We start from the raw sequence: 56,488 nt of genomic DNA, 5'->3' as shown, positions 1-56,488 counted from the left end.
ATCGACGCGCCCAACACGCCGCGCTACGCCTTCGGCCACGGCCTGAGCTACACCACGTTCAAGTACGACGCCTTGAAAATCGACAAGGCCAGCCTGGCGGCGGGGCAAAGCACGCAGGTGCAGCTCACCGTCACGAACACCGGCAAAGTGGCCGGCGAAGAAGTGGTGCAGCTCTACCTCCGCGACCCAGTGGCCTCGGTGGCCCGGCCGCTTAAAGAGCTCAAGGATTTCCAGAAAATCAGCCTTCGGCCCGGCGAAACCAAGACCGTCACGTTCACCCTCACGCCCGACAAGCTGGCCTTCTACAACCGCCAGCTGCAGTGGGCCGCCGAACCCGGCGAGTTCCAGGTAATGCTCGGTTCCGCCTCCGACGATATCCGCCTCGAAAGCCGGCTAACGCTCCTTCCCTAACGTATCCTATGACGTTCATTTCTTCCGCGCCGGCTTCAGCTGCTGCGCCCGTATCCACTGCCCGCCCCATGTCTGCGCTCAACCAGTTTTCTCTGCACGGCAAAGTTATCGTCATCACCGGGGCCACCGGCGTGCTGGGCGAGGCGCTGTCGTTGGCCGTGGCCGAGGCCGGGGCCCGCGTGGCCATTCTGGGCCGCGACGCCGGGCGCGCCGCCGAGCGGGTGGCGGCCATTGAGGCCGTGGGTGGCGAGGCGCTGTCGGTGCTGGCCGATGTGCTCGACAAAGACCAGATGCAAGCCGCCTGCGACGAAATCATGCAGGCCTGGGGCCGCATCGACGGGCTGGTAAACGCGGCCGGCGGCAACCTGCCCGGTGCCACCATCGCCCCCGATCAGGACGTGTTCGACCTCAGCATCGAGGACACCCGCCGCGCCGTGGACCTCAACCTGTTCGGCACCGTGATACCCACCACCGTGTTTGGCCGCGTGATGGCCGAGCAGGGCAAGGGCTCGATTGTGAACGTGTCGAGTTTGACCGCACAGCGGCCCCTGACGCGGGTGCTGGGCTACACCATGGCCAAGAAAGCCGTGGAAGCCTACACGCAATGGATGGCCGTGGAGCTGGGCCTACGCTACGGCGGCGGCCTGCGCATGAACGCCATTGCCCCCGGCGTGTTCCTGACCGAGCAAAACCGCGCCCTCCTCGTGCAGCCCGACGGCACCCCCACCGACCGGGCCCGCAAGTTCATTGCTGCCACGCCCTATCAGCGCTTCGGCCAGCCCGAGGAGCTCACCGGCACGCTCATCTACCTACTCAGCGACGCCTCCCGCTTCGTCACCGGCGAAACGGTGATGGTGGACGGCGGCTTCAACGCCTACAGCGGGGTGTGATTCTGATTGTGTGCGAAAAACCGTCATGCTGAGCTTGCCGAAGCATCTCTACCGCTTCGTAGCAATGCTTACTGATTAGCCAGAGGTAGAGATGCTTCAGCAAGCTCAGCATGACGGTCAAGTAAACCAGACACCTCCCCCCCACTTTCAACTATGCCCTTAATTCAAAGCTGGCGCTGGTACGGCCCCAACGACCCGGTTAGCCTATCCGACATCCGCCAGGCCGGCGCCACTGATGTGGTGTCGGCCCTGCACCACGTGCCGAATGGCGAGGTGTGGCCGGTGGCTGAAATCCGGCACCGCCAGCAGGAAGTAGCCGCCGCGGGCCTGACCTGGAGCTTGGTGGAAAGCGTGCCGGTGCACGAGCACATCAAAACCCGCACCGGCGACTTCCCGCGCTACATCCTGAATTACCAGCAGACACTACGCCACCTGGCTGAGTGCGGCATCCACACCGTCACGTACAACTTCATGCCGGTGCTCGACTGGACCCGCACTGACCTGGCTTACGAGTTGGAGGATGGCTCCAAAGCCCTGCGTTTCGAGCGCGCCGCCTTCGTGGCTTTCGATGCGCTGCTGCTCCGGCGGCCCGGCGCCCGCGCCGAATATTCCGCCCAGGAGTTGGCGCAGGCTGAAGCCCGGCTGGCCGGCATGAGCGACGACGAACAGCTGCAGCTGCAGCGCAACATCATTGCCGGGCTGCCGGGCTCCGAGGAAAGCTTCACGCTCCGGCAGTTTCAGCAGGCCCTGGACGCCTACGCCGGCATCGACGCCGCGAAGCTGCGCGAGCATCTGGTGCTGTTTCTGCGCGCAATCGTACCCGTGGCCGAGGAAGTCGGCGTCAACCTCGCTATTCACCCCGACGACCCGCCCTACCCCATCCTGGGGCTGCCCCGCGTGGTGAGCACCGCCGCCGACGTGCAGGCCCTGGCCGACGCCGTGCCCTCCGTCCGCAACGGCCTGTGTTTCTGCACCGGCTCTTTTGGCGTGCGCCCCGACAACGACCTGCCCGCTATGGTGCGGCAGTTTGCCGGGCGCATCCACTTCCTGCACCTGCGCAGCACCCAGCGCGACGACTCCGGCAACTTCTACGAGTCCAACCACCTGGAAGGTGACGTAGACATGTACGCCGTGCTGCGCGAGCTGGTACTCGTCATGCGCCAGCGCCACACCAACCTGCCCATGCGCCCCGACCACGGCCACCAGATGCTCGACGACCTGCACAAACGCACCAACCCCGGCTACTCGGCCATCGGGCGGCTGCGCGGCCTGGCCGAGTTGCGCGGCCTGGAAATGGGCATTGCGCGCGGGCTGTAGCCGTGAACAATAGAGTAAACACGCGCCCGTTGCAGTAAAAAAAACCGCCGACACTTGGGGGATGAGGTTGGGTAATACCCGGCTTCATCCCCTTTTTTGCGTAGCGCCCGATCAGCCACAAGCAGCGTTTCCGGCCACAGGCTCCGCAAACGTTTTCGTAGATAAATACCTTGATACGCTACTATTTACGCTGTTTACGCCGATATCTTTAACCACTGCCTAACCCGGTTAAAGCGGGTGTTTCCGCTCCTCTGATAAATGGGTGCGTCACTGGTTCCAGACCAGGTCTCACCGTCACGTATCCGCTCCAGAACAACCCGGCGTCACTGGTCTCTTCCCGGGGAAACCAACTGCCTTACCATCCCACTCCTCCTCATGAAAAAAATCCTACTTCTGCTGGCGTTGGGCTGGCTGGCCGTGACATCGGCCCGTAGCCAGGCCATTTCGCCCTACCTGGCGGGCCAAAACGCCTGGCTGCCCACGGCGCTGGGCTCGCAGGTGTTCAACGGGCAGCTCGACCGGCTCTGGCCGGTGGTACGGCAGTCCAAGGTGCAGATGATTCGTATCGGCGGCAACGGCGTCAATTCTAACTTAGTCACCAACGCCCAATACATCGCCCTGATTGACTCGGTACGCCGCATTGGCGCCGAGCCCATGGTGCAGGTCTCAGAAGGGCGCGGCCGGTTTACGGCGGCGCAAGCCGCGCAAGTCGTGCAGCACGTCAACATCACCATGGGCCGCAACATCAGGTACTGGATTATCGGCAACGAGCCCGACCTGAACAATGCCTCGCACCCCAACCCCACCCCCGTGGCCGGCGTGGAAGCCTACATCAAGGCCTTCGCCATGGCCATGAAGGCCGTGGACCCCACTATCCTGACCGTGGGCCCGGAAAATGCCGCCTACAATGGCTACTTCCCCGCCCTAGTGGGCGGCGCCAACGACATCACCGGCCGCGACGCCAACGGCCGCTACTACATCGACGTCATCAGCTTTCACACCTACCCCTTCGCGGGCACCCAGACGCGGGCCCAGGTGGTGAACGCCACCACCAACCTGACCAACAACGTGACCAACCTGCTGGGCCTGATGGCTGCCGCCAACGCCAGGCACGGCCGCAGCGGCGCCGACGCGCTGCGCTGGGCCCTCACCGAGTTCAACATCGATTATGCCAACCCTACTGCCAACACGGTGGAGGGCGTGGGCGTGCACTCCTTCCTCAACGGCCAGTACTGGGCCGAGGTGTTTGGGGTAGGCATGAAGTACGAGGGCCTCTCGATGCAGCCCTGGTCCATTCACGAGGGCGGCGGCGCCCGCGGCGTGGGCGATTTGGGCTACCTCGACGGCCCCACGGCGGCCACCATCAAGCCGCGCTCGGCGTTCTGGCACGAGATGCTGGTGGCCGAGAATATGCACGGCACCAACCTCAACGCCACCGACAACCAGGCGCTGGTGAAGGTGCTCAGCAGCACCGACAACGGCACCACGGCCGTGATGCTGCTCAACGAAAGTGAGGCCACGGACTACGACTTCACCCTGCAGCTGAACGCAACCGCCGGGCCCGGCTCGGCCCCGCTCAGCATCAACGTGCCGGCCGGCCTCAACGCCTCCTACTCCAGCAAGCTCTTCGCCCAGTCGACGCTGGTGCTGCTGTTCAACGCGCAGGGGCAGCTAACCCGCAAAATCATCTATTCGCTGCAGCACGCCCAGAGCACGCTGCCGCCCACCTACCTGGGGCCTAACCAGAACTACACCCTTGCCTCCTTTGCGGCCGACAGAACCCAGGCTTGCGTGGCCCCGGAGGCGGTGACCTACTCGGCCTCAGTGCTGGGCAGCGCCACTTCGCTCACCTGGGATTTCGGTACCGGCGCAACGCCTGCCACGGCCACCGGCAAGGGCCCCTTCGCCGTGACCTACGCCACGGCCGGGGCCAAAGACGTGACGCTGACGCTGGTAAACCCCGACACGACCATCGTGGTCCGCAAGCCGGCCTACGTGCAGGTAAGCAGCTGCGTGCGCACGCCGTTTCTGGGCAGTCCGGCCCCGCTGCCGGGCCTGGTGAAGGCCGTGGAGTTTGACTTCGGCGGCCAGGGCGCGGCCTACAACGACTCGGACGTAGCTAATCAGGGTGCCGTGCGCGACGCCACCGTGCCCCGGGCCAACGAGTCAGTCGACACCGAGAACAGCAACGCTGGCGTGGGCAACGTGGGCTACTCAGCCGATGGCGAGTGGCTGAAGTACTCGGTCAACATCACCCGGACCGGCATTTACAAGGTTACGGCCCGCATTTCCGGGGTTGGCAGCGGCTCGCTGCGCCTGTCGGTGAACGACGTGGACAAAACCGGTGTCATCCCCGTGCCCGCCACCGCCGGCTACGGCACCTACCAGGACCTGGTCATCAGCAACGTGTACCTGGAGGCCAGCGCCAACGCCACGCTCAAGCTCGACCTGGTGCGAAGCGGCTTCAACATATCCTCGCTCACCTTTGCCGAGGAAGCCATGTCGGGCATCGTCGTGAACCGGATTTTCAACCTCACCAACGACGCTACCGGCCAGTCCGACGCCGTGGAGCTACTGGTCGTGAAAGACCGCCTGGATATTCGCGGCTTGATTATCAAAGACTTCGAAAGCAACCTGACCGCCGACAATGGCGGCAAGTTTCAGTTCGCCGATAATGCTTTGTGGAAGGACTTGCGCAGCGGCACCACCATCGTGCTGCGCCGCCTGGGGGCCAACATTGCCGGCTACTCGGCCGACCTCGACGTCGCCGACTTCAAGCTGGACCTACCCCTGGAAAACACCACCTACCTGACCCCGCTCGCAGCAGCCGGGCAGGTGTTCAACATCACCGGCACCGACATGGTACTGCTGAAAACTGGCAGCGCCAACGGCGTGACCAACGCCGTGCACGCCCTGGCCTCCAACAACGGCGCCAACTCCCCCTTGTTTGCGGGCGTGGCCAGCCCCAAGCTGGTATCGGCAGCGCTCACCGGCGGGTCGTCGTTTCAGTACCCGCTGAGCGCCACGCAAAGCGTGGCCGACTACGACGGCGTGAAAGCCGCCAACTCCACCGACCTCAACCTAAATTTTGGCGCTGGTTTCGGGGCGGCTAACATTGCCTACATCAACGCGCTGCGAGCGGCCGTGGCGCCGCCCGCGCCCACGGTACCGGCCGGGGCCATCGTGGTGAACCGGGTGTACAACGGCAGCAACGACGGCGACGGCCGCTTCGATGCCGTGGAGCTGCTCGTGACCCGCGACCACCTCGACATCCGCAACCTGGTGGTGAAGGACTTTGAAACCAACACCACCGCCGACAACGGGGGTAAGTACCGCTTCAACAACATCCCGTTCTGGCAGGACCTGCGCGCGGGCACCACCATCGTGCTGCGTAAGCTGGCCGGGCCCACGGGCTACGTGCAGGACGTCAACGCCGCGGATTTCACGCTGGACCTGCTACTGGAAAACGCGGCCTACGTCACCAACGTCGGAGCACCCAACATCTTCAACATCACCCAGACTGATCTGGTAGTCATCAAGACCGGCGACCCGACGGGCACGGCCGAGGCCATTCACGCCTTCGGCACCCGCGGCGGCGGGCCGGGTGGTGCGCCGTCGGCCAACTTCCAGGCGGTGACCAGCCCCAAGTTGGTGTCACCGAACGAGGACGCCGGCGGTACGCCCAGCTCGTTCCACTACCCCACCAACCCCACCCAGCAACTGGCCGACTACGCAGGCAACAACGCCCTCATCTCGAAAGACCAGAGCGTGAACTGGGGCTTTGGGTTCGGAACAGGCAACGTGCGCTACATCCAGGGATTGCGCGATGCCGTGCTCGCCCCTCCCGCAGCCCTCGCGGCCACGGTGACGGGCACGACTATCACGCTCAACTGGACCGATAACGCCGCCGACGAAACCGGTTTCGAAGTAGACCGTTCCCCGAACGGGGTGACGTACACGCGGGTAGCTACCCTGGGGCCGAACGCCACCGCCTACACTGAGCAGTGTCTACCCTTCGCCACCCGCTATTCCTACCGCGTGCGCACCCTCGGCGCGGCGCTGGTCTCGCGCTACAGCCTGCCCGTAGAAGCGTTGACGGCCACCCGGCCGGCCATCGAGCTGGCAGCCCTTACCGGGGAATGCGCCGTGACGGCCACCACGCCCACCGCGCCCGACAACTGCGGTCCCGCTGTGCTGGCCACTACTACCGACCCGACCAGCTATTCCGCTCAGGGCACCTACACCATCACCTGGACCTTTGCTTTCGTGGATGGCAGCGTGGCTACGGCTACCCAAGGCGTGACGGTGCGTGACCAAACGGCCCCCGTCGTGCGCACCCAGAACATCACGGTGCAGCTGGTGAACGGCCGCGCCGCCGTCACTGCCGTCGCTGTCGACAACGGCTCGACCGACGCCTGCGGCGTGCAGTCGCTCGCCTTGGATAGAACCAGCTTCGACTGCGCCAACCTCGGCGAAAACACCGTGACTCTGACCGTGACGGACGTGAACGGCAACGTCGCTACGGGTACCGCCCTCATGATTGTCGTCGGCACCACGCCGGCCCCTGCCATTGCCGTGAGCCGGACGGATAACACCGCCACCGGCCTGCCGCCCACTACCCTGGCGCTGGGCTATGGGGCGCAAAATCTGACGCTCACCGCCTCGAACGGCACCTCGCCGGCGGCGGCCACCACCTACCAGTGGTTTCCCGCCACGAGCCTGAGCAGCGCTATGACCGCTAACCCGGTATTTACGCCGACGGCAGCCGGCACGTATACCTTCACCGTGGTGGCCACCAACGAGTTCGGCTGCTCAGCCAGCGCAAGCGTTACGCTGACAGTGCTGGACGTGCGCTGCGGCAACAAAAACGACAAGGTGCTGCTGTGCCACAACGGCAACGAACTGTGCATTGCGCCGCAAGCCGTGGCCACGCACCTGGCCCAGCACGGCGACCAACTTGGGGCCTGCGCTACAGCTGCCGTTCGGGGGAACGGAACTGCGGCCCCGCGTCCAGGATCAGGGAATGCCCTGGGATTAATGTTTGAAACCTATCCCAATCCGTTCACGACGAGCGCAGCCGTGCATTTCAGACCAGCCCATACGGGTGCCACTCAAGTGCAGGTGTACAGCGCCATGGGCCAGCTGGTGCGCACGCTTTTCGATGCCGTGGCTGAAACCGGTCGTGACTACTCGCTCGTGCTAGATGGTCGCGACCTACCGGCCGGCGTTTACACCTGCCGTTTGGTGAGTAACGGCCTAGTGGAAACTCGGCGCCTGGTACTGCTTAAATAACTTTTTTAAACCAGGCAGTTGAGGGCCTGTAAAGCTGGCTGGCCATGCGGTCAGCCAGCTTTTGTTTTGTAGTGGTCGCCACCTGCTTTTTCGTTAACCTGTCTCATTATCATGAAACGACGATGCCCTGGATCATATGCAATAAGTAATATATTGACAAACAGTGATTTAAGCTCAATAAATTGAATTATGGTGCAGTTCTTACGGTCCCACACTTTTTGATGCTCTCGTCTTCTTGAAGACTTGGACCTCACTACCCTGGCGCGGCTGGAACAGGTCGGCGACCTCGAAACTTACTACGAGGTGCAGATTCCGAACGAAGAAATTGCTGGGCTTGCCATCGTGCGCGATGTGGAAGGCTGCCTTTGTCGACGCCTCGCTCAAGCGGCCTGAAGCAGTCGGTCTGCCTAATCTTGCATCTCGTCTAAAACTCTCCTTTTACCCCATTTGCCCTTATTCTCATGCCCAAAATCATTTCGCCTCAAGTGGAATTCAGCAGCCTGCTGAGCCAGATGAAAGCCGTTACGCCCGAAGTATTTACGGCCGATGGCAACGGATTTCTGAACCTGATGGAAGGTCGCTGGCAGGAGCCCGGGGCCCCGCGTGAGTTTATTTCCCCCATTGATGGCACCCAACTCGGCTGGCTGCCTATGCTCGACCACGCCACCGCCTTGCGCGCCGTGCAAGCCGCCAAAAAAGAAGCCGCCGACTGGGCCCGCGTCGACCTCGATGAGCGCAAGCGCAAGGTGCAGGATTGCCTCGACCAGCTGCGCCAGCACGTGGTGAGGTGGTCTAGGGATGGCGGACAGAAGAAGGACGTATATTTCTTCTGTTATGGCAACCAAAACCAGCGGGTCGTCGCCCGACAAACGGCGTAAATACGACGAGGCGTTTAAGGCCGAGGCCCTGCGCCTGGCCGGCGAGAGCCGCAGCACGCAGGCGGCCGCCCGGCAGTTGGGCATCAGCCCCAAGCTGCTCTACCGCTGGCAGCAGGCGCAGCTCGTGGCCGAGGTGGGCAGCGAAGAAGTGGCCCGCGACCCGGAGGTCCGCGCCCTGCGCGCCCGTCTCAAACGGGCCGAGCAGGAGCTCGACATTTTAAAAAAAGCCTTGGTCATCTTCGGCCAACCGACCCGGTGAGCGCCTACCAGCACATTGCCCAGCGCGCTGCCCGAGTGCCCGTGCGCCAGCTCTGCCAGGTACTGCGCGTGGCCCCGGCCGCCTACTACGCCTGGCAGCGCCGCCGGCAGGTGCCGACGGTCGAACCGGTCTGGCAAGTAGCCGTGCGCGAGGCGTTTGCCTATCACAGCCAGCGCTACGGCACGCGCCGACTCCGCGCCGAAGTGCAGGCCCAGGGCCATGCGGTGGGCCGTTGGCGCATTCGCCGCGTGCTCAAAGCCTACGGCCTGCGCGCCCAGCAGCCCCGCTCGTTTGCGGCGGCGCGCACCACCGATTCCGACCCGGCGGTGCGCGCCGCGCCCAACCGCTTGCTGGGCCAGCCGGCCCCCACCGCCCCGAACCGGGTGTGGATCGGCGACATCACGTAACTGCCCCGCCAAGGCGGCGGCTGGCTGTATTTGGCCGTGTGGCTCGACCGCTGCTCGCGCAAAGTCGTGGGCTGGGACGTGCGCGAGACGATGCCCGAAGACCTGGTGAGCAAGGCCTGCGCCGTAGCTCGGCGTTGGTGGTCGTAGAATGCGTTTCGCGTCTTGCCAAACAGCCCACAGAGCGTACCCACGCCTACGTGCGGGTACTTCCAGCGCATTATTTCGACGGCTTGGCACCAGCCTTTTTTCGGATGTCAATCTTATAAGTTGCCTCTGCTTGGTCGATGAGCGTGTGCAGGGCTTCGATTTGCCACTGCGCCTGCCGCAGCTGTGCCGCCAGTGGGGTGCCGGCGTCGGCAGGCGGATCTGGCTCAGTCGTGAATCGCCCCGACTCGCTGGCTCGGTATGCGGCTACCCACTGGCGCAAGGTCTTTTTTAGGCGCAACTCGTATTTGAGCAGAGCCTTGTCTTCGCTCAGGCGGCCATCGAGTAACTCCCGGGCAATCTGCTGCTTCTGGGCGGCGGTGAATTGTTTACGGCGCATCTGCGCGTATACGGCGGTGCCGTAGCGCTTGAGCCACGCCAGCAGCGTCATGTGGCCCACACCGAACTGCTGCCGGACAGCCTGTTGCGACAAACCCGACTCGACCAACCGGACGGCTTCTTGGCGAACATAAATGGCATAATGATCATTTTTGCCCCTACGTGGGGCTTGTTCGAGTGCAGTCATACATCAGTTGGAGGATGTATAGCTATAGCCGGACGAGACATGCCGGGGTTGATCCAATAAGTGCATATGAGTTGCGCGGCCGAGAAAGCAGTATTGCTCAAATCAGCAACTATGTTACTTCGGTTACGGACAGAATAGGAGAATTAGCGAAACCAGAAGAGCAAGAGCAAACTACTCAGGAACTGAAGAAGCTATATCCTGTATTAGAGCAAGCTGCTATAGATAAATCGCTGGAGCGGGTCGACACTGTCTTACTTCGCATCGCAAAAAGGATTGACATTAAAACTCATCGACAAGCACAAGAAATCAAGCATCGCCGGCAATCCAGCTCGGCTGAACGCAAGAAGGACATGGAGAAATATATGCAGCAGATTATTCCATTGTTCGGTCAACAGTAACCTAATAAGCCCCAACGCGTCAGGCTTGTCGGCTAGGTAGCTATATTGGTTATCTGTATTTGCTCAATAAACGGCCGTACTATGCGTAATAGAATTTGGTACTTACTGGTAGAAACAAAGACGAATGAGTATTATTCTGTATCTGTCACGAAGTTCTATCAGGTATGCGAGTGGCTTACCAATACGTTTTTAGTGGTAGCAACCTCTGCTGGAGTTGCGGCCTGGGTGACGTGGCAGAAGCATCCCTTCCTGTGGATTGTGATCATCGGCGGCTCCCAACTTCTCACTTTGATAAAGCCTTTCTTAGGGTTTCCTAAGTATGTTAAAACATACAATGAGAAGTCAGTAGCCCTGCAAAATATTGCCTGCGACTTAGAGAACCTGTGGTATCAAATTGAGCGCAACAAGATAACGGAGGAAGAGGCCGAACGAGACTATAATTCGCTCAAGAAGCGGATAGTAGAAACGGACAGGTTTCCAGATGAAGTCATTGTATTTCAGCATACAAAAACCTTAATTAAGGCGGAAAACCGCGCGGAATCATTTTTAAGCAGACTATAAAGCATGGGAAAGCAACCTTCATCACCTACTTCGCCACCCGCCGGGCCTAGCCCCGATATCAGGTCTTTGCCGGGGCACCGGAATCCCCCGCCACCCCCGCCGCCACCACGGACTAAATAAGCGTAATACAATGGCAAAACAACCTACTTCGCCGCCGCCACCGTCACCCATCCCAGACACAAAGTCTTTGCCGGGACACCGAAACCCGCCACCACCACCACCAGGGCAGACTAAGTAAGCGTAATGGCAAAGCAACCAAAATCCACGCCGCCTTCCCGCAAAGGCAGCCAGCAATCCTCTACACTGCCAGGGCACCGGAACCCGCCGCCCCCGCCGCCGCCACGAGACAAAAAGTAAATGACCTGAGTAATAAAAGCCCCAACCTCACATAGAGGTCGGGGCTTTTTCTATAGGTAATAAAATAGTTACTTAAGCACTTGCAAGTGGGTAATGATTAAATTACCTTTGTCATATGAAAAGCAGCCAACTACTCCGAAAATTGAAAGCGGCCGGGTGGTTCGTTGTTCGACAAAACGGGAGCCACGTCATTATGCGACACCCTACGCTCCCTGGTACTTTAGTAGTCCCTAGCCACGGTAGCGCAGAAGTCGGCAAAGGACTTGCTTCCAAGATTCTCAAAGATGCTGGGCTAGCTTAGCTCAGCATCTTTTCCCCCATCAGTTCGCTGCAAGACCATCTCCGCCAGCCGGGCGACAACGGCAGACCGTACATGAAAACAATCGAAATTAGCGTAGAGCGTACCGACACGGGCTACTCTGCCTACACGCTGGATTATCCTGTTGCCACTGTTGGAGCAACATTATCCGAGCTTAAAACAAACATGGTGGAGGCATTGAACCTCTACTTTGAAGAAGTGAGCGGAAAGCCTGTTACGCTAGCGAACATTCGGGTAACGCTGGACTTACCGCAATTCTTTGAGTTCTACAAAGTGATTAATGCCACAGCTCTTTCCAAGCGTATTGGGATGAATCAAAGCTTGTTGGCTCAATACATTTCGGGCGGCAAAAAGCCTTCTGCTGAGCAGGTTAATCGAATTCTGGTTGGGGTGCGGGAAATTGGAAAAGAACTGGCAGAAATGGAGCTTGTGTAGGCAATACCTTGCGTTATAGGTGAAAAGCCCTTGTGGGGAGCGTCAGGTTTGTCGGCTAGGCAGCTACAGTGCGTGGAAATAGTAGACAGGTTTCCGAAATACCGGACACCTATTCCGAATAGTCGTACTACTTTCTAGCAAAACTCCCCCTAATTTTTCCGAAACATCGTATGTTTGTACTGTACAGGACATCCAGTATAGTCAGTGCATATGGCCTGAACACAAACGGCGGTCAACGCCCGAAAGCATTGACCGCTGCCACCCTTAGGAGTGTACGAGCCAGTGGCTAACCACGGCCCGAATGATTCCCCCTAGTGCTGCTTTGCACAGTTCTAGGGTTACGTGAAAGGCACTGGCCTCGCCAGCATCATTCACTTTTGCACGTTTACCCATTTTGGATCGGGAGTAAGGGTGCTAGATCCACCCACTTCCAGAAGCCCCTCGGCCTGAGGTGGTCTAGCTAAGCCGGACAGAAATGGGACGTTGTTTGAAGGTGGGTTTCGAAGTGGTTGGGTGAGCAGTATCCGAGGGCGGAGTGGCGGCGCTCGGCATTGTAGTAGGCGATATGGTGGCTGATTTCGAGCTTGGCCTCGGCTAGCCCGGGGAAGCTGCCGCCGTCGAGCAGCTCGGCTTTGAAGCGGCTCCAAAACGATTCGGCGTGGGCGTTGTCGTAGCAGTTGCCCCGCCGGCTCATGCTTTGCTGCGCGCCGTGTTGGGCGACCAGGGCTTTGAATCGCGTGGCCGTATACTGACTGCCCTGGTCGGAGTGCACGACGAGCCCGGCCGGCGGGCGTCGCACGACCAGGGCCCGGCGCAGCGCTTCGCTGACCAAGTCTTCGGGCATCGTCTCGCGCACGTCCCAGCCCACGATTTTGCGCGAGCAGCGGTCGAGCCACACGGCCAAGTACAGCCAGCCGCCGCCCTGGCGGGGTAAGTAGGTGATGTCACCCACCCAGACCCGGTCCGGGGCGGTGGGGGCCGGCTGGCCGAGCAAGCGGTTGGGCGCGGCACGCACGGCCGGGTCGGAATCGGTGGTGCGCGCCGCCGCAAACGAGCGGGGCTGTTGCGCGCGCAGGCCGTGGGCTTTGAGCACGCGACGGATACGCCAACGGCCGATCGCGTGGCCTTGGGCCTGCACTTCAGCCCGCAGCCGGCGGGTGCCGTAGCGCTGGCTATGGTGCGCAAACGCTTCGCGCACCGCAACTTGCCAGGCCGGCTCGGCAACGGGCTGCTGGCCCGCGCGCTGCCAAGCGTAATACGCGGCCGGGGCCACGCGCAGCACCTGGCAGAGCTGGCGCACGGGCACGTGGGCCTGGCGCTGGGCGATATGCTGGTAGGTGCTCACCGGGTCGGTTGGCCGAAGATGACCAAGGCTTTTTTTAAAATGTCGAGCTCCTGCTCGGCCCGTTTGAGACGGGCGCGCAGGGCGCGGACCTCCGGGTCGCGGGCCACTTCTTCGCTGCCCACCTCGGCCACGAGCTGCGCCTGCTGCCAGCGGTAGAGCAGCTTGGGGCTGATGCCCAACTGCCGGGCGGCCGCCTGCGTGCTGCGGCTCTCGCCGGCCAGGCGCAGGGCCTCGGCCTTAAACGCCTCGTCGTATTTACGCCGTTTGTCGGGCGACGACCCGCTGGTTTTGGTTGCCATAACAGAAGAAATATACGTCCTTCTTCTGTCCGCCATCCCTAGACCACCTCACGCCGTTGGTGGTGTAGGGGGTAAGAAACAGAATCCCGATGGCATCCAAGGGCAAGCGCATCTCGTCGTTATCTATCCAGCCCATACCCTCTTCTCCAACAGTGCCGCCGAGCGTAATCACTTCCACATATTTTCCCTGGTTGAGTACTGGTCGGCCTTTAAGCAGGGTATAGACCTCTATTTTGTTGGCCGTCAACATCATTTCGTGCTTGGGATCCCAAAACCCGCGCCTCTCCACCGTGCGGCCTTCCAACACAATAGCAGCTTTGTTGGCTAGTTGTAAGACGTGGGAACGACTTTGCGCCGCTACGATGATGTGTCCAGCACCCGGTTGTGCACAAGCAGAATACGTCGTAGCTAGCGCTAACCACAACCCGACGACGACAAGCAATAGCTTCTTAACCATGGAACAAGAAAGAGCCTGAGCATTCAGACAAAAGGTATACCACTATCAACACAAGAAGGCGGTGATAGTAAGCTACTTTATAGCTTCGAGAATGGCTGTAAAGTGGGCTGTCATGAGGTTTCTAACGTACCTTATGGTATGCAAGAAGCCCCCAAAAAACCGTCTTTTTGGGCCGAGGAAGGCCCCCAGTTTACGCGCTACAACGAGTTGAATACTTTTCTGCGCATGTCCAGCTTTGCGTGGCACGCGGAGCTGGCGTGCCGCAAATGGTTGGAGCGGTCCGAAGCCTTTCCGGGGGGGCTGAACACGCCGCGCACGACAGACTGGATGTCGCTGCTGAGCTACTTGAACCCGGTACTGGACGGGGGCCAGGAGTTCGGCATCTCGCCCGAGGATGCGCCGGACGTGGCCATCTTGCGGGCCTACCAGCTGCTGCTAACGGGCCTGACCCCGGAGCAGGCGGCGCAACAGATGGAAAATAACCCGTTGCCGGACACGCTAACGGACTTTCTCGTAGGTGGTTAAGCGCCCTTTCTCCCCCGTAGCCCAGCGCCCCGTGCCCATCGAATCCGTTTCCAGTGCCCTCACGGCCTTCCTGCAGCAACTTGACTCGCCCGCGTTCCAGGACGCGATGCGGGCGCAGCTGCGGGCCGAAGCCGCCGCCGCCAACACGTTCCTGAGCTACCGCGACGCGCAGGGCCGCTACGTGCACGAGTATCCCGCCACGGGGGAGGTGTACGAGGTATCACTGACCCAGCCCCGGACGCGCCGCCTGTTGCCCGCCCCCATTCAGCCCAAGCGCCCATGAATCTCCCCACCAAAGAACCGATTTCGGACAAGGCCGACGGTTCACGCACGGCGCATCTGCAGCCCGTCATTGACTTTCTGAAAGCCCAGGGCAACGAGCCGGCCACGGGCGACGCGTTCGAATACAACCGGGACGGGTTGGGCACCTATGGGTTTGCCCAGCCGCTCGATGTGGACTTGTTGCAGCAGCGTTTCGACTTCCCGCCCAGCATCCACCTTTCCAGCGCCGGCTTGCACGACAGCCGCAACTTTGTGCGCATCGCCCAGGACTTCGGCCCCCAGCCGGTGCGGCCCTTGTCATTCGAGTTCTAACCCTCTTTTTGCAAGTGCAAAAAGAGGGTTAGAACTGACAGAATGGGTAAAACTACGTAGTCAGAATTGCGGATTTTTGCTGAAAAATACGTCTTTTTTCGGGGCAGAAAAGCCGTTTTTTTGCCCCGAAAACGACGTTTTATAGGAAAAAAAACGCGCTATGAAGCCTTCTCTTTCTGCCTCTCTGCACCCGTCCGCTTCCCTGCTGGATACCGAGCACGGCCGGCAACGCCTCGTCACCGCCGCCTTGCGCATCGCGGAAGGCACCCGCTTAATGCCCAAGCAGTACGAACGAATGCTGCTCGACCAGTTTGTGCGGGGAAATTTGACGCTGGACGAGGTGATAGCCCATTTGGAGATGCAAGAGCACGAGTAAAACGGCCCCTGAAAAAGAGGCCACAAACCGGAAAAGTACCACAATCCGGAGGAAGGGGCGGTGGGGGTAAAAACCACCACTACTCCGAGGTGGCGGGTATAACTTGCATTATGTTAAGGGACAAAAACCAGGCGAGGGAAGGACTATTTGCACTTCCCCACTGCCCCCAAAATCCTGTTTTAACCAGGCCCGGGAAAGCAGCCCGTTACGAGTTTAAGAAACTCATCTACTTTGCCCGTTTCGTAAACGTTGAATCGTAGACGGGTTTCGTAAACTCGCCGGGCGCTGCAGCGGCCTGCTGGCACCTGGTGCGGGGCAGCTGTTAGCAGTTTAAGAAAGGGAGCGTTAAAGCCTGTTACCTTGAGAAAAGGTCTACTAGCATTAAGCTTAAGAACCCGCCGACCACCGCCAACACCAAATACTGCATGATGCGTTTAGACCGCTGGGCAAAGGCGGCTAAGGCAGGGTGGGTGTACAGGCTCGGGTAGTACTTGCGGTTAGGCGAAAAGCTGGCGTACCCCAAAAAAGAGGTGTACTCGTCCAGCAAGTCCACGTAATCTTTCTCCGTTAACTCGCGGCCCCGGCACAGGCCTAGGTGGTACAGCATCTGCCGGATGCGGTAGCGGTTGTATAGCACAAGGGCAAAAATGTGTAGGAACACAAACAATGATGCCGCAATGGACAGGGTCTCATGTAAGGGCATAAGCGCAAGGCAAGGAGCGGTAGCGAAGATAGTGGCTGCGTTCAGCAAAACGGTGGCGCAGGCAACCGAAGGTACAAACGCCGACCCGGCAAATGCAGCCCTGCCGAACACCTCCTTGATGAGTATTTCTCGTACGAGGAATGCCCAGCGTACCGGATTCGTAGTTGCGTGATTCACTTAAGGTTGGGCCAGCTTATGAAACTACTGCCCCTGCCCCTGCTCTTCTTGCTCACAGCCGCTTGCCAGAGCCCGCCCGACCGCCCCACGGAGCCCGCCGCCACTCCGGCCAGCTCCGCCCCAGTGCCTGATACCACGGCCCCCATGAGCCCTGCAACAAGCCCTGCAACACTAGCGCTAACTACCAACGCCCTTCAGCTGGTGCGGGCCGAAACGGGCTCCACCACAGAAATTCCCCTGGGCCGGCCATTCGAGCAACTAGTCCAGACCGTGACGGATGTGCTGGGGCAGCCGCCCGCCAGCGTGGGCGTGAACGGGGAGTGCGGCGCGGGCCCGCTTAAGATGGCCACCTGGGCCAGTGGCCTGACGCTAGCCTTTCAGGAGAAAGTGCGCGGCGAAGCGGCTCCTAGGCGGGAGTGGCAGTTTGTGGGCTGGTCGCTCAATCGCGGCCGGGGCGCGGGCCGTCCTCCCACGACCATGGCCGGCGTGGGCCTGGGCTCTACCCGGGCCGAAGTGGAAAGCGCTTATGTCATAACAGTGGTGGAATCGAGCTTGGGGTACGAGTTTTCGACCACCTCGGGCCTGTACGGGCTCTTCGACGGAGCGGGCCCGCAGGCCCGGGTATCGGCGCTGTGGAGCGGTACCAGCTGCGTGTTCCGCTAGGCAAGGGCAGTGGCGCCAGAGTCCGGTCTTCCGGTCGTTTCCAGGAGCTTGCTTGTTCCATTACTCCGCCCCTTTTTGCAGGAGGCACAGGGTAGGATGCGGCTGTAAACGGCGTTCCTGGCCACCATTACTTCCGGCGAAGCCAGGCCACAGCGACTCGCCGCGAAGTAGTCGTTTTCCCGGCTCGTCCCGCGGTTTGTGTACCACAAGCTCGGATTTGTGCAGGTCCGGCCCCCGGTCCCGGCCGGACCTTTGCAGGGCAACAAATCCACCTTACCCGCTCAACCACGAACGCGCATAAACAGCATGGAAAAAGTAGCCCTGGGCCGCCAGGGACTAGAAGTATCGGCTCAGAGCCTGGGCCTGATGGGCATGACGGGCTGCGATCAGCTGATCAGCTGGTGCTAGCCACCAAGTTCAGCTTCTGTGCCCAGCCCGGCAACCCCCACGCTGGGGGCAACGGCCGCAAGCACATCCATCAATCCATCAGGCGCTGGAGGGCTCCCTGAGGCGGCTCAACACCGACTACTTGGATATGATTGGCGGCACGTCTGGGGCACGGTAACGCCCGCCGAGGAGGTGCTCCAGAAGCTCGGTGACTTGGTGTGGGCCGGCAAAATCCGCTACTCCGGCTTCTCCGACATACCGGCCTGGTACGTGACCAAGGCCGCCGCGCTAGCCTGGGCCCACGTCGTGCGCGGCCCCATTGCCATGCAGCCCGAATACTCGCTGGTGGCCCGCCGCATCGAGCGCGAATACGTGCCAGCCGCTCAAGATTTGGGTCTGGGCATCATGCCCTGGAGCCCCCTGGCAGCCGGTTTTCTGGCCGGCAAGTACGAGAAGGCTGGAACAGGCGCGGCCAGCGTGCAGGGCTGGCGATAGCAACCGTCCGCGGCAACGGGCATGGTGTTCGTTAATTGAACGACTGCCGGAATTGCCGGGGCGAGAGGTTGGTTTTGGTTTTGAACAACTTGCTCAGCGACTGCGGGTGCTCAAATCCCAGCGCATAGGCTATTTCGCTCACGGTCAGGGTGGTGGTTGAGAGCTTCTCCTTGGCCTTTTCCAGCAGCTTGTCGTGGATGTGCTGCTGGGTGCTCTGGCCGGTGAGCACCTTGAGCAGGCCACTCAGGTAGTTGGGCGACACGTGCAACGCATCGGCCACGTACTGCACGCTGGGCAGCCCGTGCTGCGCCACGGTGTCGCCCGTGAAATAGTCGGCCAGCACGGCTTCCAACTGCTGCAACAGCTGGTGGTTGGTGATTTTGCGGGTGAGAAACTGCCGGTGGTAAAACCGTTCGGCGTAGGCGAGCAGCACCTCCAGCTGGGCAATGATGATGCGCTCACAGAACGCGTCCAGATTGGCGTGGTACTCCTGCTCGATGCCGCGCAGGAGGCCGGAAATCGTGGTTTCCTCCTTATCTGAAAGTAGCAAGGCCTCCTTCACCGAGTAGCCGAAGTAGTCGTAGTGCCGAATGGTTTTGGCCAGCGGCGTGTTCCACAGAAAATCGGGCTGAATGAGCAGCAGCCACCCCGAATGGGTCAATTCCTCGGCGTTATCTACTTCGATGCGGTACACCTGGCCGGGGGCAATAAACGTCATCAGGCCCTCGTCAAAATCATAGGGCTGCTGCCCATACTTCATCTTGACGTTGCAATTGCGCTTCAGGGCGATGGAGTAGAAGTCGATGGCCAGGCTAATGGAAGCGTCGCCGGGCAGGTGCTTGATGTCTTCGAAATTGACCACGCTGATGAGCGGGTGCGCCGGCTTGGGCAGCCCCATCAGCGCGTGGTAGGCACTTATCGTTTTCACTTGGTGCGGTTGGGGGCTGTACATCAGACAAGAGAAGAAAAGGGAATAGCGGCGTTCAGAGGCATCACGCGACGCGGACTTTCGACTATCTTTTTAGCCGGGCAGTCTAAACGCTCAGGTATCTTTGTTTCGAGGCAGTTCCACTTACGCTATGCTTTTGCCTCCGCCATTAGTATGACAACAACCCCCGCATCGTTATTGGCTACAGATGAGGTGGAGCGCTTGCGCACGCTGCGCTACTACGATATCCTGCATTCGTTGCACGAGCAGATTTTCGATGAATTTGTGCATCTGGCCGCTCGTATTTTCAGTTTGCCGATTTCCCTGATTGCGCTGGTAGACGAAGACCAGGTGGAATACAAAGCAAATCATGGCATGCCTGGCATGCGCGCCCAGCCCCGGGTGGAGGCGCTCTGCTCGGTTGCTATTCAGCAGAACAAGGCCGTAGTGGTGAAGGATGTGGCGGCAGAGATTCAACTTCCGATTACGGACGAAGCCAGGCAAGCCGCCCACCGCAACAACCTGCGCTTCTACGCCGGGGCGCCGTTGCGGATGCCTGATCAGCGCACCATCGGGACGCTGTGCGTGATTGACCGCAACCCGCGCTCGTTCAGTGCCGAGGAGCAGCACGTGCTGGATCAGCTGGCAGGCCTGGTGGCGCAGACGATTGCCGTGCGGCATTTCTGCCTGGTAACCACGGAGCTGGGGGAAGACTGCTGGAAAGACAACCAGCGACGCTTGATCGAGGAAGTGCACGCGCTGGTGGCTCTGGTGCGGTACGTGAATACGCGGTATGGGGCGCAGGTGCCAGTCTCGCATGATGTGCTGACGCCGGTCTCGCGCCGGATGAATGATCTGCGGGAGATTCTGCAGAACTACAGTCAGCAGTCCTAGCGGGCGGCTGGCCCCGCCGCGCCTTAAAGGGTCCCACATTGTGGCACAGACTCAGTAGCGGATGGTCAGGTTCAGGCTCTCGAACAACCGTCTTTTCTGCTGCCGGTGACGGTCGAAGGTCAGCGTGAGACTGTTCTGCGGGGCGGCCACAAACCGCAGTTGGGCCTGGCTGGCCAGCTGCTGCACCAACGCGTCGGACGCCTCGTAGCGGGCCAGCCCGAAGACGGCCTGCGTCAGCTCACCGAGTCCGTTCTGGTGGTCGGTCGGTTCGCCGGAAGCGGTTTTCTTGCCTGGGAAAGGCAGCCGAAACGTCCAGGGTAGACTTGGGTTGTGCGCGTGGGGCAGTACGTCGATGGCCAGCCCAGGGGGAAAATAAGTGGGCTGATACAGCGTAGCGGCCGCAAACACCGCGTCCGTAGCCGGCGTATTGACCAGGCACAGGCCGAAGCGGGAAGCATCGTTTTCGCGGTGGCGCGCCCGCTGCCAGAGCCCGGTCGGCCGCATGGCTTCGGCGGTAATTTCCGCATCGTTTTGCACCCAGAGAATCTCCAGAAAGAAATTCTCGAAGTAGAACTTTCGGTTGGCTGTCCCCTGGCCGGCGTGCACCCGGTTGCTGCCCTCGCGCAGGCCAAACGCCCGCAGTTCCTCGGCGGCGGCCTCGGGCGTGTCCGTAAGGATAAAGATGTGGTCGATTTCCATGTTTCCAGAACGATGAGTAGCGGATGGCTGCATTGGAGCAGGCAATGTACAGCTACTCTGTAACAGGTACTTCAGCTTTTCCGCCACAACCTGTGAGGCGCGATGCAACCACCGGCGAACCGCCGGAGCCAGTAACACTCCGACGGCCGCCAGCACCCTGAAAACGGAAGACAGGCCCGACGACCCAAGGGCCGCCGGACCATCTTGCTTCTCTAACCCGTTAGCTCTGCTGGTAGGCGGCGGCAAACTCCGGGGCGAAATCAGTCATCTTCACTTGGCCCATTACCGCGGGCTGGTGGCGGTAGTAGTCCTGGAACAAGGCCCCGCTGTGCACGCTGGCGTACATCTCCACCAGGTGGGTGGCTAGCAGGGGCGGCACGCCGTTGGTCTCCAGGCTCCTGTGCATCTGCTCGTTGGAAATGATTTCCCAGGCCAGGTCGGGCTTGCCGATGGCCGTGCCCAGGATGCCGGCTATTTCGCGGGCCGAACGCTCGTCGCTGGCCACGTAGCGCACGCGGTGGCCGGTGGCCGGCGTGGCCAGCTCGTCGGCGACGGCGGCGGCAATGTCCAGCGGCGATACCAGCACGATTTTATCGTCGCCGCCGTAGTTGGCCATTATCCGGCCCGTTGCTTTTATCAGCGCCACAAACCCCAGCAGGTTGTAGTAGAAATACGTGGGGCGCAGGTGGGTAAGGGTGACATCCGTCAGCTCATTGAGAATACCTTCCACGTAGTGCGAGCCCATAATCAGGCCCGTGCCGTGGGTTAGCTCCGCGCCCATGCTGCTCAGATTCACCACCCGCTTCACGCCGGCCTGCGCAATGGCCCGGGCGTAGTTGCCGCCAATCTGCCGGTAGTACGCGGGCATATCGGGTTGGGTGAAGTAGTTGGGCGGCACCATGCAGTACACGGCGTAGGCCCCGGTGAAGGAGGCAATCAGAAACGGCACGTCCTCCAGCGAGCCGATGGCAGCGGTAGCTCCCAGGGCCTCAATAGCCGGCTGTTTGCCGGGCTTGCTGCTGATGACCGTGACGGCGTGGCCCTGCTGCACCAGCTCCTTGATCAGGGGCTGGCTGATGTTTCCTAGTGAACCGGTTACAATAACTTTCATGGTTTTTGGTGGTTGAGTGATGAGGCAAAATTCCGCATCCGCTCGCCCCGCCACGTAGCCAAATCTACCGTTGTTGTAGCCAAAACCAGGGAGCGGGCCGACTCCCCGGTTTTACGTACCATCCTTACCAGGGCGTGGGGCCGTCGGGGCTGAAGAACTGCCCGCGCGGGCCGTCGGCGGGCAGCGTGGCATAGTGCACCAGCACGGCCGCCCCCTGCTCCACGGTTTGCGTGCCCTGGAAGCCGTTCAAATCGGTGGCCGTGAAGCCGGGGTTGACGGCATTGACTTGAATAGCCGAGTCGCGCAGCTCGTAGGCCAGGGCCACCGTCCAGGCATTCAGGGCCGTTTTGGAGGGGCCATAAGCGGCGCCCTTGAAGGCGTAATAAGGCCATTCGGGCTGCTGGTGCCGGGTCAGGGAGGCCAGGTCCGATGACACGTTCACGATGGCGGCCTCGGGGGCTTGGTGCAGCAGGGGCAGCAACGCCTGGGTGGTGCGGATGACCCCGTAAAAGTTGGTTTCCAAGACCGTGCGGATGGTTTCCAGCGCCACCGTGCTGGGCTGCTGCTCGCTGACCCCGCTGATGCCGGCATTATTCAGCAGCACATCCAGGTGCGGGGTATGGGCGCGCACGGCGGCGGCGGCGGCGCGCACCGAGTCGTCGCTGGTGACGTCAATTTCAATGACGGCCACCTGGTCCAGGCCTTCGGCCTCGAGCTGTTGCTGGGCGGCGAGGCCGTTGGCGTGGTTGCGCGAGCCCAGAAATACGAAGTAGCCGGCACGCAGCAGCTGGCGGGCCGTTTCGAAGCCGAGGCCCTTGTTGGCACCGGTGATGAGGACGTTTTTCATAGTGGGGAGACTGAAACGATGAGCCACAAAGGTCCCCCGCCCCGGCAGCCCCTTAGCCGGACAAGCGCCCGTTTTGCTGGTACATTTCGCGGGCGGCGGCCCGGTAGAGCACCGGCGTCTGGCCCGTGCTGCGCCGGAAAAACCGCCCGAAATACGACGGGTCCTCAAACCCGAGGGCAAAGGCCACTTCGGCCACGTTCAGCTCGGTATGGAACAGGTAGCGCTTGGCTTCCAGTGCCCGCCGCGCCTGAATCAGCGCCAGCGGCGTCTGGCCGCTCTGCTGCTTGATGCGCTCATTGAGGTGGCCGGCGCTCAGGTGCAGCAAAGCGGCATAGTCGGCCACCTGGTGCAGCGCGTGGTGATGGGTTTCGAGCAGGGCCGTGAAGCGCTCCAGCAGCGGCGGCTCAGGCGGGGCGGCGTCGCCGTACTGCGCCTGGTAGAGGCGGCTGAGGTAGATGAGGGCGGTTTTCAGGTCGGCCCGCAGCATGTCGGTGCGCCACGGGCGCTGCTGGTCGTGCTCGGCCTGGAGGCGGCCGAATACGTCCTCCAGAAAGACGATGTCGGTGGGTTGCAGGCGCAGCTCGTGGCCGTTGGCGGAGTTACTGAGCAACGGCAGCTGGGTGAGAGCCTCCAGGTCGGAGAGCCGCAAAAAATCGGGCGCGAAGGCCAGAGCCGTGCCGTCGAGCGGCTCTAGTGACTCTTTCAGGTGCACCTGCCGCGGCGTGGTGAAGTAGAACGTGTCGGGCTGCAGGGAGTAGGGGCGCATGTCCACCCAGTGGCGGCTACTGCCCCGCCGCACCAGCACCAGCAGGTAGTAGTCTTTGCGGTGCGGCACCAGGCAGTTCGAAAAGTCCAGCCCCCCGCCGGCCTCCCCGCCCCGGCTGATTTCCAGCAGGTCGGGCCGGGCCGGATTGCGGGGCTGCAATGGGTAAGTGGGAATCACGTCCGTGTTTTTCCAGGGAGCAGCCATGAGAGCAGGTTAATCAGAAAAGGATTTTGAAGCCAACCTCAGGCTACGGCGGGCGCGTGAATGGGGCTTAAAATCCGCAATAGCCAATAGCCCCACTCCCGGCCCGCCAGCGGGTCGAAGTAGGGCTATGGCGTAACGGAGCCGCACTTGTTACGGAATAAGCCGTGCAAACGGCGTAGGGTGCGGGGTTTATTCTAAAAACGGCAGCACCGCGTCGAGCACCAGCTGGGGCTGCTCCTCAAACATGTAGTGCCCGCTCGCGGTCAGGTCCACTAGCTGCGGGTTGTGGACCATGTGCGGCAGGCTAATCTTTAGGAAGTTATGCGCTACGTTGCTGCCGAGGCCAAGCACCGGCATCGTGAGCCGGGGAAACGTTTTGGCATCCTCGATGTCCTGGGCAAAGGCCTGGTACCAGGCATTCGAGGCGCGGATGTTCTCGGGCTGGTTGTAGACGGCCGCGTACACCGCCCGGTCAAAGGCCGTCATCTTGCTTTCGTCGCGCATCACGTAGGCAAAGAGGTGGTCGAGCAGGAAATGAAACCGACCGGCCAGCAGCTGCTCGGGCAGCTCCTTCACCTGGTTGAAGGCCATCCACCACGCATAGGGGTACTGGCCGCTCATTTTGGGGCCAAACGAGCTGGCGGCGGGCAGCAGCGGCATCTGCATCATGCCCTCGCTGGGGTGCGAGCCGTCGGCCAGCATCAGCTTTTCGGTGGCCTCGGGGTAGTGCGCCGCGAAGCTGGTGGCCACCATGCCGCCGATGTCGTGCCCCAGCAGCGAGGCGCTGGCCAGGCCCAGGTGCTGCATCAGCGCGTAAATATCCTGGGCCATGGTCTTCTTGTCGTAGCCGGAGGCGGGCTTGTCGGAGGTGCCCATGCCGCGAATATCCACGATGATAACCCGGTGCTGCCCAGCCAGCTGCGCCGCAATAGGATGGTACGAGTACCAGGTCTGGGGCCAGCCGGGCAGGCAAATAACAGCCGGGCCACGGCCCCCCTCCACGTAGTGCAGCCGCACGCCATTGACGGTGGCGTAATGGTTGGTGAAGCCGGGCAAGCGCTTAATCAACTCCTCATCGGCATACGGGCCCAGCACATCGGCATCGGTAGCAACAGCGGTAGTAGCATCGGCGGCCGCAGCCGCATTTTCCGGGGCGGTTTTCACGCCGCGGAGTACCTGCTCCACGCTGGTCCAAGTTAGGTCGGGGTAGCGGGCGTTGTCGAGCGGGGTGTTCTGCACGCTGAACATACTGAGCATGTACTGCATCTGCTGCCAGTCGGCGTAGAGCTGTTGCTCGCCGGCCGGGTTGGCGGCGCGGGCCTGCTGAATGTGGCCGGCCAGGTCGGCGCGGGAGCCCAGCCGGACCACGGGGAAAGCGCCTTTGCCGGCCGCTTCGGCGGCCGGCGCCAGCTCGCGGGGGCTGTGCTGGAAGCTAGCAATGCGCAGGTAGCGGGGCGGGGCCGCGTCCAGGGCAGCGGCGGCGGTGAAGGCGGCCGTATCGTCCATGGTCGTGAAGTCGATGCGCCAGTTGGCATCGTCCCAGTAGCCCACCTGCTGCTGCTTGAAATCAAGCAGGGGAATACCGTAGGTCAGCACTTCGGCAAACGCGCCGTTGAGAATGGACGTGGCCGCGAGCGGGGCCTGGTCGAGGCGGGCCTGAAACTCGCGGCGCAAATCGAAGTTGCGGTTCGCGCCCGGCTCCTGCTGGGTATAGTCGCTGGAAAAGTCCGACGGGATAAAGCGGGGCACGCCGGCCGCCACTGCCGCCGCCAGCAGCACCGACTGGCCGTCCACAATCACGTCGCGCAGCCCCGCCAAGGCGGAAACCACGCAGCTTACGCCTTCGCAGGCCTCGGTCAGAGCCGCCACATCGGTCATGTCCACCCGGCGCACGTCCACGCCTTGGCGGGTCAGCTCGTCTACTTTGACTTGGTCGGCTTCGGCCCGAACCACAGCCCGGACGGAGGCCCCGCGCTGGCGCAGCGCCGTTATAATGCGGCCGCCGAGGTTGCCGGTGCCGCCAGCCACTAAAATGATAGTTTTCATGGGGAGTTGTTGAGGAATCGGGGGAGCAGCAGTAGAGCTGCCTTGGCCCGTCACAAAGGTCCCCTGAGGCCACCCGTCAGCCCGACGAATTCTTGCCCTCTTCTTCCAGATTCCTGCTGTTTTGACTTCCCGCAACGGCGCGGGCTAGGCGCGCTGGAAGTCGCGCGGGCTCACCCCCACCGCCCGCTTGAAAGCCACCGAAAAGTGGGCGGGCGAGGCAAAGCCCAGCGCGTCGCTGATGGCGGCCACCGGCAGCTCCCCGGCCCGCAGCAGCTCCCGGGCCCGCTCGATGCGCCAGCGAATGACATATTGGTAAGGCGAGCTGCCGGTGGTCTTCTTAAAGCGGCGGGCGAAGTGAAACACGCTCAGGTTGGCCAGCCCGGCCAGCACTTCCAGCGTCACGGCCTGCTCCACGGACGCCTCCAGGTAGGCATCAATGCGGGCCATCACCGGCTCGGGCAGCCGGGCCTCGGGCCCGGCCACGCGCCGCTCGTAGGTAGCGTGGTGTTCGATGAGGTGGTAGCTCAGGGCGTTGGAAAGCGACTCGACGTAGAGCAGCCCCAGCGCGTGCTCGCGGCCGGCGGCGGTCAGCAGCTGTTGGCCCAGCTGGGTCAGCAGCCCATCCTGCAGGCGAAACCGGTCGTGCAGAGCAAAGTAGCGCAGGTCCAAGCCCTGGCGGGCCAGGGTTTCCAGCTGCTGGGCATCGAGATGCACGTGGATGACATCGGCCGGGCCGTCCCAGGCCAAGGGCCCGTATTCGCCGCCGGGGTAAAGGCCCGCGTCGCCGAAACGGAACTGGTCTTGCTCGGTGCGGCTGCCGCTGCGGCGGCTCGACACCACGGGCTGGCTGCCCTGGTGGATGACGAGCAGGTGCTGGGCGTGAAAGTGCGCCGGCAGCGCCATGGCCTCCAGCTGGAAGCGCTCCACCCGCAGGCCGGGCCAGGCCTGCGCAGCACTGGTTTGCAGCGCCGGCCGGCCATACGTCTCGGAGTGGTAGGTGTATTTCGGGGCTTCGGGCATCAACGGGTAACTCTAGCCAGTACAAAAAGTTCGACTCCAAGGGCGGTATTCGGCCTGGCCCCCGCCGCCGGGTCGGTTCCGCAATTTGTGGCATACAAACCGGAATTCGTATAGCACGCCCCCTGCCGGGCCGCCGAACTTTGCCCCTATCAAGCTGCTGAGGCGGCTATTCACCCTTAACAGGTTTCAATCATGGATAACGTAGTGTGTGAAAAACCCACTTCGGCCGAGCTGCGCAAGCCGGCAGAAGCCGCGGCCGCCCACCCGCCCGTGCCGGTCGTGTCGGTGAGCCCAGTGGTGCTGGCCGCGCCGGGGCGCGGGGCTGATTTGCAGGTGCGGGTGTCCGCGCCCGCCACCGGGAGCCGGCTGCCCATAATCGTCTTCGCGCACGGCTTCGGCTCTTCCCTGGACGGCTACGCGCCGCTGGTGCAGTACTGGGCGGCGCACGGCTTCGTGGTACTGCAGCCCACCTTTCTCGACTCCCGCACGCTGGCCCTGCCCCCGGACGATGCCCGCACGCCGGCCATCTGGCGGTTTCGGGTGGAAGACATGAAGCGCGTCCTAGACCAGCTCGACCAGCTCGAAGCGGCCGTGCCCGGCCTGACGGGGCGCCTCGACCGGAGCCGCATGGCCGCGGTGGGGCACTCCTACGGCGCTCAGACTGTGGGCATGCTGCTTGGGGCCCGGGTGGTAGCGCCCGACGGCCGCGTGGGCGAGGACCTGTCCGACCCACGGATTAGGGCGGGCGTGCTGCTGTCGGCCACTGGCCGGGGTGGTCCGGACCTGGGCCCGTTTGCTACCGAGCACTTTCCGTTCATGAACCCAAGCTTCGCCGAACTGACCACGCCGACCCTGGTGGTAGCGGGCGACCACGACGACTCGCCGCTCAGCCCCCGCGGCCCGGACTGGTTTACCGATGCGTACACAATGAGCCCTGGGGCGGGGTGGCTGCTCACCCTGTTCGGAGGCGAGCACCTGCTCGGCGGCATCTCCGGGTATCTCGTGACGGAAACCAACGACGAGAATCCGGCACGCGTTGCGGCGGTGCAGCAGCTCACCTTGGCCTACCTACGCAGCGCCCTCTACCCCAAAGACCCCGCCTGGGCCGCCGCGCGGGCGGAGCTGCTGCAAAGCCCCCAGCCGCTGGGGCAGGTGGAAGGCAAGTAAGCGCCCACGTACCGCCGAAGCCAGCCTTATCTGACGAACCTACGTAGCAATAAGGCGATTACCAGAGTAGCTCGTTGCGCGCGGGCCGGGGCCGCTGCGGTAGATTCGCCCCCATCACCAGTCCACGCCCGCAGCCGCCCCGCTGTGCGCGGGGACTGTTAGCTTTATGCCTCCCTGACTCCCACTCGTATGAAGTCTTCCGGAGATTCCTTCGCCGTTTTGCACACAGTAGCCGACTTTGCGCGGCACTACGGCTTTGCCGCGCCCACGCACCCGCTGGTAGCTGTCATCGACCTGGACCAGCAGCCGCTGTCGGTTTTCGCGGCCAAACCCGCGTTGCGCCAGCTCTACCTCATCATTCTGAAGCGGCATTTCCACGGGCAGCTTCCTTATGGGCAGCAGACCTACGACTACCGGCAGGGCGTGCTGGGGTTTTACGCGCCCGGACAGCCCGTGCAGCTCTGCCCGCAGGAGGCCTTACAGGAGGCCGCAGCGCCCGCATCGGGGCCGCCGCAGGGCTGGCTGGTGGTGTTCCAGCCCGATTTACTGACGCGCCGGCCGCTGGGGCAGTTTCCGGGCAGCTACCCGTTTTTCGCGTACCGCGTGCAGCGGGCCCTGGCGCTGTCGGCCACCGACGAGCAGCTCCTCACCCACGCCGTGACCAGCCTGCGGCAGGAAAGCCAGCAGCCCGCCGATGCCTTCAGCCAGTCGCTGCTCAGCACCCAGCTCGACGTGCTGCTGCAATACGCCAGCCGGGTTTACCACCGGCAGTTTCCCGCGCCCCCACCCAGCGGCCCCGACCTGCTCGGCCGCTTCGAGGCCCTACTGGCCACTTATCTGGACAGCGCCGCCGAGTTGCCCTTGCCGAGCGTGAAGCACTTTGCCGAGGCCTTGCACGTCTCGCCCGCCCACCTGGGCGACGTGCTGCGCACCCACACGGGGCAGAACGCGCAGCAGTACCTGCACCACGCGCTGCTGGAGAAAGCCAAGCGCTTGCTCCGCAGCACCTCCTGGAGCATTCGTGAAACGGCCTTCCACATCGGCTTCGATAACCCGTCCTATTTCAGCCGCCTCTTCAAGCAAAAGACGGGCCTCACCCCCGCCGAGTTCAGACAATCAGCCTGATTACCCATAGCAGTTGTGAGCTTATCCTTCCTCACCTTACGAGTCAGGTTAAAGGCTCAACTCCCTTTGGTGGCAATGACCAAATTCACGTGAAGGCTATTCCCTGTCCTAGATTTCATTACGGTGTTTTTCACTTTAACCGTCGTTTTGCGAGACGTCCCGCACGCCACAAATCCGTGTGGACCCAAAACCGGCCGACCGGCGCTCCCTATCGTTATTTTTCGTTCCTACTATTGTGCGACCTCTAGTCTTGCTCTTTTTTGGAGACGCGCACCAAAATGACGGCCTGTTGCATGGCGCAAAGCTATTCCCCCTGTATCAAGTAAACCACTTTGTTTTCCTGATACAGATTTCACGGCCGCTTATCCGCGAAAAAGTAGGCGTAACTGCCCTGCGAAAGCAGAAAATCAGCAGTAACCTTAAGTTGATACACTTTGGCCAACCGTTGGTTGACTAGCCCCTTGTCGAAGTGTTCCGGCCGATAGGTCCAGAACCAGGTCGGCACGTCGTCCTCAAAAATGTCCTCGCCGGCCAGCAAGCGGTCCTGAGCTTCGTACTGCCAGCTGAATTGGTCCAGGCTCCGCTGGTCATAGCCGCGGGGGCCGCCTACCTCTTCCGGCGGGCAGGCGCGGCGGCCACTCACGCAAACCGGAGCGGTTGGCACGGCCGGCGGCAGCAGTAGTTTCTCGACCCGCACCTGGTGCTGCCAGTAGTCGCCGAATTTGTAGGTGTAGGTGAACTTGTCGTTGACCCGCCACGCAAAATCGCCCAAGTGGACCCGCCGGGCATCATCGGCATACCACGTGCCGCCGGCATAGCTCAGGCCATAGTCCTTGCCCCAGAGATGAAAGCAGTGCAGGTGCCCGTTTTCCCAGCCCATTACTACCTGGAAGATGTGATGCAACTCGGCCAGAGTGGTATCGTCCCGCACCAGTACGCGCCGGCTGATTTGCGGACTGATACCCAGCAGATGAATCTTGAGTTGGTAGCCCACTGCCAGGCGGTCAGAAATTGAAGTAGCGGGTGGCTGAGTCATGGTCTTCACCGACAAGTATGGCTTCCCAAGTTAGCCGAAGAAGCCGCTGAACCCGACTGCCCCACACTTTTTGATGCTCTCCAAGAATTACGGTAAGGCCTTGTCGACCAACTTGCCAGTACAAGGTCGACGTTTCGTTAGTCTGGCAGCCAGCAAAGCGGAGGATTTTGTAGAGCGTGCGACGGGACCCAATCTGGAAGTAAACGATGAGTTGGCGGGTGGATTGCTGACCCGCTTCGTAGAGTTCCTTGACGGCAGGCGCTATTTTCTGGATAAGCTACGTTTTGGGTTGGCTGCTGGGGTCATTCTGAAGCCATTCATGAACAGGCTGAATAGCGGCTTCTAAATTCGGGGCAGGCGTAACAGCTTCGGGCATTTGATTGGCCAACCGTTGCAGTAGCCATTGGCGCTCTTCCAGCTGGCGCAGGCAGCTCCACAGCGTTTGGGTTAAGCCTTGACTCATCTCATCGGCCAACTGCTGGAATGTGAACCGGTGTTTGAGCATACAGCTATAAGTGCTCATCGGGGCGTCGAGAGCAAGGATGCTACCGCAAGTAGGACAGGTTAGGGGGAGAATGACTGGTTGTTGCATGCAAAGCAAAAATGGGAAAAATTCCTGTTTACGTCCGATAAGGGGAACCAAGTGGCTACGCCCAGCAGAGCACTTGCGCCTCTGACAACCGAGTTTTCTACACGCTGACTTCGTGCCGTTCGTGTGCCGAGGCAGCACCTCACGGCCCAATTCCGGCCACTCGTCAACTTTCCGGCCAGCGGCTACTAGGGGCCGGTAGGCTTGCAGCGTCGAATTCCGGGCTGGTAGCGCCTGCGCCGACCGGAAGGGCAGCTTTTATGCCCCTACCCCTTCCTCTTATGGCTAAGCAAGAGGAAGTGAATACCTCTACGCCGGCTGCTACACTTCACCTGGGTGACTGCCCGCAATGCGACCAGGTCCAACGCGACTAAGGGCAGGGAAACAAGGCTAGGGGAGTCGCTACGCCTGCCCCATGAATTGAATCGCTGGCTTAGCGGCTGGGTTGGCCGAAGTCATCGATAGCAGGAAAGCCGCCGCCGCTGAAGTAGGTGCCTAAAGTGACCACTCCAGCGCTAGTGCCCATGGTGAGCGACAGGTGACGACTGTACCCGGGCCTTTAGGGCTTGACCCACGGCCGGACCTCACTGCGTGTAGAGCGCCAACAAATCCGTATTTTTTTCCTGCAAAATCGGCATATCTACGGCTTCCCACCCGACGTAAAGCCGGAATGCCCCTTTTCCTCGATACCGTCGCCCAACGCCGCCAGGCCGTGGCCTTCGCCGTCACCCTCACGGCCGGCACCCCGCTCGCCCCCCAGCGCTACGAGCGCCAGCTGCTGGCCCAGTTCGAAGCCGGCATCCTGGACCTGGACGAGATAGAGCAACTGTTGGCGCAGAGCGTCTACCAGCTGCTCTACCACAGCCACGCCACCCACCCGCCCACCGAAACCGACCTGCGGGCCTTGCTGGCGCAGGCCGAGCACTACAACGCCCGCCACCAGCTCACGGGGCTGCTGCTCTACAGTGCCGGCCGCTACGTGCAGGTGCTCGAGGGCACCGAAGCCGACGTACAAAACCTTTATGCCCGCATTCGCCGCGACCCGCGCCACGAGCAGGTGGTCACCGTCAGCGCAGGCCCCGCACCCCGCCGGCACTTCGCCGACTGGAGCATGGGCTTTGGCCACGTGGCCGGCCCCGACGTGGACCGGGTGCTCGACGCCGTGCAGGCCCCGCAGCTGCCCCCTGGCTTCCGCGTCGACGACGCCCACCTGCAAGCCCTGCTTGACGCGTTTGCCGGCCACCCGACCCCTGGGGCCCCAGCCGGTTAGGGACGCCGCAGTCCTTATGGCCCCCCCGTGCCCGGCCTAGGCTTGCGGAATTTCAACCGTAAACGTGCTGCCCTGCCCTTCCGCGCTCACAAACGTCAGCGTGCCACCGTGCCATTCCGTGATGGTTTTGCACAGCACCAGCCCCAGGCCGGTGGTGGGCTCGCCCCGCAGGCCCGGCCGCCGGGCCTTGGTGAAGCGCTCGAAGAGCACCGGCTGCAGCGCCGCGGGGATGCCGATACCCGTGTCGCGCACGTGCACCCGCACGCAGCCCTCGCCGGGCTCCACGGCCACCGTCACCTGCCCGCCGTCAGGCGTAAACTTGAAGGCGTTGCTGACCAGGTTGTTGACCACCTGCGTAAACTTGTTCACATCCAGCTGCGCGTATACCGGCTCGCCGGGCAGTGAGTAGTCAAAGCGGTAGCCCAGCACCGCTTGCCCGCGCTGCAGCTGCTCGAGCGCTTCGCGCAGCACGGCGTCCACCTCCACCCGCTCCCGCTTCAGGTCCGCGTTGGCCGAAGTCAGGAACTCCACGTCGACCAGGTCGCGAATCATCTTCAGGCTGCTGCGGCTGGTCGTTTCCAGCACGCCTAGCAGCCGGTGCAGGTGGCTGTCGGCCGGGGCGTGCACCTGCTCGTGCAGGTAGGCCGCCACTTGCTGCACCAGGGCAAAGGCCCCGCTCAGGTCGTGCGAGAGGATTTCGAGAATGGCGTTTTTGCGGGTGTTGAACGCGTCGGCGTTTTGCTGGTAGTGCTTGCGCACGCTGATGTCGCGCACCATGCCGGCCAGCAGCGTGGGCCCCGGGCCCTGTTGCTCGTAGTAGGGCGTCAGGCAAAACCACCGGTCGGGCGCATTGGGCACCAGCAGGCGCACCTCCACCTCGTCCGCGAGCCGGCCCCGCGTCCACAGCCGCCAGCAGTGCGCTAGGTACAGCCGGTCGTCGGGGTGCAGGCGCTCCAGCAGGCCGGGCAGCTCCCCGTTCACGCCGGCGCAGGTGCCGCCCAGCACCGTTTCGTACGCGTGATTTACGAACACGATGCGGCCGGCAGCCAGGTCGTACACAAAGTGCACGTGGGCGCTGGCTTCGGCCAGGTTCTGGAATAGCGCGGCGAAATCGGGCGCGGCCAAATAGAAATAGTAGGGTTTGCGCCTAAAGATAGCCGGTTTCTACGGGTCTGCTGGTGCCCCCGCTGCCCCGCAGGGCCCGCTCACGGCAGGGCAGCTCCTCAAAAAAACAGGTGCCTTTGCCTTCTGGGCTTTCCATCCACCGCTGGTTGCGCTGCCGCTGCCCCAGCTGCCGGGTGATGAACAACCGAGAGCATCCAAAAGTGTAGGGCAGTTGGGTTCAGCCACCTGTTGACTTAACTTGAAAGCCTTTCTCTATTGGTGGCCTTAGTTAAAAGTTTGGTACAAAGGGTAAACGAAAGGGATCTCACAGTAAGCTTTTTTGAGTGGTATATTGAAACACCTCGCTCAACCTCTTCAGGACTGTTGTTCACGCACTTTCCTCTTTTCACTGAATGCTTTCACACGGTCTCATCCAACGACAGATCGACGTTTTCTGTACAGCCACTCGGAACTGCGTTCCGAGTGTAGCCGGTGTTATATAAAATGCTGTCAAGCCGAGCGGTGCTGACAACCGCCAGCCAGCTTCGATGCTCTTCTATATTCTTACCCATGCTATCTACTGTGCCTACATTTACTTCTTATCGTATGCTGGCTGGTCTGCTAATAGCGGCGTTACCTGCCCTGGCCTTTCAGTGTGGCTGTGACGACTGTGTGCCGTGCGCCCCAGAGCCCGTGGGCCGCCTGCGCCTGCCAGCCCAGTCGCGGGCGTGGCTGCCCGCCAGTCCGCCCGATTCCGTGCGTTTTGTCAATTCCAACGGCTTCCGCGCCACGCTACGCCGCACTCCCCCACTATCCACCGATTCGGTGCCCTTGCCCGCCCGATTCGGCACTATTGACTTCAGTGGGCTGGAACGTGCGCAGAACACGGGTTGTGGTCCTTTCTTCTGGGCGGAGCGGCAGCGTCTGCGTTACCAGGGCCGCAACATCAACCTGACGCTTACCTACGACCTTCTCCGTGATGCGAGCGGTAACTACCCCCGCTACCGCCTCACGCCGCCCGATCGGACGCTGACTCAGGCAGTGGCCGATACGCTGCCCGATGTGGTGATGGTGCAATTAAACGGCACCTACCCGGCTACCTTCCCGGTGGTAAGCCGCCCCTACCGGACTGTATTTCAAACGATCTTCTCCGGCAGCGTACGTTACCAGGACAGCGTGCGGGTGGCAGGACAGCTGGTACGCGGCGTGTACGAATACCAGGCGTCCGCCACCACTTCCAATACCATCGAGTTGCGCTCCCTGTACTTTGTGCCGGGCCAGGGTGTCGTGGGCTTCACCTACACCAACAACGAGCAATGGGTACGCTTCTAAACCTGAGCCGGCGATGGGCACTGCTGCTGCTGGCTGGCAGCAGTGCGTTGGGCAGTTGCAACCGCTGCCGGGAAGAGACGGTGAGCCTGAGCCTGGAGGCGCCCTACAACCAGTATTTCAGTGCCCGCCCAACTCAGATGTACAACGTTACGCCGCCCGTAGTGGCCGCCCGCAGCAATAACGGCCTGACTGACAGCTTCCAGGGTGCGGCCGTGAGCGGCGGCAACTACCTCGAGCCGCTGTCTTACAACTGCACGCAGTACCTGGCCGAGAACCGCAGCCTAACCTACTCCTCGACGCTGTATGGCTTTTACTTCAAATGTAGCGTGCTGCAGTACCGCGACGGGCCACTGCTGATAGTGGATGACTACTACCGCCCTACCCTTGGCTCCTCGCGCCTGCGCTACCACTTTAGCACGGGGGAAGCGGAGCCCATCGAATACCGCGATGAGACACAATCGCTGGTAACTGGACCGCGGCCTGAAGTCAGCCAGCTGCCCACGCTGACGGTGGGCAGCCGCACCTACGCCCGCGTCTGGCGGGTGACCAATACGTACCTAGTGCAGAACGGCCCGGCCGCCGCCGCCACGGTGTTCTACCTCTCGCCCGAGCATGGCCTCGTCCGCTTTGAGCAGCGTGACGGCACCGTATGGGACCTGGCACTTTAGCTCCGGCAGCCGCCAGATACACCAGTCTTGGCCTTGGCTGAAAGGTAAATGGGTAGCCGTTCGACGACTCGAAGCCAGTGCGTACTGTTGCTCACTGACGACACTTAGGGGAGTTAAAAAGGAGCCCTTTCCTGGCCCCACCGCCGCGCACCAGCGGGCGTGAACCGAGCAACGCCTGGCGACCGGGAACCAGCCGCTCGTTTACCCTTTGTACCAAACTTTTAACCAAGGCCAAAATTATGCCCCCATACTAATACAACCCCATTTTCTGCATTTATCAAACAATTGATTTACGGCTTACTGTTCAGTTTTAGAAATATAATCGGAAATAATAAAAAAATATTTAGTCTGCTAAAACCTCCGTTTCACCGTCTGTTTATGCGCTTTGGTCTATTAATTGGATTAAAACTGTTTAAAATATTTGATATAAAAGTTAAACAAAATATCATTGCTATCCGTATCTGCCCCGCAAAAGCGGTATTGCCAAAAATTGACTTTTACAGCGTATGAACTTACCCCTACTGGATAGAATAAAGTCTTTCACCAAGTCTGCTTCTTCTCCGGGCGGAGAAGATAAAAAAGCCGCCGCTACGGTGGCAGCGGTACGGCAAGCCTTGCCGGAGTTGCTGGCAGTAGCCGTAGTGGAGCTAGCGACCAATAAGGTACTCGCTAAATATAGCAGCTCCGCCCAGCTGCAGCCTGAAAAAGCGGCCATGCACAACGCGGAAGTGGTCCGCCAAAAGCAACGCGCCCTAAAAGCCCTGGCGCTGCCTAACGAGAAAATCGAAGACATCCTGATAACGCTTCGTGAACAGCTGCACCTGCTGCGAGTCAGTCAAAACGGTAACTGGCTGCTTTACCTGATTGTGAGCCCTCAGGATACCAACCTAGCTATTGCCCGCGACGTGCTCAAAACCCACAGCCTCTAACAACACCTGTTGCTTATTTTCCTTCACTTTTTCCTCTTTTCTCTCTCATGGCTTACTCTACCAACAACGCGGCCGGTCAGGCCGTCCAAAATGTCATCAACGATTTGCCGCAGCTGCTGGCAATAGCCGTGGTGGAAACCCAGTCGGGCATGACGCTTGCCTCGCACTCCAACTCGCCCGCGCTGAATCCCGAAACGGCGGCGGCCTACAACACTGAGGTCGTAAAGCAGAAGCAGAAAGCGATGGCGGCCCTAAAGCTTACCGGCGAAACCATCGACGATATTCTCATCACCCTGACCAACCAGATCCACCTCATCAATCTGGTTGATGGCGGCAAGAAGTTTATTTATCTGGCTGTGAGTTCCCGCGATACGAACCTGGCCATTGCGCGTGACGTGCTGCGCCAGCAGTCGGAATTGCTCAAGTAAGCACTAAAGTACCTGCGGTTGGTGCCTTCATACAGGGTAAGAATGGGCCGTTTACGGGCTTCTTAACAGCGCTTCGCTGCTGCCCGAGTATTTTAAGTGCCTGCCGCATGTGCGGGTGTGCTGGCGCTGTCTGGTAGCCCGCCAAGTGTTCATCTTCAACTTTTTACCGTTTACTTATGAAGTTAAGCGCTTCTCCTTTTGATTCGGTAACGGGCGGGTTGTTACCCGTTTACCGCGACGCTTACCTGCGCGGCGACTTGTCGCGGCAGAACACCACGGCTGTGGATGCTTATCTGAAGCGCAACCGCCACTTGGCAGATGACACCCTGCGTCGGTTCTACGACATGAAGGGAGAGGGCGAACAGGTGCGGCCGGTTGGGTGGGTGCACCGTCAGCTAGAGCTGATTCGGACCGAGCCAAAACGCTTTCGGCAGCGTGCAGCTGCACTGGTTGGCAGCGCGGTGCTGATAGCCGGGGCGTCGATGGCGGCCACTAACTTGCCCACGGAAGAAAGTCTGCCTACCGAGGCCACCGGTGCTGTGACCGAAGCGCCGGTTGAAGCCAGTGTAGCCAGCCTGCGTATGGTAACGGTGCAGGGCCGTATCCTCGACGAAAACGGCCGCCCTTTGGTGGGTGCCACCGTGCTCGACAAAGCTACCGGCCGCGGAGTCGGCACCGATGCCTCCGGCGCCTACAGCCTGAAGCTACCGGCTTCGTCGGCAGGCAAACTGCAGTTCGGTTACGGCGGGTATGCCGACGAGGAAATAGCTCTCAACGGCCGCTACGTGCAGAACGTAACCTTGGTGCCGCGTGACCAGCAAGAGCAGTCCACCGGTAAATCCCGCCGCCGCTGGCTGTTTTTCTAAGCTCAGCTAAGAAGCCTGAAAAGCCTGCCAGCTCCGATAAGCCTATGACGTGGCCTCGGAGCTGGCAGGCTTTTTCGCGCGTTTTTAGGGACAGGTGTTATCAGACAGTCGGGGCATATGCTGGGTGATCAGTAAGCCTCTAGACTATCGGAGAGCATCAAAAACCGTGGGGCAGGTAGTGAAAGGGCAGCTAATGAGTACATGACGGCCCAGGCAGCTACGGCTTATCTGGTCGAGCCAGGAAACGATTGGCCGCCACTGCCCCACACTTTTTGATGCTTTCCAAAAAAGTGGTTAAATCCGTCGGAATTGGTTCAGAAAACTTGTCCAGCAGCTTGAGTACAGTATAGGGTGTCTTCGCGATGAGAAGCCTGTATTTTAAGGATAAATATCGGCAATGCCTGCGTTTCGACCCGCGACCAGAACCTGGAATTCCAACTTGATGCCCTCCACAAGGCCGGCTGTAAGACCATTTTCCAGGAAAAAGCTTTCGGGGTCACGAAGGCCCAGTCCGAACTCGACAGTATGCTGGCTGGGTCGCGTATCGGCGACACAGCCCACATTTTCCGCTCCTCCTCTACTGCGACCACAACAACCAAAAAGGCTTTTATCGCGGAGCTGCAGCACGCTACATGTTGCGCTTTCTGCTGAGAAAATAGCAGGTTTTTTAGCGAGTTCAGGGACGTGCTTTTACACTGCTGCCCAATAGGTCCCCCTGGGGCAGGTCAATGGTCCGGTAGACGCCGTTGATGCTCAGCCGGACGTGTTGCAGCGTGCGGGTGGGGTCAGCCACCCACACTTCGGGCCGCGGAGTTGTGCGCTTATAAATCAGCAGGCACGGACTGTCGGCCCCGATGCTGGTGGTGGCACTCACGCGCAATTTCTCGGGCTGGTAGAAAGCGGCCAGCACCCGGTCGTTGAAGGAAATGGCCTGCACGGCGCGGGTGTTCGCCAGCACTTGCACCGGGAAGTGGCGGGCGTCGTCGCGGGTCTGGGCCTGGTCCAGGCCGGTTTGCAGGGCATAGGCGTAATCCAAAGTCTTACTGTGGGGCAGAAAAATGGTGTAGGTTTTCCGCACATCGTCCGCGCTGGCCGGAGGAGAGGCGACATCAACGGCCGGCCAATTGCTTTTTTTGGCGCGCACCAATGTTATTGGCTGGCTGCCAGCGGCCAGAAAAAAGTAGCCGATGCTATCGTGCCAGAGCCAGCGCAGGCTGTTCGCAGTGGCCTCCGCACTCAGGAGAGGGGCCTTGTAGTAGGTTTGATTAACCGTTGTAACCACGTTTTTAGTGTCTTTGGCTGCTATTCCCGCCCCCAGGGCCACGAGCGTATTGCCCACCATGAAATAGCTTTTGCGCGCCTGGAGGCCGAGCCGGTCGTACGCCATGGTGCTTAGGCCCGCAGCGCCGTCCGAGACTTGGCCCACGAAAGCGGCCTGGTTGCTGGATTGCAGCACCTGGGCGTCGCCCGGCGCCCGGGTGGTGTCGGCAGTGGTGCCGGGCAGCATGGCCCAGTTCCAGTACGCCTCGATGTCGCGGTATTCCCGGCCCGTGCGCTGCACTAGGCTCACGCCGTCGTTCAAATAGGCCCCGAGCAGGTTTTCCCCGTTGATGGACTCGATTTTTTTCACAAAGGGGCCGTGCGTTTTCACGCTCATGAAATACTGCCCTCGGGCCAGCTGCACCAGGTAGCCGCTGCGCCAGAAATTCTGGTTGCCCTGCAGCTCGCAGGCGGCATCGGCCGGGCCGCCGAAGCCGTCGAGATAATACCGGCAGGCCTGGGCCGGGTTGAGGGCGCGCACCAGCCGCAAATTGTCGTAGAGCACCTGCCCCCGCTTGGTGGCGGCGCCGCTCCGCAGCTGGCGGCCGAGGGTCGTCATATCCATCCCGCCCCGGAACACCGTCCAGCGCAGCCCATTGGCGCAGTAGTCAAACAGCACGCGCTGCTTTTGCGGCGCAAAAGCGTAACTGGTGCCCTCCGTTACGGCCAACCAAAACAGTAGGCTATTCACGAAATGAAGGCCGTAGTTGCCGAACTGCAGCATGGCCCCGTGCTGCTGAAAAGAGTAGTCCGGCTGAATACCTTCGTCGGTGGTGACTTCAATGACCGTGGCCATGTTAGCCAGCGCCTGGGCCAGCCCGGGCGCATCGTGGTGCAGCAGCGCCACGCGGGCTTCGATGTCGTGCTGCCAGATTTTGTTCTGGCCCGTGGGATGCGCCTGGGCAATGCGCGGGCGCAGCACGTCGTCGAGAAACGCCCGCTCCGGGGCGGTGGCCTCGGCCCCCAGCATCAGCAGCAGGCTGGCGTAGGCAAAGGGCGTATTAATTTGGTTCTGCCACCAGTTCGGACAGCGGAAATCGTGGCGTATCCAATATGCCAGCCCGCGGTGCAGCGCCGCCAAGTACTGCGGGTCGCGGTTGCGGTGGTACTGCCGGCCCACCAGCAGCAGCCGGTACAGGTGCCAGGAGGGCGGCCAGGCATTGCTCAGCGTGGATTGGTAGTCGATGTCGGGCCAGGCGCCCTCCCGAGTAAGGGAAGCGTAGTAGCCCGCGCCGTCCTGCGCGTAGCTAATGTCGCCGCTCAGCTGGTAGCTCTGCTCGCTGGCGTAGGCGGTGTCGGAAAGCAACAGCCGCACGCAGCGGCTGCGCACCGTTTCCACCTCTTTCAGCTGCGCGGCCGGCTGCTGTGCCCACGTGCTGGCGATGGAACAGCAGGTAAGCAAAAGGATGAGAACGAGCGTCGCTTTCATTTTCTTCAAGGTTTTAGCCAGCAGGCGTTTGAGCTGTATGCAGAATGGCCTAGCGCAGCATATCCAGCGGCACGGCGTCCATGTCGGTGTACTCGCGGTTTTCGCCGGCCATGCCCCAGATGAAGGCGTAGGCCGCCGTGCCGCAGCCAGTGTGAATGGACCACGGCGGGGAGAGAATCGCCTGTTCGTTGCTCACCCACAGCGGGCGGGTTTCGGTGGGCTCGCCCAGCATGTGCAACACGCGCTGGCCGGCGGGCAAGTTGAAGTAGAGGTAGGCCTCCATGCGTCGGTCATGCGTGTGGCTGGGCATTGTGTTCCACACGCTGCCGGGCTTGAGCTGCGTGAGGCCCATCACCAGCTGGCAGCTCTGGACGCCTTCCTGGTAGATGTACTTGTAGATGGTGCGCGCGTTGGCCGTTTCCTGGGCGCCCATTTCCACGGGCGTGGCCTCAGCCTGCGTGCGCCGCGTAGTGGGGTGGGCGTGGTGCGCCGGCGCCGACAGCAGGTAGAACTTCGCCGGGTTGCCCGCGTCGGTGCTGGCAAAAAACACTTCCTTGCTGCCCATGCCCACGTACAGGCAGTCCTGGTTGCCCAGCTCGTACACCGTGCCATCCACCGTGATGGTGCCCGCGCCACCCACATTCAGGGCGCCCAGCTCGCGGCGCTCCAGGAAGAAGTTGGCTTTCAGCGACTCGGGGCAAGGCAGCTTGAGGGCCGTGCCCGCCGGCTGCGCGCCGCCCACAATCATGCGGTCGTAGTGCGTGTAGGTCAGCTCGATTTCGCCGGCCGTGAAGATGGTTGAAATCAGGAAATGTTCGCGGATACCGCTGGTGTTGAGGGTAGCCGTTTCGCGGGGGCCGATGGCAAAGCGCTGGGTCATGTAGGAAATTAGGAGTTATGAATTAGGAGTAATGAGTTGTTAGCTGAGTTGGGTTGTGGTGAATCAGAGCACAAAACTCATCATTCATAACTCTCAACTCATAATTCTTATCGTCCCATCCAGCCGCCGTCGACGGTGAGGATGGTGCCGTGCACGTAGTCGCTGGCCGCCGAGGCTAAGAACACGGCCGGCCCTTTGAAATCGACGGCCTCGGCCCAGCGGCCGGCCGGAATGCGGGATAGAATCGCGGCGCTGCGCTCGGCATCCTGGCGCAGGGCGGCGGTGTTATCAGTGGCCACGTAGCCGGGCGCAATGGCATTCACGTTCACGCCTTGGCCGGCCCACTCGTTGGCCAGCGCCTTCACCAGCGACCCGATGGCGCCCTTGCTGGCCGCGTAGCCCGGCACGTTGATGCCGCCCTGAAACGTGAGCAGCGAGGCCGTGAAGATGATTTTGCCCTGGCCCCGCTTCAGCATCTGGCAGCCCAAATCGCGAGCCAAACGGAAGGGCGCGTCGAGGTTGATGCCAAGCACGGCGTCCCAATCTTCGTCGGAATGCTCGGCGGCCGGCGCGCGGCGAATAATGCCGGCGTTGTTGACCAGAATATCGATAACCGGAAAGTCCTGCTGCACCTGGGCCAGAAAAGCATCCACTTCCGTGCGCTGGCTGAAATCGGCTTGGTAGCTGTAGAACCGACGACCCAGCGCCCGCACCAATTGGCCGGTTTCGCCGCCATCGGGTGCCGCAGTGGCCGATACGCCGATGATGTCGGCCCCGGCTTGGGCCAGTCCCAGCGCCATGGCTTGGCCAATACCCCGGGTGCAGCCCGTGACCAGCGCCATTTTGCCCGTTAAATCAAAAAGAGAAGTCATGGAAGCTTACTATACAAGGTGTTTGAACATGAGGCGGCAGCGAACCAGCCGGTAGCTGCAATCTGCTTTTAGAGCGTCGCGCTGCCTCTCAGGCGGATATCGCGCGAGGAGCTGCCCACCAGCACGTCGAATTTGCCGGGCTCCAGCACCCACTGCTTTTTGGCTTCGCTGTAGAACTGAAACGCTTCGGCATTCAGGGGCACGGTTACCGTTTGGGCCTGGCCGGGCCGCAGGAATATTTTTTTGAAACCCTTGAGCTCCTTTTCGGGGCGCTTCACCGAGGCTTGTTCGTCGTGCACGTACACCTGCACCACTTCAGCGCCGGCCGTCTTGCCGGTATTGGTCACCGTCAGCTTCACGGTGGCGCTTTTGGGGCCGGGCGTCACGGTCAGGTGGCTGTACTTGAAGGTGGTGTAGCTCAGGCCGTGGCCGAAGGCGAACTGGGGCACCACATTGTAGGTGTCGTAGTAGCGGTAGCCCACCCAGATGTCGTCCTTATAGGTTTGCTTTAGCGGGTTGCCGGGCGTGCTGGGGTACTCGCCCAGCTTGTGCGCCGGTGCGTCTTCCAGCTTCACCGGGAACGTGAGGGGTAGCTTGCCCGAGGGATTCACGTCGCCAAAGAGGATATGAGCCAGTGCATTACCGCCTTCCATGCCGGGGTACCAGGCCTCGACCAAGGCATTGGTCTGGCCCACCCAGGGCGAAACGTCGATGGGACCGCCGCCGAGCAGCACCACCACAGTGTTGGGGTTGGCGGCCAGTACGGCTTTCACCAGCTCATCCTGGCCGAAGGGCAGGTGCAGGTCGGGCTTGTCCACGGCTTCGGCGTCATAGGCGTTGTCGCCCCACTTGGTGTAGTCGTAGCCGTGGAAGGAGCCGCCCACGTACACCACCACATCGGCTGCTTTGGCAGCGGCCACGGCTTCGGCAATCAGGGTCGGGTCGGCCTGTTGGCCTTTGGCAATCTTGTAGCCGGCGGCGTAGGTGATGGTGGCGGTGCTGCCCAACTCGTTTTTGAGGCCCTGCAAGGGCGTGATTTCATACTTGGCCTGCAGTTGCGCGCTGCCGCCGCCGCCCGCGTTTTCGCGCGTGGCATTGGCCCCGATGACGGCCACGGTTTTCACCGTTTTCTTGAGAGGCAGCAGGCCGTTGTTCTTAAGCAGCACAATGCCTTCTTCGGCCACTTTGAGGGCGGTGGCCTGGTGCGCGGCGGTGTTGTGCGCACCCGGCTGGCGCTTTTTGCCGTCCAGCATGTTGGTGGCATACATCACCCGCAGAATGCGCCGCACCTTCTCATCGAGCAGCGGCTCCAGCCTGGAGTCTTTCTTAATGGCCACCAGGGCCGCATCGGCCAGATAGAAACGGTCGTAAATAGTTTTGCTCGCGGCCGGGGTAGCCGCACCGGCGCTAGCGGTTACGCTTTGGTCAAGGCTGTTGTTTTTCAACACCAGGTCGGTGCCCATTTCCAGGTCGGTGCCGTTGCGCAGGGCGTCCATCGTGTTATGACTGGAGCCCCAGTCGCTCATCACCAGGCCTTTGAAGCCCCACTCGCCTTTCAGAATGTCGTTTATCAAGTAGGCGTTTTCGGTGGCGTACTGGCCCCGGAACTTGTTGTAGGAGCCCATCAGCGCGTAGGCCCCGCCCTGCTGCACGGCCGCCTGGAAGCCGGGTAGGTAGATTTCCCGCAGGGCCCGCTCGCTCATGTTCACGTCGATTTTGCTGCGCTGGATTTCCTGGTTGTTGGCCGCGTAGTGCTTCACGCAGGCCGACACGCCCTGGGCCTGCACCCCGCGGATGTAGCCCACCGCCATCTGGCCCACCAGGTAGGGGTCTTCGCTGAGGTACTCGAAGTTGCGCCCGTTGAGCGGAGCCCGGATAATGTTGATGCCGGGGCCCAGGATGATGTCTTTGCCCCGGAAATTGGCCTCTTGGCCCAACACCGTGCCGTAGGCGTAGCCCAGCTCGGGGTTCCAGGTGGCGGCCAGGGTGTTGTTGGTGGGCAGGTAGGTGCCCGCGTTGTGGGGGGCCTTCACGCCCTTCCAGTCGCGACCCTGCTCGGGGCGCACGCCGTGGGGGCCGTCGGAGGTCATCAGCTCTGGGATGCCGAGCCGGGCAATGCCGCCCGAGGCAAAGGCCGAGTTGGCGTGCACCATCTTGATTTTTTCTTCCAATGTGAGCTGTTTCAGCAGCGCACTCACGGCGGCTTCGTTGGCCATGAGCGCGGCCTGCTGATTCGGCGGGGCAGCGGCGCGTTTTGGCGGAGCGGAAGGTGGAGCCAGATTGAAAGCGGTAGCGGCACAGAGAATCGTGCCGGCCACCGCTACAAAGCGTACAGAGGCAAAAAGCATAGGGGTGAATTAGAAAAGGTGTGGCGGGCAAGAGCTGCCGAAGTTGACATCGTTTTTACCGAGTTTTCGCCCAGCTTATTTCTACCGGGGACGCCAGGCGCTGGGCAAACCGGGCCAGGTAGGCATCCCACTCCTGCACGGTGCGAAACTGGCCGCTCTTCGTCCAGCCGAAGCCCGCGTAAAACACGAAGGGCCCGCTGGCCGGCCGGGTGAACACCAGGAGGTTACTCTGGTCGGGCTGCTCCACGCGGTGGTCGCGCACTTCCGTCACGGAGCGCGGGTCGAGCACCACGCCCGTACCGATTTCGGCGTCGCCAACGGGCTCCCAATAGCGAAACCAGCCGGCTTTTTGGTCGGTCTGCACCACGCCCTTCTTCTCGTGTAGGGTGATGCCTACCACGAAATTGGTCAGCGCCTGCGGGCTGCCGACGTAGTCTTCGTACCGGGTCAGGTTGCTGCCCAGGTCCAGGGAAATGCGCTTGCGCTCGGTGATGGTGCGGCCGTTGGCCTGCCAGGGCGCGTAGGTAAGCTCAAACACGGTGCGGATGGGGCCGGTGGCCAGCGTTTTGTAGCCGATAAAGTTCTTGGATACCCACAGCCGGCCCTCGTCCCAGATGCCGGTGCCGCCGCAGCCGCGGCTGTCGCCCACGTGGTAGGGGTCGTAGCCCTCGCCGCGGTCCTGGTGGTAGTAGCTCGGGTCTGTTTTGTAACCGGCGTACCATTTGTCGATGACGGGGTAGGGCACCCGCTTCAGCCAGCAGTCCATGCCGCTGGTGAGGGTGCCGTCTTTGCGGCCGGTTTCGGTGAGCTGCTGCGCCACGGGGCCGTAGGTGCGGAAAGCCACCCGCTCATTCTCCCAGGCGTAGTCGTCAATGCGCTCGGGCACGAAGCGGGAGAAGGTGGTGTAGGGGCTTTTTGGGCGCTGAGCGGCGCTGTTGGCTGCCCCCGACACGGTGAACCTGCGCGTTTCCTTGGCGGCCAGGGCAGTCTGGAATAGCAACTCATCGGCTTGGCCGTCGGCGTTGTTATCGAGCAATTGGCTTACCAGCACCGTGCCGGCCGCATCGCGCACCAGCAGATTGTCGGCGCCGTAGGCCTTGATAACCCCCGCCAACCGGGCCGCCGGCAGGCTAACCGTTTCGGTGGGCCGGGCCACCGCCAGCCGGTTGCGAACGGTGAAAGCCAGCGCGGTCGGGGGCTTGGGGGCGGGCTTGGCGCTACTGTCGCCCGCCGGGTGCAGCGCCAGCGGGAACAAGAGCAGCGCCGGCCCTATTGCTCTGTTGAAACGTGGCAAGTGATAGGCCATTACGGAAGTAGGGCTTAAACGTGAGGCGGTAAATGAAACCGACTTAGCCGCAGGAGCAGTCGTGCGTTTTCGGTCATGTATTGTGGCGGGCTGGCCGGGTAACTCTCTCATTCCCTCACCCTGAGCGGACTATTCAGTCAGAGCCGTGACGTGTGCAACTACCAGCAGAATCAGTGACTGGCTACTTGGGTCAGCGGGATTGCACTACTGCGCCTGTGGGCCCGCAGTGGAGCAGCTCCTGCCGTTGCGGCGGAAATATACACGCCGTTTTCAGCTGTTATCTTTTCCGCTTTTCGCTTTTTCCCGGCTTTGCTGCACCGGAAGCAGTGATGGTTAGGGCCGACGCGCTTTTTACTAAAACTATTGTAACAAGAGCGTGCTAAAAATGAAATAGCAGATGTTTGCAACCGCTGCTATTTCTTATCAAATACATGAATAACAATAAGTTAAGTGGTATTTTATAAAATGAACCGCGACGGTTCGAAATGAGAAAGTGGGTGAGTGGGCTTCCGCAGACATTTGTAGAGCCCGTCCGCAATTAGCCGCTCCGGTACTGGGCACCGCACCTGAGTTGCCAGCAGCAACTGTCCAGCGGCCCTTGCCAACTCCAGCAGCCCTGACGGCCCTAACTCGGCAAACAAGTCACTCCGCAAAGGCGGCTCGTCGATACCCTTCGATTTCGTCAGGGAACACATAAGAGCCCGCGCCGCCTGGCCCCCTGGTCGCCGCTTCTCACTTCCGAACCAACCCAAAACTCCCGCGCATGAAGAAACTACTATCCCTGCTTCTGCTGAGCTGGTTAGCCATCGGTGCCGGCCGGGGCCAAGCCATTTCGCCCTACTTGGCCGGACAGAATGCCTGGATGCCCACGGCCCTGGGCACGCAAGTTTTCAATGGGCAGCTCGACCGGCTGTGGCCGCTGGTGAAGCAGTCGAAGGTGAAGATGATTCGCATCGGCGGCAACGGCCCGAACGTCAACCTGGTGACCAATGCCCAGTACATTGCCCTGATTGACTCCATCCGCCGCATCGGGGCCGAGCCCATGGTGCAGGTGTCGGAGGGGCGCGGGCGGTTGACGGCGGCGCAGGCCGCGCAGGTGGTGCAGCACGTCAACATCACCATGCGGCGGAATGTGAAGTACTGGATTATCGGCAACGAGCCCGACCTGACGGCGCAGCCCAACCCCACGCCCATCCCGGGCGTGGAGGCATACATCAAAGCCTTTGCTTCGGCCATGAAAGCCGTGGACCCCAGCATTCTGACGGTGGGGCCGGAAAACGCCGGTTACAACGCCTACTACCCCGCGCTGGTGGGCGGTGCCAACGACATCACCGGCAAAGACGCCAACGGGCGCTACTACATCGACATCATCTCTTTTCACACCTACGCCTTCGGCGGCAACCAGACGCGGCCGGACGTGGTCAACGCCATCCAGGGCGTGACGAGCAAGGTGACCAACCTGGTGGGCCTGCTGGCGGCGGCCAACGCCAAGCACAACCGCACCGGCGCCAGCGCCCTGCGCTGGGCCCTCACCGAATTCAACGTCAACTTCGACAACCCGGCCGTGAACACGGTGGAGGGTGTGGGCGCGCACTCCTTCATCAACGGCCAGTTCTGGGCCGAGGTGTTTGGCGTGGGCATGAAGTACGAGGCCCTGAGCATGCAGCCCTGGTCCATCCACGAAAGCAACGGCGGCCGCGGGCTGAGCGACCTGGGCTACATCGACGGCTCGGGCGCCAATTTCAAGCCGCGCTCCTCGTACTGGCACGAGATGCTGGTGGCGGAAAACCTGCACGGCACCAACCTCAACGCCACCGACAACCAGGCGCTGGTGAAAGTGGTGAGCAGCACCGACCAGGGCACCACGGCCGTGATGGTACTCAACGAAAGCGACGCGACGGCCTACGATTTCACGGTGCAGCTGTCCACGGCGGCCGTGCCCGGCGCGGCCCCGCTCAAAATCAACGTGCCGGCCGGAATCAACGCCGCTTACAACGACAAAATCCCCGCCCAGTGCACGCTGGTGCTGCTGTTTGACGCGCAGGGCGCGCTGACCCGCAAGATTGTGTACTCGCTGCAGCACGCCCAAAATGCGCTGCCCCCCTCCTACCTGAGGCCCGGCCAGTCGGTGTCGCTGGCCGGGTTCACGGCTAACAAAACCTTCAGCTGCGTGGCCCCGGAAACCGTGACCTACACGGGCTCGGTGCTGGGCGAGGCCACTTCGCTGACCTGGAATTTTGGGGCGGGTGCCACGCCGGCCACGGCCAGCGGCCCGGGGCCTTTTGCCGTGACCTACGCCACGGCCGGCACCAAGGACGTGACCCTGACGCTGGTGAACCCGGACACGACCATCGTGGTGAGCAAGCCGGCCGTCGTGCGGGTGAGCAGCTGCGCGCGCACGCCCTTCAACGGCACCCCCGCCCAGATTCCGGGCGTGGTGCGGGCCGTGGAGTACGACTTCGGCGGGCAGGACGTGGCCTTCAATGACTCGGACCCGACCAACCGCGGCCTGCAGTTCGACGCCAACGTGCCCCGACCGAACGAAGCCGTGGACACCCAGAACGGCGACGGTGGCTACGGCAACATCGGCTTCTCGGCCAACGGCGAGTGGCTGAAGTACACCGTGAACATTCAGAACAGCGGCTTCTACAAAGTCACTTTCCGGGTCTCGACGGGCGCTACCTCGGCCGCCTCGCTGCGCCTGAGCGTGAACGACGTGGACAAAACCGGCGTGGTGGCCATTCCCGCCACGGGCAGCTTTAATACGTACCAGAATATCGTCCTCAACAACGTCTACCTGGAGGCTTCGCCCAATGTCACGCTGAAGTTTGACCTGGTGACCACCAGCTTCAACATCTCCAGAATCACGTTTGAAACCCAGCCGATGACCGGCATCGTGGTAAACCGCGTGTACAACGCCGGCCCGGCCTCCGACGGCGCCGCCGACGCGGTGGAGCTGCTGGTGGTGCAGGACCACCTCGATGCCCGCGGGCTGATTGTGAAGGACTTTGATGCCGACCTAACCACTGACAACGGCGGCAAATACCAGTTCAAAGACCAGGCCCTGTGGAAAGACCTGCGCCTGGGCACCACCATTGTGCTGCGCAAGCTGGCGGCCGGCATCCCGGGCTACGTGGAGGACCTGAGCGCCTCCGATTCGCGGCTCGACCTGGCCCTGGAAAACACCACCTACCTGACTTCGCTTTCCGGGCCGGGCCAGGTGTTCAACCTCACCGATACCGACATGGTGCTGCTGAAAACCGGCAGCGCCAGCGGCGTGGCCAACCCGGTGCACGCCTTTGTGACCGGCACGGGCAATGCCACGGCGCTGTTCGCGGCCACCACCGGCCCCAAGCTGGTTTCGACTGCGGCCAACGCGGCGGGCAGCTTCCAGTACCCGCTGAGCACGGCCCAGACCACGGCCGATTTTGACGGCGCGAAGGCAGCCGCCTCTTCGTCCACGAGCTTTAACTGGGGCAATGGCTTTGGCGCGAACAACGTGGCCTACATCAACGGGCTGCGCCTGTCCATACTGCCGCCCACGCCCGACATCGTGGTGAACCGCGTGTACAACGGCAGCAACGACGGCGTGGGCACCCGCGACGCCGTGGAGCTGCTCGTCATCAAAGACCACCTCGACATCCGGGGGCTGCTGGTGAAGGATTTCGACGCCAACATCACCACCGACAACGGCGGCAAGTACCGCTTTACCAACATTCCGTTCTGGCAGGACCTGCGCGCCGGCACCACCATCGTGCTGCACAAGGTCGCGACGGGCGTGGCCAACTACGTGCAGGACACGGATGCATCGGATTTCACGGTGGACCTGCTGCTGGAAAACGCCACCTACCTCGCCAACGAAACGACGGGCACCAACGCCTTCATCATCGCTCAGTACGACATGGTGCTGCTAAAAACGGGTGCGGCCACCGGCTTGAGCGGGGCCATTCACGCCTTCGCCACCCGCGGCGGCGGCAACGGCGCGCCCACCGCCCTCTTCCAGTCCATCACTAGCCCCAAGCTGGTGTCGCCGAACAAGGAGGCCGGCGGGGCCCCCGGCGCCTACCATTACCCCCTGAACCTTAACCAGCGCGGCGCTGATTTCAGTGGTTCCGACACCGAGATTATGCTGGGCGGCGCCCCGAACTGGGGCTACGGCATGGGCAGCGGTAACATTGCCTACATTCAGTCGTTGCGCGACGCCGTGCTGCCGCCGGCCACGGCCCTAGCCGCTACCGTAACCGGCAACAGCATTGCTCTGAGCTGGACCGACAACTCCGCGACCGAAACTAACTTCGAGGTGTTCCGCTCGCTCGATGGGACGGCTTACACGCTGCTGGCCACCGTGGCCGCCAACGCCACCACCTACACCGACGCCTGCCTGGGCTACGCCACGCAGTACTACTACCAGGTGCGCGCCAAGGAAGGCCCGTTGACCTCCCGCTTCACGGCGCCCGCCCCGGGCCTGACGGCGGAGCGGCCAGTGGTGACGCTACCCACGCTCACGGCCGAATGCTCGGTGACCGCCACTACCCCCACGGCGCCCGACTACTGCGGCGGCACCGTAACAGCCACCACCACCGACCCGACCACCTATGCGGCGCAGGGCAGCTACACCATCAGCTGGCACTTTGTCTACGGCGACGGCGGCGTGGTGACCGTGCCCCAGCCAGTGCTGGTGAGCGACCAAACCGCGCCCGTGGTGCTCACCAGGAACATCAGCGTAACGCTGGTGAGCGGCAGCGCCGCGGTGACGCCCGCAAGCATTGATAATGGCTCGACGGATGCCTGCGGCGTGCAGACGCTGACCCTGGACAAAACCAGCTTCGACTGCTCGAACCTTGGCGCTAACCTAGTGACCCTGACGGTGACGGACGCGAACGGCAACACCGCCACGGGCACGGCCACGGTGACAGTAATCAGCACGACGCCGGCCCCCGCCATTGCCGTGAGCCGCACCGACAATACCTACACGGGCTTGCCGGCCAGCACCATTGCCCTGGGCTACGGGGCGCAAAGCCTGGTGCTCACGGCCTCGAACGGCACCTCGGCCGCCGCGGCCACGACCTATACTTGGTCGCCCGCCGCGGGCCTGAGCAGCAGCACTGCGGCGGCGCCGGTGTTCACGCCGACGGCGGCCGGCACCTTCACCTTCACGGTGCTGGCCACCAACGAGTTTGGCTGCGTGGCCAGCGCCACCGTAACCCTCACGGTGGTGGACGTGCGCTGCGGCAACAAGAACGACAAGGTGCTGGTGTGCCACAACGGCAACGAGCTGTGCATCTCCACTAATGCCGTGGCAACGCACCTGGCCGAGCACGGCGACCAGCTCGGGGCTTGCGGCACGGTGGCCGCCAGAGGTGCTGCGGCCCCCGCTTTGGGTTCCGGGCAGTCGGCCCGGCAAGCCACGGTGCTCGAAGCCTTCCCCAACCCCTTTGCCACGCGCGCCGAAATCCGCTTCCGGCCAGCTGCTACGGCGGCCACGCAGGTGCAGGTGTACAGCGCCATGGGCCAGCTGGTGCGCACGCTCTACGACGCCGTGGCCGAAACCGGCCGCGACTACACGGTCACGTTCGATGGCCGCGACCTGCCCGCCGGCATCTACACCTGCCGCCTAGTGAGCAACGGCACGGTGGAAACTAGGCGCTTGGTGCTGCTCAAGTAACTTGTTTTCCGCACTCCGCTGCCTACCTAGAGAAGGCTGGTGCTCCCGACAACCTTCTTTTTCTTCTAAGCAACCACTGTTTTTTTCTTCCACTAACCCAATTCCCACATGAAAAAAACAAGCGTCTACTCCCCACGCATTGTGCCCGGCCCGGCGACTGGTCACGCTTCCGAATTCCGCACCTCGGGCCTGGCTGCGGGCGTGTACACCCTGCGCTTACATGCCGATAATCAGGTGCTGACCAAGCGCGTGGTTATCGAATAGGTACCCGTGAGCATCGCCCGGCCGGCGGCAGCTGGCCGGGCCTTACCGGGCGGGCTCCTCTCCTCGTTTTTAGCTTCCTCAACGGGCTTCGCCATCGAAGCGTTGGCATTCCTCTCCCATTCTAATTGTAACCCAAAATCAACTCGTTATGAACCGTATTAAATTCACCCAAAGCGGGGCTGTATGCCTGCTGTTTGCAACCACCCTCCTGGTCTCATGCAAAAAAGACAATCCAATTCAAACGACCACTAACGGGAATTATCAGGCCGACCCCGCACCGGCCAATGCTATTTTTAGCAATATTCCTCTGAAAGAGTTTACTGCTTCTACAAACAATGAATATACCGCTGCGGAGTATGCTGCCGATTTTGGAGATAATTCCAAAACCAGCAATTGGCGTGGAGGCAAACAATGGATTATAGATAATTCCCTTCGCGTGCATTTGGATGACGGCTATTCGTATACTAATGGGTTAGTCGCGTCAAACAATGTATCAGATGGCACGGACTATGACATGAGTTATAGCTTTAAGTTTGACCCCGCCTTTACCTTTGCTGAAGGTGGAAAACTGGGTTGGGGATTTGAGATTGGTGATGGAGCCAGTGCCTGCAATGTTCCAACGGCAGGACACGGAGCTAGTGTGAGATTAATGTGGAAAAGAACATCCACTACAACTCATGCAATAAAGCCATACGTATATTATTACGATATGCCTAATACCACTGCATATCATTGTGGTGATAATCCACAAAATAAACAATTTGACGGATTAGAAAAAGGGGCATGGTACAATGTTTATATACATGTTAAAAGTAATACCTACGGCAATAAAAATGGCTATTTAAAAGTACTTATCAAAAAGAGTACGACCACCAATTGGACCGAGTTAGTAAATATTTCTGATATTCGCTGGACCAATGACCATAATTATCGTAAAATAACTAGAATATCGTTTGATACATTCAGGGGCGGAGGTGATAGTAATTGGTCTGGCCCGGCTGGGGATATTTTTTATGATGATGTAAAAGTAAATCAGCTCGCTCCATAATTTCGGCGGTGGTCTAGATGGAGATGGTGCGTTGATTGTGCTGATCGATGCACATTTTGATTCGCGCCGTGCCCATTGACAGGGAATTGCTACAGGCGCAGGATTTGCGCACTAACACGCCGCACTGCTGACGCCGAGAGCAATTTAGCGCTCCCACGATGTTGGTTTGGCCTTAGCCCTTGGGGCAGGGCCAATGCGCGCCGGGTGGCAACGCCTAGGCGTAGGCCGGAAACAGGTCCGTAACATACCAGCCATGACGGCGGCAGCGCTTGGGCAGGGCGGCCCGGAAGCGGCGGGCCGTAACTGCATCGCGCCGGCCCGCCGCTTCCGGGCCACGACGCGTCGGCTGGCGCGTTCGACGGCCAACCACAGCCAGAATTTGTGCCGTTTGTGGCCCACAAACGTCCACATTTCATCCAGCTCAAGGGCATCTCAGCGCTTTAGCTGCGATTTTTTTGGTCGCAGGCGCTACAGTGCCGGGCAGGACCACAGGTGTGGCCGTTGCGATGAATTTGCTCGCTGCCACATTTGGCTCGCAAATGCTGAGTCGTTGCCATCAACCTTCCACGAAACCCATCCTGATTTAGACCACCGCCTATTTTCAAACGATATGATTCAAATCAAGACATTAATCGCTTAATAAAGGCAGCACATGAACATCGGCAAAGCATGAAAAACCTATTAAAAATGCTGAGAGGAGCGCGCAACGCTTCTTTGCATCTGTGTGCTGGTAGAAACCCGGCAATAGCCATTGCAGCGTTGATGGCTACGTGCTGTGTTGGTTCGTGCAAGGTCAATGATTCACAAACGGCAGCAACGAAACCGGTTGTGCCAGACTGGGCATTGCCCGGCTCAGCAACCCATAAGCAGGTCCCGCCGCCAGCGGATTTTCACCGAGCCACCAAAACGTCAAGCAAGCGTATTGGCATTTTTGATGGCCAGAGCGATGTGGGAGCATCACTGGTGCCCGGAACATCAAGTTTCGAACCGACTACGAAAGAATACACCATCAATTCCGCCGGTTATAATATTTGGTATACCAGAGATGAATTCCGCTTCCTGTGGAAGAAAATGTCTGGTGATATATCCCTGGCGGCCGATGTCAAGTTTCCAAATGAGACAGGCTTTTTTGACAGAAAAGCGGTGGTGATTATCCGGCAAAGCCTTGACGATGATTCCGAAGAAGCCATGGTAGCCCGTCACGGCGCGGGCCTGATGCACTTAGCCTGGCGGCCCGAAAAGAACAAGATGGTTCTGCAAATGAAGGTTCCGGAAAAAAGCGCCATGCGCATCGGCATAGAAAAGCGGGGCGAAAGCTATGCAATGTTCATCAGTCTAAATGGAGAACCCATGCACCAGCTGGGCGACCCGATTAAACTCGCCTTCAAAGAGCCTTTTTACGTTGGCATTGGCTTCTGCTCACACATTCCGGATAAAGTAGACACCGCCATCCTCTCCAAAGTAGTGTTGGAAAACGCTGCGGGAAAACTGCAATAACTGGCAGATTGCCAATAATTACCCTTGCCCACCCAAGCCAAATCTAATCATAATGCGCTTTCTTTTAATTGGTTACTTATCCGCTGTTCTCTTTTTCACGCAAGCCTGTACTACGGCTAAAAATGCAAGCGGAAGCGTAACTGCTTCACGCACGAAAAAGGCAATGCTCAGTGCGTTGGCGTGGCAGGAGGCCCATCCAATCGTCGAAAAGTCGACCAAGGACTGGACCAACGGCGCCTACTACACTGGAGTCGCTAAAGCTCACGAGGCCACCGGCGACGCTGCGTTTTTAAAGGCGCTGCAGGGAATGGCGAAGAAGAACGAGTGGCAAACGTATATCCGCATAAATAGCGCAGACGATGTAGCCATCAGTTACGCTTACCTGTATCTGGCAGCCATCGGCGACAAAGACGCGAACTTGGTACCAACCGAAGACTTCATCAAAAAGCATTTGGCTTATCAGCAGGAACAACCGCGCAATAAGCCGCTATGGTGGTGGTGCGACGCGCTTTTTATGGCTCCGCCGGTTTTCACGGTACTTGCTGAAAGGAACAATAATCCCGTTCTGCTGGACGACATGTACAAGCATTACAAGGAAACCTACGACTTGCTCTATGATAAGGAAGAACATCTTTTTGCCAGAGACGACCGGTTTTTATGGACGGGCGCAAGCACTGATAAGAAAGAAAAGAACGGCAAAAAGATATTTTGGTCCCGAGGAAATGGCTGGGTTTTGGGCGGCCTGGCCTTAATCCTGCAAGACCTGCCGAAAGACTACGCTCAGCGCCCTTTTTTCGAACAGCTTTTTAAAGAGATGGCTGTCAAAGTAAAAGGCCTGCAGCAACCTGACGGCATGTGGACTACCAGCCTACTCTCCCCCGAATCATACGACCACACGGAAACCAGCGGCAGTGGCTTCTTCACGTATGGCATTGCCTGGGGAATCAACAATGGCTTGCTGAATCCTTCCGATTTCAAGCCTGTGGTAGCGAAAGCCTGGCCCGCATTGCTGAAAATGCAGAAACCTGACGGCATGGTTGGCTATGTCCAAAACATAGGCTTCGACCCTCGCCCGGCGACTGCGGAAAGCTGGCAAAACTATGGCACGGGTGCATTTCTGCTTGCCGGCAGCGAAGTGCTAAAAATGAAGTAAGCTCCTAAGCCATCAGAATTCATGAACAAGAATTACATCCTCCTGGCCGTCTTCCTATTTGCTGCTTGCCCGGTATTCTCCCAGGAGTGGAGAAGCAGCTTATATCCTCAAAACTGGAAGCCTGGAATGCAGGATAGCGAAGGCAGATTCCTGCACGATTTTTCCTATGCCGGATACCATCGTGGGGAGCAGGCGATTCCCGATATACAGAAGAACATAGTAGACGTCACGAAAGCCCCCCATGCAGCAGATAATACCGGGAAAGAGGATGCAACAGCCTCTATTCAAAAAGCATTGAACGATGTAGGCCAACGTGGCGGCGGCGTGGTGTATTTGCCAGCAGGAAAATACAGGATTGATGTTTCCGCTACCAAGGCCAATTCGCTAAGAATAAGTTACAGCAACGTGGTGCTCAGGGGCGCAGGCACGGGCAAAACCTTCCTATTCAACGACAATTCCAACGTCAGAAATACCTCCATCATAGAAGCTAAACCGTCCGCTGGTGGAAATTGGCTTAGCCCCGACAGCAAAGCCGTTAGCATAACGGAAGACTTGCTGCTTCCTACTCAAACTATCCCGGTTTCATCTGTCCAGGATTTTAAGGTGGGCGATTGGATAGTGTTGAGAACCGATGTTACCAAGGGGTTTATCACAGAGCATGACATGGATAGTCTGTGGGAAACCTCGCTTGTCGGAACCATATTTTACCGATACATCATTGCGGTAGATAAAAAAGCAAACACCCTATTGGTTGATGCGCCTACCAGGTATTTTCTTAAAAAAAGGGACAATGCGAGAGTTTATAAAGTAAAACCTGCCTTAAGCGAAGTTGGAATTGAAAATTTTTCGATTGCAAACAGGCAATCGATATTACCAGGTTTGGGGATGTTGGATTTTAATGTTAGTGGCACAGCTGCCTACGAAGTACACAGCTCTAATCTAATCATGATAAACGGTGCTATTAATTGCTGGATTAGGAATGTAAGCACTTACAAGCCAGAAGAGAATGAAGGCGATATTCACTTGGTTTCCAGTGGAATTCTATTGCAGAATTCTAGATTTGTAACGGTTAATGCTTGCTCTTTTCAGAAAACCCAATACTTTGGAGAGGGCGGAAATGGTTATATGTACATTTTGGCCTCTAATGACTGCCTTATTAAAGATTCTTTTGCAGCCTATGCCCGCCACAATTACGATTTTAAATCTATGAGAAGCAATGGCAATGTCATTCTGCGATGCAGGGGAGAGAATTCAACGCTTGCCAGTGATTTTCACATGCACCTGAGCATGTCTAATCTATTTGATAACACTACGCTAAACAAAGATTTTTTAGAAGCCAAATTCAGGCCTTGGGGTACACTGCCGGATATGCATGGCTACCCAACCACCCAAAGTGTTTATT

General features: G+C 60.6%; 54 protein-coding genes (2 of these 54 running past the window's edge). 34 read left to right on the top strand and 20 right to left on the bottom strand.

The window, feature by feature from the left end:
• The 8 genes from bglX to H8B14_RS18785 all read left to right on the top strand — a co-directional run.
• Positions 1–411 carry the 3' portion of a beta-glucosidase BglX gene (gene bglX / locus H8B14_RS18820; RefSeq protein WP_187317218.1) on the top strand. It extends 1,839 nt beyond the left edge of the window, so the window shows 411 of its 2,250 coding nt (coding positions 1,840–2,250); its start codon lies off the left edge, out of view; it ends in the stop codon at positions 409–411.
• 8 nt (positions 412–419) lie between these two features.
• On the top strand, positions 420–1,301 hold the full coding sequence (locus H8B14_RS18815; RefSeq protein WP_261990093.1) for an SDR family oxidoreductase: 882 nt from the start codon (positions 420–422) through the stop codon (positions 1,299–1,301).
• A 153-nt stretch (positions 1,302–1,454) separates the two neighbouring features.
• Positions 1,455–2,618, top strand: a complete 1,164-nt coding sequence (gene uxuA / locus H8B14_RS18810; RefSeq protein ID WP_187317217.1) for a mannonate dehydratase — start codon at positions 1,455–1,457, stop codon at positions 2,616–2,618.
• Between the two features lie 375 nt (positions 2,619–2,993).
• Positions 2,994–7,910 (top strand): carbohydrate-binding protein, encoded by a 4,917-nt coding sequence (locus H8B14_RS18805; RefSeq protein ID WP_187317216.1) that lies wholly within the window; start codon positions 2,994–2,996, stop codon positions 7,908–7,910.
• 243 nt (positions 7,911–8,153) lie between these two features.
• The gene (locus tag H8B14_RS18800; protein ID WP_187317215.1) at positions 8,154–8,303 is read left to right on the top strand and encodes a hypothetical protein; all 150 of its coding nucleotides are present in this window, start codon (positions 8,154–8,156) and stop codon (positions 8,301–8,303) included.
• A gap of 68 nt (positions 8,304–8,371) precedes the next feature.
• Positions 8,372–8,788, top strand: a complete 417-nt coding sequence (locus H8B14_RS18795) for an aldehyde dehydrogenase family protein (RefSeq protein ID WP_187317214.1) — start codon at positions 8,372–8,374, stop codon at positions 8,786–8,788.
• Positions 8,745–9,047: a transposase gene (locus tag H8B14_RS18790; protein WP_187317206.1), complete on the top strand. Its 303-nt coding sequence runs from the start codon at positions 8,745–8,747 to the stop codon at positions 9,045–9,047. Before H8B14_RS18795 ends, H8B14_RS18790 begins: the two co-directional genes overlap by 44 nt.
• Positions 9,044–9,454 (top strand): IS3 family transposase, encoded by a 411-nt coding sequence (locus tag H8B14_RS18785; RefSeq protein WP_187317213.1) that lies wholly within the window; start codon positions 9,044–9,046, stop codon positions 9,452–9,454. Before H8B14_RS18790 ends, H8B14_RS18785 begins: the two co-directional genes overlap by 4 nt.
• 217 nt (positions 9,455–9,671) lie before the next feature.
• Here the strand turns inward: H8B14_RS18785 and H8B14_RS18780 are convergent, their stop codons facing one another.
• A complete protein-coding gene (locus H8B14_RS18780) occupies positions 9,672–10,184 on the bottom strand; it encodes an IS630 transposase-related protein (RefSeq protein WP_187317212.1) in 513 nt (170 codons plus the stop codon).
• Positions 10,185–10,198: 14 nt separating this feature from the next.
• Here H8B14_RS18780 and H8B14_RS18775 point away from each other — a divergent pair, with 14 nt between their 5' ends.
• The 4 genes from H8B14_RS18775 (at position 10,199) to H8B14_RS18760 (ending at position 12,254) form a co-directional block, all read left to right on the top strand.
• A complete protein-coding gene (locus tag H8B14_RS18775; RefSeq protein ID WP_187317211.1) occupies positions 10,199–10,582 on the top strand; it encodes a hypothetical protein in 384 nt (127 codons plus the stop codon).
• Positions 10,583–10,663: 81 nt separating this feature from the next.
• Entirely contained in the window at positions 10,664–11,143 is a 480-nt protein-coding gene (locus H8B14_RS18770) for a hypothetical protein (protein WP_187317210.1), read from the top strand.
• Positions 11,144–11,615: 472 nt separating this feature from the next.
• The gene (locus H8B14_RS18765; protein WP_187317209.1) at positions 11,616–11,801 is read left to right on the top strand and encodes a type II toxin-antitoxin system HicA family toxin; all 186 of its coding nucleotides are present in this window, start codon (positions 11,616–11,618) and stop codon (positions 11,799–11,801) included.
• A gap of 72 nt (positions 11,802–11,873) precedes the next feature.
• Complete coding sequence (locus H8B14_RS18760; RefSeq protein ID WP_187317208.1) at positions 11,874–12,254, top strand: type II toxin-antitoxin system HicB family antitoxin; 381 nt, start codon at positions 11,874–11,876, stop codon at positions 12,252–12,254.
• 460 nt (positions 12,255–12,714) lie between these two features.
• Here H8B14_RS18760 and H8B14_RS18755 read toward each other — a convergent pair whose 3' ends face one another.
• Genes H8B14_RS18755 through H8B14_RS18745 form a run of 3 tightly spaced genes read right to left on the bottom strand, consistent with a single transcriptional unit; the run spans position 12,715 to position 14,355 of the window.
• Complete coding sequence (locus tag H8B14_RS18755; RefSeq protein ID WP_187317207.1) at positions 12,715–13,599, bottom strand: IS3 family transposase; 885 nt, start codon at positions 13,597–13,599, stop codon at positions 12,715–12,717.
• The gene (locus H8B14_RS18750; RefSeq protein WP_187317206.1) at positions 13,596–13,898 is read right to left on the bottom strand and encodes a transposase; all 303 of its coding nucleotides are present in this window, start codon (positions 13,896–13,898) and stop codon (positions 13,596–13,598) included. Before H8B14_RS18750 ends, H8B14_RS18755 begins: the two co-directional genes overlap by 4 nt.
• Positions 13,855–14,355, bottom strand: a complete 501-nt coding sequence (locus H8B14_RS18745) for a hypothetical protein (RefSeq protein WP_187317205.1) — start codon at positions 14,353–14,355, stop codon at positions 13,855–13,857. The genes H8B14_RS18750 and H8B14_RS18745 overlap by 44 nt, the downstream gene beginning before the upstream one ends.
• 138 nt (positions 14,356–14,493) lie before the next feature.
• Between H8B14_RS18745 and H8B14_RS18740 the strand changes: the two genes are divergently transcribed.
• The 4 genes from H8B14_RS18740 (at position 14,494) to H8B14_RS18725 (ending at position 15,850) form a co-directional block, all read left to right on the top strand.
• Complete coding sequence (locus H8B14_RS18740; protein WP_187317204.1) at positions 14,494–14,880, top strand: hypothetical protein; 387 nt, start codon at positions 14,494–14,496, stop codon at positions 14,878–14,880.
• Between the two features lie 31 nt (positions 14,881–14,911).
• Positions 14,912–15,163, top strand: a complete 252-nt coding sequence (locus H8B14_RS18735) for a hypothetical protein (RefSeq protein ID WP_187317203.1) — start codon at positions 14,912–14,914, stop codon at positions 15,161–15,163.
• Positions 15,160–15,474: a hypothetical protein gene (locus H8B14_RS18730; protein WP_187317202.1), complete on the top strand. Its 315-nt coding sequence runs from the start codon at positions 15,160–15,162 to the stop codon at positions 15,472–15,474. Before H8B14_RS18735 ends, H8B14_RS18730 begins: the two co-directional genes overlap by 4 nt.
• 160 nt (positions 15,475–15,634) lie before the next feature.
• Complete coding sequence (locus H8B14_RS18725) at positions 15,635–15,850, top strand: hypothetical protein (protein WP_187317201.1); 216 nt, start codon at positions 15,635–15,637, stop codon at positions 15,848–15,850.
• A 355-nt stretch (positions 15,851–16,205) separates the two neighbouring features.
• On the opposite strand, the gene H8B14_RS18720 is transcribed toward H8B14_RS18725, so the two are convergent.
• Entirely contained in the window at positions 16,206–16,730 is a 525-nt protein-coding gene (locus tag H8B14_RS18720; protein ID WP_187317200.1) for a hypothetical protein, read from the bottom strand.
• An 18-nt stretch (positions 16,731–16,748) separates the two neighbouring features.
• On the opposite strand from H8B14_RS18720, the gene H8B14_RS18715 reads away from it, so the two are divergent.
• Together H8B14_RS18715 and H8B14_RS20945 are read left to right on the top strand one after the other, a co-directional pair.
• Positions 16,749–17,393 carry a hypothetical protein gene (locus H8B14_RS18715; RefSeq protein ID WP_187317199.1) on the top strand — a complete coding sequence of 215 codons (645 nt, stop codon included), beginning with the start codon at positions 16,749–16,751 and terminating at the stop codon, positions 17,391–17,393.
• Between the two features lie 426 nt (positions 17,394–17,819).
• Positions 17,820–18,275 (top strand): aldo/keto reductase, encoded by a 456-nt coding sequence (locus H8B14_RS20945; protein ID WP_315984852.1) that lies wholly within the window; start codon positions 17,820–17,822, stop codon positions 18,273–18,275.
• A gap of 31 nt (positions 18,276–18,306) precedes the next feature.
• On the opposite strand, the gene H8B14_RS18705 is transcribed toward H8B14_RS20945, so the two are convergent.
• Entirely contained in the window at positions 18,307–19,227 is a 921-nt protein-coding gene (locus H8B14_RS18705; protein WP_187317198.1) for a helix-turn-helix domain-containing protein, read from the bottom strand.
• Positions 19,228–19,377: 150 nt separating this feature from the next.
• On the opposite strand from H8B14_RS18705, the gene H8B14_RS18700 reads away from it, so the two are divergent.
• Positions 19,378–20,097, top strand: coding sequence for a GAF domain-containing protein (locus tag H8B14_RS18700; protein WP_187317197.1), 720 nt, complete (start codon positions 19,378–19,380; stop codon positions 20,095–20,097).
• A gap of 51 nt (positions 20,098–20,148) precedes the next feature.
• Here the strand turns inward: H8B14_RS18700 and H8B14_RS18695 are convergent, their stop codons facing one another.
• From H8B14_RS18695 to H8B14_RS18670, 6 genes are all read right to left on the bottom strand, one after another.
• Positions 20,149–20,796, bottom strand: a complete 648-nt coding sequence (locus tag H8B14_RS18695; RefSeq protein WP_187317196.1) for a VOC family protein — start codon at positions 20,794–20,796, stop codon at positions 20,149–20,151.
• A gap of 220 nt (positions 20,797–21,016) precedes the next feature.
• Positions 21,017–21,907, bottom strand: coding sequence for an NmrA family NAD(P)-binding protein (locus H8B14_RS18690; protein ID WP_187317195.1), 891 nt, complete (start codon positions 21,905–21,907; stop codon positions 21,017–21,019).
• A gap of 124 nt (positions 21,908–22,031) precedes the next feature.
• Positions 22,032–22,754, bottom strand: a complete 723-nt coding sequence (locus tag H8B14_RS18685; RefSeq protein ID WP_187317194.1) for an SDR family oxidoreductase — start codon at positions 22,752–22,754, stop codon at positions 22,032–22,034.
• Between the two features lie 52 nt (positions 22,755–22,806).
• Positions 22,807–23,724, bottom strand: coding sequence for an AraC family transcriptional regulator (locus H8B14_RS18680; protein ID WP_187317193.1), 918 nt, complete (start codon positions 23,722–23,724; stop codon positions 22,807–22,809).
• Between the two features lie 189 nt (positions 23,725–23,913).
• Positions 23,914–25,770, bottom strand: coding sequence for an alpha/beta fold hydrolase (locus tag H8B14_RS21205; RefSeq protein WP_261990092.1), 1,857 nt, complete (start codon positions 25,768–25,770; stop codon positions 23,914–23,916).
• Between the two features lie 144 nt (positions 25,771–25,914).
• Positions 25,915–26,790, bottom strand: a complete 876-nt coding sequence (locus tag H8B14_RS18670; RefSeq protein WP_187317192.1) for a helix-turn-helix transcriptional regulator — start codon at positions 26,788–26,790, stop codon at positions 25,915–25,917.
• Between the two features lie 192 nt (positions 26,791–26,982).
• Here H8B14_RS18670 and H8B14_RS18665 point away from each other — a divergent pair, with 192 nt between their 5' ends.
• Positions 26,983–27,957 carry an alpha/beta hydrolase family protein gene (locus H8B14_RS18665; RefSeq protein WP_187317191.1) on the top strand — a complete coding sequence of 325 codons (975 nt, stop codon included), beginning with the start codon at positions 26,983–26,985 and terminating at the stop codon, positions 27,955–27,957.
• Between the two features lie 189 nt (positions 27,958–28,146).
• Complete coding sequence (locus H8B14_RS18660) at positions 28,147–29,082, top strand: helix-turn-helix transcriptional regulator (protein WP_187317190.1); 936 nt, start codon at positions 28,147–28,149, stop codon at positions 29,080–29,082.
• A 352-nt stretch (positions 29,083–29,434) separates the two neighbouring features.
• On the opposite strand, the gene H8B14_RS18655 is transcribed toward H8B14_RS18660, so the two are convergent.
• Positions 29,435–30,118, bottom strand: a complete 684-nt coding sequence (locus H8B14_RS18655; RefSeq protein ID WP_187317189.1) for a plasmid pRiA4b ORF-3 family protein — start codon at positions 30,116–30,118, stop codon at positions 29,435–29,437.
• Between the two features lie 70 nt (positions 30,119–30,188).
• On the opposite strand from H8B14_RS18655, the gene H8B14_RS18650 reads away from it, so the two are divergent.
• Positions 30,189–30,464, top strand: a complete 276-nt coding sequence (locus H8B14_RS18650) for a hypothetical protein (RefSeq protein ID WP_187317188.1) — start codon at positions 30,189–30,191, stop codon at positions 30,462–30,464.
• Between the two features lie 913 nt (positions 30,465–31,377).
• Positions 31,378–31,977, top strand: a complete 600-nt coding sequence (locus tag H8B14_RS18645) for a BLUF domain-containing protein (protein WP_187317187.1) — start codon at positions 31,378–31,380, stop codon at positions 31,975–31,977.
• A 36-nt stretch (positions 31,978–32,013) separates the two neighbouring features.
• On the opposite strand, the gene H8B14_RS18640 is transcribed toward H8B14_RS18645, so the two are convergent.
• A complete protein-coding gene (locus H8B14_RS18640) occupies positions 32,014–33,102 on the bottom strand; it encodes a PAS domain-containing sensor histidine kinase (RefSeq protein ID WP_187317186.1) in 1,089 nt (362 codons plus the stop codon).
• A 585-nt stretch (positions 33,103–33,687) separates the two neighbouring features.
• Between H8B14_RS18640 and H8B14_RS18635 the strand changes: the two genes are divergently transcribed.
• The 5 genes from H8B14_RS18635 to H8B14_RS18615 all read left to right on the top strand — a co-directional run bounded on the left by H8B14_RS18635 (position 33,688) and on the right by H8B14_RS18615 (position 37,304).
• Positions 33,688–34,413: a hypothetical protein gene (locus tag H8B14_RS18635; protein ID WP_187317185.1), complete on the top strand. Its 726-nt coding sequence runs from the start codon at positions 33,688–33,690 to the stop codon at positions 34,411–34,413.
• Entirely contained in the window at positions 34,398–35,081 is a 684-nt protein-coding gene (locus H8B14_RS18630; RefSeq protein ID WP_187317184.1) for a hypothetical protein, read from the top strand. Before H8B14_RS18635 ends, H8B14_RS18630 begins: the two co-directional genes overlap by 16 nt.
• Positions 35,082–35,587: 506 nt before the next feature.
• Positions 35,588–36,010, top strand: coding sequence for a hypothetical protein (locus H8B14_RS18625; RefSeq protein ID WP_261990091.1), 423 nt, complete (start codon positions 35,588–35,590; stop codon positions 36,008–36,010).
• Between the two features lie 47 nt (positions 36,011–36,057).
• Entirely contained in the window at positions 36,058–36,438 is a 381-nt protein-coding gene (locus tag H8B14_RS18620) for a hypothetical protein (RefSeq protein WP_187317183.1), read from the top strand.
• Between the two features lie 176 nt (positions 36,439–36,614).
• Entirely contained in the window at positions 36,615–37,304 is a 690-nt protein-coding gene (locus H8B14_RS18615; RefSeq protein WP_187317182.1) for a carboxypeptidase-like regulatory domain-containing protein, read from the top strand.
• Between the two features lie 676 nt (positions 37,305–37,980).
• Here the strand turns inward: H8B14_RS18615 and H8B14_RS18610 are convergent.
• The 5 genes from H8B14_RS18610 to H8B14_RS18590 form a co-directional block, all read right to left on the bottom strand.
• The gene (locus H8B14_RS18610) at positions 37,981–40,053 is read right to left on the bottom strand and encodes a polysaccharide lyase family 8 super-sandwich domain-containing protein (protein ID WP_187317181.1); all 2,073 of its coding nucleotides are present in this window, start codon (positions 40,051–40,053) and stop codon (positions 37,981–37,983) included.
• A 49-nt stretch (positions 40,054–40,102) separates the two neighbouring features.
• A complete protein-coding gene (gene kduI, locus H8B14_RS18605) occupies positions 40,103–40,933 on the bottom strand; it encodes a 5-dehydro-4-deoxy-D-glucuronate isomerase (RefSeq protein WP_187317180.1) in 831 nt (276 codons plus the stop codon).
• A 107-nt stretch (positions 40,934–41,040) separates the two neighbouring features.
• Positions 41,041–41,805, bottom strand: coding sequence for a 2-dehydro-3-deoxy-D-gluconate 5-dehydrogenase KduD (gene kduD / locus H8B14_RS18600; RefSeq protein WP_187317179.1), 765 nt, complete (start codon positions 41,803–41,805; stop codon positions 41,041–41,043).
• Positions 41,806–41,873: 68 nt separating this feature from the next.
• Positions 41,874–44,153 (bottom strand): glycoside hydrolase family 3 C-terminal domain-containing protein, encoded by a 2,280-nt coding sequence (locus H8B14_RS18595; protein ID WP_222840650.1) that lies wholly within the window; start codon positions 44,151–44,153, stop codon positions 41,874–41,876.
• A 55-nt stretch (positions 44,154–44,208) separates the two neighbouring features.
• Complete coding sequence (locus tag H8B14_RS18590; RefSeq protein WP_187317178.1) at positions 44,209–45,459, bottom strand: DUF4861 domain-containing protein; 1,251 nt, start codon at positions 45,457–45,459, stop codon at positions 44,209–44,211.
• A 763-nt stretch (positions 45,460–46,222) separates the two neighbouring features.
• On the opposite strand from H8B14_RS18590, the gene H8B14_RS18585 reads away from it, so the two are divergent.
• From H8B14_RS18585 to H8B14_RS18575, 3 genes are all read left to right on the top strand, one after another.
• Positions 46,223–51,124, top strand: a complete 4,902-nt coding sequence (locus H8B14_RS18585; RefSeq protein WP_187317177.1) for a carbohydrate-binding protein — start codon at positions 46,223–46,225, stop codon at positions 51,122–51,124.
• Between the two features lie 108 nt (positions 51,125–51,232).
• Positions 51,233–51,388: a T9SS type A sorting domain-containing protein gene (locus H8B14_RS18580; protein WP_187317176.1), complete on the top strand. Its 156-nt coding sequence runs from the start codon at positions 51,233–51,235 to the stop codon at positions 51,386–51,388.
• A 148-nt stretch (positions 51,389–51,536) separates the two neighbouring features.
• The gene (locus tag H8B14_RS18575; RefSeq protein WP_187317175.1) at positions 51,537–52,436 is read left to right on the top strand and encodes a polysaccharide lyase; all 900 of its coding nucleotides are present in this window, start codon (positions 51,537–51,539) and stop codon (positions 52,434–52,436) included.
• A 214-nt stretch (positions 52,437–52,650) separates the two neighbouring features.
• Here the strand turns inward: H8B14_RS18575 and H8B14_RS21200 are convergent, their stop codons facing one another.
• Positions 52,651–52,806 carry a hypothetical protein gene (locus tag H8B14_RS21200; protein ID WP_261990090.1) on the bottom strand — a complete coding sequence of 52 codons (156 nt, stop codon included), beginning with the start codon at positions 52,804–52,806 and terminating at the stop codon, positions 52,651–52,653.
• 299 nt (positions 52,807–53,105) lie between these two features.
• Between H8B14_RS21200 and H8B14_RS20940 the strand changes: the two genes are divergently transcribed.
• The 3 genes in view from H8B14_RS20940 to H8B14_RS18555 are tightly spaced (at most 52 nt apart) and all read left to right on the top strand, a layout consistent with a single transcriptional unit that may run on beyond the window.
• Positions 53,106–53,933, top strand: a complete 828-nt coding sequence (locus H8B14_RS20940; protein WP_222840649.1) for a hypothetical protein — start codon at positions 53,106–53,108, stop codon at positions 53,931–53,933.
• 52 nt (positions 53,934–53,985) lie between these two features.
• Entirely contained in the window at positions 53,986–55,086 is a 1,101-nt protein-coding gene (locus H8B14_RS18560) for a glycoside hydrolase family 88/105 protein (protein ID WP_187317173.1), read from the top strand.
• A gap of 21 nt (positions 55,087–55,107) precedes the next feature.
• Positions 55,108–56,488: the 5' portion of a glycosyl hydrolase family 28-related protein gene (locus tag H8B14_RS18555; protein WP_187317172.1), read on the top strand. The gene runs 257 nt beyond the window's last position; only the first 1,381 of its 1,638 coding nucleotides appear in the window; it begins with the start codon at positions 55,108–55,110; the stop codon falls past the right edge of the window.

It is taken from the genome of Hymenobacter puniceus (assembly GCF_014333525.1).
GTDB lineage: Bacteria > Bacteroidota > Bacteroidia > Cytophagales > Hymenobacteraceae > Hymenobacter.
Note: the sequence above shows the minus strand (reverse complement) of the source record. Positions and strands in the feature narration are given on the sequence as shown.

What these genes read in the sequence shown, in the direction of transcription:
- H8B14_RS18815 (WP_261990093.1), top strand. Translation starts at nt 420, where the DNA reads ATGACGTTCATTTCTTCCGCGCCGGCTTCAGCTGCTGCGCCCGTATCC.
- uxuA (WP_187317217.1), top strand. Translation starts at nt 1,455, where the DNA reads ATGCCCTTAATTCAAAGCTGGCGCTGGTACGGCCCCAACGACCCGGTT.
- H8B14_RS18805 (WP_187317216.1), top strand. Translation starts at nt 2,994, where the DNA reads ATGAAAAAAATCCTACTTCTGCTGGCGTTGGGCTGGCTGGCCGTGACA.
- H8B14_RS18795 (WP_187317214.1), top strand. Translation starts at nt 8,372, where the DNA reads ATGCCCAAAATCATTTCGCCTCAAGTGGAATTCAGCAGCCTGCTGAGC.
- H8B14_RS18790 (WP_187317206.1), top strand. Translation starts at nt 8,745, where the DNA reads ATGGCAACCAAAACCAGCGGGTCGTCGCCCGACAAACGGCGTAAATAC.
- H8B14_RS18780 (WP_187317212.1), bottom strand. Translation starts at nt 10,184, where the DNA reads ATGACTGCACTCGAACAAGCCCCACGTAGGGGCAAAAATGATCATTAT.
- H8B14_RS18775 (WP_187317211.1), top strand. Translation starts at nt 10,199, where the DNA reads ATGTATAGCTATAGCCGGACGAGACATGCCGGGGTTGATCCAATAAGT.
- H8B14_RS18770 (WP_187317210.1), top strand. Translation starts at nt 10,664, where the DNA reads ATGCGTAATAGAATTTGGTACTTACTGGTAGAAACAAAGACGAATGAG.
- H8B14_RS18765 (WP_187317209.1), top strand. Translation starts at nt 11,616, where the DNA reads ATGAAAAGCAGCCAACTACTCCGAAAATTGAAAGCGGCCGGGTGGTTC.
- H8B14_RS18760 (WP_187317208.1), top strand. Translation starts at nt 11,874, where the DNA reads ATGAAAACAATCGAAATTAGCGTAGAGCGTACCGACACGGGCTACTCT.
- H8B14_RS18750 (WP_187317206.1), bottom strand. Translation starts at nt 13,898, where the DNA reads ATGGCAACCAAAACCAGCGGGTCGTCGCCCGACAAACGGCGTAAATAC.
- H8B14_RS18745 (WP_187317205.1), bottom strand. Translation starts at nt 14,355, where the DNA reads ATGGTTAAGAAGCTATTGCTTGTCGTCGTCGGGTTGTGGTTAGCGCTA.
- H8B14_RS18740 (WP_187317204.1), top strand. Translation starts at nt 14,494, where the DNA reads ATGCAAGAAGCCCCCAAAAAACCGTCTTTTTGGGCCGAGGAAGGCCCC.
- H8B14_RS18730 (WP_187317202.1), top strand. Translation starts at nt 15,160, where the DNA reads ATGAATCTCCCCACCAAAGAACCGATTTCGGACAAGGCCGACGGTTCA.
- H8B14_RS18725 (WP_187317201.1), top strand. Translation starts at nt 15,635, where the DNA reads ATGAAGCCTTCTCTTTCTGCCTCTCTGCACCCGTCCGCTTCCCTGCTG.
- H8B14_RS18715 (WP_187317199.1), top strand. Translation starts at nt 16,749, where the DNA reads ATGAAACTACTGCCCCTGCCCCTGCTCTTCTTGCTCACAGCCGCTTGC.
- H8B14_RS18705 (WP_187317198.1), bottom strand. Translation starts at nt 19,227, where the DNA reads ATGTACAGCCCCCAACCGCACCAAGTGAAAACGATAAGTGCCTACCAC.
- H8B14_RS18700 (WP_187317197.1), top strand. Translation starts at nt 19,378, where the DNA reads ATGACAACAACCCCCGCATCGTTATTGGCTACAGATGAGGTGGAGCGC.
- H8B14_RS18695 (WP_187317196.1), bottom strand. Translation starts at nt 20,796, where the DNA reads ATGGAAATCGACCACATCTTTATCCTTACGGACACGCCCGAGGCCGCC.
- H8B14_RS18690 (WP_187317195.1), bottom strand. Translation starts at nt 21,907, where the DNA reads ATGAAAGTTATTGTAACCGGTTCACTAGGAAACATCAGCCAGCCCCTG.
- H8B14_RS18685 (WP_187317194.1), bottom strand. Translation starts at nt 22,754, where the DNA reads ATGAAAAACGTCCTCATCACCGGTGCCAACAAGGGCCTCGGCTTCGAA.
- H8B14_RS18680 (WP_187317193.1), bottom strand. Translation starts at nt 23,724, where the DNA reads ATGGCTGCTCCCTGGAAAAACACGGACGTGATTCCCACTTACCCATTG.
- H8B14_RS21205 (WP_261990092.1), bottom strand. Translation starts at nt 25,770, where the DNA reads ATGAAAACTATCATTTTAGTGGCTGGCGGCACCGGCAACCTCGGCGGC.
- H8B14_RS18670 (WP_187317192.1), bottom strand. Translation starts at nt 26,790, where the DNA reads ATGCCCGAAGCCCCGAAATACACCTACCACTCCGAGACGTATGGCCGG.
- H8B14_RS18665 (WP_187317191.1), top strand. Translation starts at nt 26,983, where the DNA reads ATGGATAACGTAGTGTGTGAAAAACCCACTTCGGCCGAGCTGCGCAAG.
- H8B14_RS18660 (WP_187317190.1), top strand. Translation starts at nt 28,147, where the DNA reads ATGAAGTCTTCCGGAGATTCCTTCGCCGTTTTGCACACAGTAGCCGAC.
- H8B14_RS18655 (WP_187317189.1), bottom strand. Translation starts at nt 30,118, where the DNA reads ATGACTCAGCCACCCGCTACTTCAATTTCTGACCGCCTGGCAGTGGGC.
- H8B14_RS18645 (WP_187317187.1), top strand. Translation starts at nt 31,378, where the DNA reads ATGCCCCTTTTCCTCGATACCGTCGCCCAACGCCGCCAGGCCGTGGCC.
- H8B14_RS18635 (WP_187317185.1), top strand. Translation starts at nt 33,688, where the DNA reads ATGCTGGCTGGTCTGCTAATAGCGGCGTTACCTGCCCTGGCCTTTCAG.
- H8B14_RS18630 (WP_187317184.1), top strand. Translation starts at nt 34,398, where the DNA reads ATGGGTACGCTTCTAAACCTGAGCCGGCGATGGGCACTGCTGCTGCTG.
- H8B14_RS18625 (WP_261990091.1), top strand. Translation starts at nt 35,588, where the DNA reads ATGAACTTACCCCTACTGGATAGAATAAAGTCTTTCACCAAGTCTGCT.
- H8B14_RS18620 (WP_187317183.1), top strand. Translation starts at nt 36,058, where the DNA reads ATGGCTTACTCTACCAACAACGCGGCCGGTCAGGCCGTCCAAAATGTC.
- H8B14_RS18615 (WP_187317182.1), top strand. Translation starts at nt 36,615, where the DNA reads ATGAAGTTAAGCGCTTCTCCTTTTGATTCGGTAACGGGCGGGTTGTTA.
- H8B14_RS18610 (WP_187317181.1), bottom strand. Translation starts at nt 40,053, where the DNA reads ATGAAAGCGACGCTCGTTCTCATCCTTTTGCTTACCTGCTGTTCCATC.
- kduI (WP_187317180.1), bottom strand. Translation starts at nt 40,933, where the DNA reads ATGACCCAGCGCTTTGCCATCGGCCCCCGCGAAACGGCTACCCTCAAC.
- kduD (WP_187317179.1), bottom strand. Translation starts at nt 41,805, where the DNA reads ATGACTTCTCTTTTTGATTTAACGGGCAAAATGGCGCTGGTCACGGGC.
- H8B14_RS18595 (WP_222840650.1), bottom strand. Translation starts at nt 44,153, where the DNA reads ATGCTTTTTGCCTCTGTACGCTTTGTAGCGGTGGCCGGCACGATTCTC.
- H8B14_RS18590 (WP_187317178.1), bottom strand. Translation starts at nt 45,459, where the DNA reads ATGGCCTATCACTTGCCACGTTTCAACAGAGCAATAGGGCCGGCGCTG.
- H8B14_RS18585 (WP_187317177.1), top strand. Translation starts at nt 46,223, where the DNA reads ATGAAGAAACTACTATCCCTGCTTCTGCTGAGCTGGTTAGCCATCGGT.
- H8B14_RS18580 (WP_187317176.1), top strand. Translation starts at nt 51,233, where the DNA reads ATGAAAAAAACAAGCGTCTACTCCCCACGCATTGTGCCCGGCCCGGCG.
- H8B14_RS18575 (WP_187317175.1), top strand. Translation starts at nt 51,537, where the DNA reads ATGAACCGTATTAAATTCACCCAAAGCGGGGCTGTATGCCTGCTGTTT.
- H8B14_RS20940 (WP_222840649.1), top strand. Translation starts at nt 53,106, where the DNA reads ATGAAAAACCTATTAAAAATGCTGAGAGGAGCGCGCAACGCTTCTTTG.
- H8B14_RS18560 (WP_187317173.1), top strand. Translation starts at nt 53,986, where the DNA reads ATGCGCTTTCTTTTAATTGGTTACTTATCCGCTGTTCTCTTTTTCACG.